Here is a 57,113-nt window from a genome sequence, read left to right as displayed (position 1 = left end):
TTTACAAGAATGGGGGTCTTAGCTTTACTGTTAAGAAATTAACATATAAGACCAAGATTCTTTTAACTCGATGTCAAAAGAAGTCCCACACCACGCCGTTGGGTTAATGATAGGCAGATATCATTAACAGACTATTGGCATTCATTGTCAAAAATGTAATCTTATTGAAACTATGCCCAATCCATTCCTAGGTGTCAGGATTCCTTCTGAGGTACACGAAGCACTCATGGCGCGGGTAAAAATCACTGGACAATCCAAGTCCGATCTGGTCATTGATGCCTTGAGATCCTATCTGGGAATATCACCTCAGCAGGAAAAACTTGATCAATTAGAAGTCAGACTATCGGCCTTAGAATTTAAATTGGAACAGTTGGGGGAAGAGTCCCATTCAGATGATTAGACCTACCATAAGCCATTTTAATCAGCTCAAATCTGTTGATTATGGGCGGTTTTCATCTGCTATATTTTAGGGTTTGAGGTTTCCTAATTTGAGGGATTATCAGCTAGGGTAAAGACCGTAAAATAGTATGACCAATGAAGGAACGGCAATGGTCATTAAGAGGGTGAGAAGAAAGCCAACTCGTGTAAAGTCGGAGAATTTATAACCTCCGGGACTATAAACCATGGTATTAGTTTGGTAGCCAATGGGGGTCATAAAACTACAGGAAGCGGCGAGAGTGACCGCAAACATAAAGGCATAGGGATTTAATTGCAGGGTTTCAGCTACTCGGACCGCAATGGGAATCATGAGTAATACGGAGGCATTATTGGAGAGAATTTCTGTTAATAAAACTGTGATGATAAAGAAAAATGTTAACACCCAATACCCGGAAAGATGACCGCCGACAGACACTAAATTATTAGCCAGCCATTCAGTTGCGCCGGAATTTTCCATAGCAATTCCTAGGGGAATTAATCCGGCTAATAGAAAAATTACATCCCAACGAACAGCACCATACATTTCACCGGGTTTTAGACATCCAGTGGCGACCATCAAAATCACTCCGGCTAAAGCACTAACTAAAATGGGAACTATTTTGAAGGCTGCTAGTGCAATTACGCCTAAAGTAATGCCAATGGCGATCGCCGCTTTCTCGGTGCGTAAGTTGTCGATGTCGCGCTGTTCTAGGACTAAAAGTTCCCTAGTAGTTTGTAAACCAATAAAACTTTCTTTTGGACCTTGGACTAATAATAAGTCACCAAATCTGAGTTTGATTTTTCCTAAGCGTCCTTGGACTAATTCGGAACCGCGACGTATGGCTAATACGGTGACATTATACCGCTGTCTAAAGCGTAAATCTTTGAGGGTAGTACCAATTAAACGGGAGTTGGATAAAATCAAGACTTCGGCGATTTTTTCTTCTCCAGAACTCAGGACTTTTTCTAGGGATTGTTCCCTAAATTTGACATCAGGTAAAAGATCTAAACCTCTTTCGTTTTTAATTTTGAGTAAATCTTCACGGGTGCTACGAATAATCAGAATATCTCCGGATTTTAAGACTTTATCGGCTACGGGTTGGGGGAGGTGAATTTTGTTGCGAACTAACTCTAATACGTCTAGGTCAAATTTGCGTTGAATTTCACTTTGGCGGAGGGTTTGTCCGACTAAACTGGATGTATTAGTGACGACTACTTCGCTCAGATATTCCTGCAAATCATAGCTATTATCCATGTCACTATTGATGCGTGATTCTCGTTTGGGTAGAAGTTTGGGGGCAACGAAGGAAATGTATAATAAACCAATGACAAAGGTTAACAATCCGACACTGGTAAACTCAAAAATATGAAAGTTGCCATAACCTAATTGTTCAGAGATGCCACCAGCGAGGATATTAGTTGATGTGCCAATTACGGTAATCATTCCCCCTAAAATTGAAGCGTAAGAAAGAGGAATCAGGAATTGAGAGGGGGAAGTTTTTTGCTGTTTACACCAATCTTCGATGATGGGTAGAAAAATAGCGATGACGGCGGTATTATTAATAAAGGCAGAAATAGGTCCGACTAAGCCAACCATCACAAAAAGCTGTTGATTGATGCCGTTTCCTCCCCATTTAATTAGTCGATCGCGTATAATTTGAATGACTCCGGTGCGGGTAATTCCGGCGCTGAGGATAAACATAGCCATAACGGTAATGGTGGCTGAATTGCCAAAGCCAGAAATTCCCTGTTCGGGAGTGACTAAACCCAGGAACATTAATAAAACTGTAACAGCGATCGCCGTTAAATCTACCGGTAGCCATTCAACTATAAAACTAATCAGGGCGAGAACAACTATAGACAGAGTCAGAAAAACTTCCATGGGTGAAGATATGGTAAAGTGGCTGTTCACAAAGGTAACGTTTGATCATACAGCCAATTAGAACAGGTGTCAGGTATAGGGGAGTGAATAACCCTAGACCAGCAAAAAAGGACGATCGGTAGATCGTCCCTTGGGTTAAAGGCTGGGGGCTACAATGAGTTAATTTTTGGATTTGCTATTTCCGCCGCCATTGCTATCATCAGCAACAGTGGCTAAAACTCTTTGGGCTAGTTGTTCGGGGACTTCCTGTAAATGGTCAAATTTCCAGTTAAAGTAACCGACCCCCATAGTTAGCGATCGCAATTCTACAATCAGATCTTGCATTTCCGCCTGTGGTAAATAAGCCGACACCTGATCCCAACCTTTCCAGTCAGCAAAAGGTTCATAGCCCAAAATTTGACCACGGCGAGTAGTAATCAACTGGAACAGTTGAGAGGTAAACTCATTAGGGGCGCATACTTCCACGGTAACAATAGGTTCAAGCAAAGTGGGGTTACATTTAGCCATACCCGTTTGCATAGCCAGCCTGGCGGCTTGTTTAAAAGCCTGTTCGGAACTATCCACAGAGTGATAGGAACCATTAGTCAGGGTGACAGAAACATCAACGACGGGGAACCCTAGGGGACCTTGTTGGAGGTATTCTCGCACGCCCATTTCCACGCCGGGAATGTATTGTTTTGGCACCGCGCCGCCGACAATGGTTTCACTAAAGTTAAAACCTTCACCGCGAGGTAAGGGGGTAATATCTAAATAAACATCACCAAATTGTCCATGTCCGCCGCTTTGGTGTTTGTAGCGCCCGTGGGAGTTGGTATTAGAACGGATCGTTTCTTTATAGGGAATTTGGGGCGGCGAGGTAACTATGGGTAAGTTGTACTTGCGGCGTAGGCGATCGAGGGTTACTTTTAGGTGAATTTCTCCCTGTCCCCAGAGGATAACCTGGTGAGTGTCGGTGTTTTGTTCCCAAGTTAGAGAGGGATCTTCCTCGATCATTTTGGTGAGGGCGGCGCTGAGTTTTACTTCATCTTTGCGATTTTCTGGGGCGATCGCAAATGCCAATACTGGTGGCAAAACCTGGGCTTTCGGTAACGGTGCTTTGAGGCGATCGGGTTGAGTGGTCAAAGTATCCCCGGTTTTGATGCCTTCCATACGCGCCAAGGCGACAATTTCCCCGGTTTTGGCAAGTTGCACGCCCTGGGTTTGTTGTCCCAGCAGACGGTACATTCCGGCTGCGCGTATACCATTAAGAACAATGCCCTCGGTAAGTTCTCCCTGCCAGACTCGCACTAGGGAGAGTTTACCACCTTGGGGGGTGTAAAAGGTTTTCAGGACTTGGGCGATCGGGATATCGCTGGTTCCTTTGAGTCCCCGACGTTCGGCGGTTAAGCTGGGTTCTGGGGCTTCTCGGACTAGGGCATCAAGAAGCGATCGCACTCCATATTCTAATTCAGCCGCTCCGAAAAATACGGGAACAATCAAATCCGCGCCCAATTCCATTTTTAGGTCTTTGACAATTTCCTCGGTGGGGGGTTCAATTTCTTCGAGAAGTTCTTCCAAGAGGTGATCATCAAAGTTAGATAATTGTTCTAACATCTCCTGGCGGGCTGCGTGTTCCAGGTCTTTTAGTTCTTCCGGCATGGGAACCGGATCTGAGGTGGCACCAGGATGGTAGTTATAGGCTTGTTCTGTGACTAAATCGATAAAACCAATTAATTCTGAACCTTTAGCTATCGGATATTCTTGGGGAACTATGGGGCGACTCGATACAGTTTTCAGGGCATTTAATAACTCTAAAAAGTTGAGGTTGCAGCCTTCTTCATCAGAGAAAGCCCGATCCATTTTATTAATGAACACAATATGGGGAATTTCCCAATCATCCAAAAATTTGAATAAGGGGGATAGGGTGAGGATGCGTAATGGTTCCGGTTCACAAACCACTATTGCTAATCCCGCACCCATGAGACCGTTATAGGTTTCTTGGGCAAATTCTACGGAACCTGGACAGTCGAGGAAGGTAAAGTTAATGCCGCCATATTGAGTATAAGCGGCATTGATTTCTACACTCATATTGCGATCGCGAGCCTCAGCTACGCCATCCCCGATCCGGTTGCCTTCTTTAGCTGTACCTTTACGGGTAATCGTTCCCGTCGCCAACAGCAGGCTTTCTAGCAGCGCTGTTTTGCCGCTCAAATAGGGGCCGACAATCGCGACATTACGGTTTTCTGATGCAACATTATTTGTCATCTGACGCTCTCCTGAAACCGGATAAATCAATAATTATAACACGGTGGCAATTGTGATTTTTTGACCGAGAAATCATCTCTTGGAAAATCCAGATTTTTTCAACAATTCACAACCGGGATACCGTGGGACTTTGCTGCTCTCAGTTTCCCTTAGTCTCCGGCTCATATTAGGATAGATACTTCCGGTTAGGGATTGAGAGTGAACTACCTTTTAATTTAGGATATTTTGTCACCAATTTTACACCTAGTTAATCAAACAAAACATTATTAATTTTTGCGAATTTTTGTAAATCAATATGGCGTTTTTTCAGGTTAATTTAAGATTTGCTCTCAGACAGAACACCCCCCCCATAAAGCACTAAGGGGGGGTGAGGGGTTAGAGCAACTAACTGGATAAACCCATCATGTCGCTGTTATCGTGACCGGGGGCTACCATCGGGTAACAGTCCTCATCACGGGTAACCCGAACATCTAGGATCATCGGCCCCTTGTGAGATAGAGCTTTAGCGATCGCCTTTGGTAAATCTTCCCGTTGGCGGACTGTCATAGCCTCAATGCCATAAACATCAGCTAACCGGGCAAATTCTGGGGTTCCATCTTCCAGGTTAGTAGCCTCATAGCGGTCATTATAAAACATATGTTGCCACTGGCGCACCATTCCCAACCAGCCATTATTGAGAATAATCACCTTAACCCCAATACCATACTGAGCAATAGTTCCCAATTCTTGCATATTCATTTGGAAACTACCATCACCGCTAATACAGATAACCGTATCATCAGGATGAGCCACCTTAACCCCCACAGCAGCAGGTAAACCGTAACCCATAGTCCCTAAACCGCCGCTAGTCATCCAACGTCGGGGGCCATTTTTCACGAATTGCGCCGCCCACATTTGATGCTGACCCACATCAGTAGTATAGAAAGCATCAGGACATTGATGGCTAAGTTCCACAATCACCTCTTGAGGAGAGATACCATCTTCCGGGTGAGGAACCGTCAGGGGGTATTGGTTACGCAATTGACTAAGGTGCGAGTGCCATTCCTGGGTTTGTTCCGGCTTAATTTCCGTTCCCAACTGATAGCTACGTTGTAGCATATCCCCCAAAACCTGTCGCACATCTCCCACAATAGGAACATCAGTAGTGCGATTTTTGCCCACTTCCGCCGGGTCAATATCAATATGAATCACCTTAGCGCTATGGGCGAATTGATCTCCAGTACCCGCCACCCGGTCATCAAAGCGAACCCCCACCGCGATCAGCAAATCACATTCACTCACCGCAAAATTAGCATAGGCGGTTCCGTGCATTCCCAGCATTCCCAGAGATAGGGGGTTATTTTCATCAAAAGCACCTTTTCCCATCAAAGTGCTAGTAACTGGTATTTGGAAGCGTTCCGACAATTCGGCGATTTCAGCATGAGCCCCCGCCATAATTGCACCTCCCCCCACATATAGGAGGGGTTTAGTAGCTTCAGAAATCAACTGTAAAGCCTGATTAATTTGTCGAGGATTTCCCCGCACCGTGGGACGATATCCCACCCGTCGCACTGACCCTGGTTCTACCGGAATATAATCAATTTGAGCATTACCCACATCTTTGGGAATGTCAATTAACACAGGTCCCGGTCTGCCACTACTGGCTAGGTGAAATGCCTCAGCCACAATTCTCGGTAATTCCGAAGGTTCGCGGACTAGATAGGAATGTTTAACAATGGGCAGGGTAATCCCAAAAATATCAATTTCCTGAAACGCATCTGTTCCCAAGGCGCTGCGGGGGACTTGTCCGGTAATGGCTAACACCGGGACAGAATCGAGATAAGCAGTGGCTAGACCTGTAACTAAATTGGTGGCTCCTGGTCCAGAGGTGGCTAGACATACCCCCACCTTTCCGGTACTCCGGGCATATCCATCGGCAGCGTGAGCCGCTCCTTGTTCGTGCCGCACCAGATAATGTTTGATTTCCCCGGCTTGTTCGGCTCTATATATTTCGTCGTAAATGGGTAAGTTTGAACCTCCTGGATAGCCAAAAATATGCTGCACACCGTGGCGGCGCAGGCTATCAATCAGGGCAAAGGCTCCTGTTACTCTTTTTACGGCTTGTTTTTGGTCCTGCATAACATTCTCCATCTCTGATGCCTAGGATAAATTATGGTTGGGATTACCTGAGCAATTGTCATCAATTTTTTATATTTGTGACAATTTCTGATTAATACTCTTGCCATTATTGCCATTTTATGCTATGCCAATAATGCCATCCCTAGCTGATTATCACTGCTATTTTACAGTGAGGATTCTGCTAATATAACTGAATTGGATGGGGTTTGCTGTTGCAACATTAAGCCATATTCTAAACCTTCTACGACGGCTTGATAGGATGCGTCTAGGATGTTAGTAGAGACTCCCACGGTAGTCCAACGCTGATGACCATTACTAGACTCTACCAATACACGAGTTTTGGCAGAAGTTCCGGCTTTACCATCTAAAATCCGCACTTTATAATCGCGCAGTTGAAATTCGGCTATTTCTGGGTAGAAATTTTGCAGGGCTTTCCGCAAGGCTGCGTCTAAGGCGGAGACGGGTCCGTTACCTTCGGCTACTTCTAAAAGTTCGCGATCGCTTACAATTACCTTAACCGTAGCTAGGGAGTTACAGGTCGCCAGACTAGACTTGTCACAATGCACTTGAAAACCGCGAATTTCAAACCACTGTTTCCGAGTCCCCAAAGCTGACCGCATCAATAACTCAAAACTCGCCTCCGCCGCCTCAAATTGATAACCTTGATTTTCCAATTCTTTCAACTGTTGCAAAAGTTGCCTACTGGTTGGATTATCCCGTTCTAGGTTAATACCATAGTTCCGCGCTTTCGCCAAAACATTGCTTAATCCCGACTGGTCAGAAATCACGATTCGCCGTTTATTTCCCACCTCTTCCGGGGCGATATGTTCGTAGGTTAACGGGTTGCGTTCCACTGCCGAAACATGAATCCCCCCCTTATGGGCAAAAGCTGATAATCCCACAAACGGGGCATGGTCATCTGGGGCTAGATTCACCACCTCACTAATAAATCTACTAGACTCGGACAGTTTACTTAATTGTTCATTGGCGATGCAAGAATAGCCTAATTTTAACTGTAAATTAGGTATCAAAGTACACAAATCGGCATTGCCGCACCGTTCCCCATAACCGTTAATGGTCCCTTGAATCATGGTAGCGCCTTCCATGACTGCTGCTAAAGCATTAGCAACGGCGGTTCCTGAGTCGTTGTGGGTGTGAATGCCTACCTGTACTGAGGTTTCACCCCAATTGGCTAGGGCTGTAACTACGGTTTTGGCGATCGCTGTTACCTCGTGGGGTAGTGTACCACCATTAGTATCACATAGCACTAACCATTCTGCCCCCCCGGCTACAGCCGCTTTTAGGGTTTCTAGGGCATATTCTGGGTTGTTTTTATAGCCATCAAACCAATGTTCAGCATCATAAATTACCCGCCTCCCTTGGCTGCGGAAAAACTCGATTGTATCCTGGATCATTGCCAGGTTTTCCTCTAGGCTGGTTTTTAGGCTTTCCGTAACGTGGAGATCCCAAGATTTGCCAAAGGTAGTAATCCAGATGGTTCCGGCTGATAAAATCGGTTTGAGGCTAGGATCTTCTGCTGCTTTGGTATGGGGGCGGCGGGTAGAACAAAAAGCCACTATTTCCGCTTGGCTGAGGGGTTCTTCCTTCAGTCGCCAAAACAATTGCACATCTTTCGGGTTAGCACCTGGCCAACCACCTTCAATAAACGGAATACCTAGTTGGTCTAGTTTCCGCGCTATCTGGAGTTTATCTTCTAGGGAGAGAGAGAGTCCTTCGCGCTGGGCTCCGTCTCGTAGGGTTGTATCATAAATCCAAAGTTGCTTACTCATAGTCTGTCTTTGGTAGTTGGTGCTGTTTTCAACCATGCGGTGGTATTTTATGCGATCGCTCTTTCCCCCCGCTCTCTAGTATGTCCCCAATTTACCCCATTGGTCTAATATCTAATCTTATTTTCACATTTGATCACCCCGTCGGTCCTTGGACTGTCCCCCTCCTCCTCGTAACCACTAACCCAGTTACAGCCTGTTCAGAAATCATCTGATCACATCTCAAAGTCCCTCTCCCAGAGAGGGAGAGGGATTTAGGGTGAGGGCAATGTATTAAGCGACTGGTGAACAAGCTGTAGTCGCCATTACCCCGAAAAATTACAGCTTTCCCGTAGCGTCAGAACCCGACTAGATCAATCTACTACCGGATAATTATACCCTGACGCACCACTTAATTAATACAATTTTAGTTAATATCAATTTATTTTTACCGTGTTGCCACCATCAGCAAAACCCACCACAGTTCAACTCTCAATTATCGCTCCCTGCTACAACGAAGAACCTAACCTCGATTACTTATTATCTAGGTTGCTGGCTGTGATTGAACCTTTGCAGATTACCTATGAAATTATCTGTGTTAATGATGGCAGTCAGGATGATACTCTCGCCAAACTCATTAAACATCACCATTCCAATCATAACATTAAAGTGATTAACCTGTCAAGGAATTTTGGCAAAGAAATCGCTTTAACGGCGGGTTTAGATCATGCTAAAGGTGAAGCGGTCATTCCTATTGATGCTGACCTACAGGACCCACCGGAATTAATTGTAGAAATGCTGGAAAAGTGGCGAGAAGGTTATGATGTAGTTTACGCCAAAAGGCGATCGCGACAGGGAGAAACCTGGCTTAAACAGATAACCGCCAATGGTTTTTATCGAATTATGCAAAAGATGACTCCGGTTCGCATTCCCCAAGATACTGGAGATTTTCGACTGATGGATCGTCAGGTAGTGGCAGCCTTAAAACAACTCCCCGAAACTCATCGATTTATGAAAGGTTTATTTGCGTGGGTAGGGTTTAAACAAACCGCCCTAGAATATGACCGCTTACCGAGATATAAAGGTCGGACAAAATGGAACTATTGGCAATTGTGGAATTTGGCGATCGAAGGGATTACCTCTTTTAGCGCCCTCCCCCTAAAAGTCTGGAGTTACATGGGATTATTTATCTCATTGGCGGCTTTTCTTTACGCCCTATTTTTAATCATCAGAACTTTGAGTTTTGGCATTGATGTTCCCGGTTACGCTTCCTTAATGGTAGCCATTCTATTTATGGGAGGAGTTCAACTTATTAGTTTAGGCGTAATTGGCGAATACTTAGGCAGAATTTATGCGGAAGTCAAAAGAAGACCTCTCTATTTAATTCGAGATACCTATGGCATTGTTGATCATGAATAAAGGTTGGTTAAATTCCATCTGGGAGAGGGTGGGGATAATGGAATCCCCAAAAAAAGCTGCCCAAACCAAGGCAGCTTGTGAATTACTTGAGGTTATAATGGATTCTTGCTAATTTAATCATCTAATATGGTCGGAAGTGCGGCATCCTGCGATCGCATGACCTGATCGGGTGATATTTAATAACTGACTGATCCTAACAGCCACTTATTTCTCGCCCAACGATCCAAACGCTTACGCAGTGACAAATCAGCAGTTTTAGTTATGGGTAATCCTAACTGCTGCTGAAACTTACCCACATATTCCTCAGTCCGATGATCATAAATCTCGCTGTAAGGAATCAGAGGACGAGGTTGGAAGATTAAGTTTAAGTTGTGCTGAAGATTCCGAACAATTTTCGCTAAAATTTCCTGGGTTTCTGGGTTAGCTGTCCCGGTTTGAGGTATATCATAATCTCGCTGAAATGACGAAATATTAGCATATCCTAAGCCTTTAATTGTCTCGGCAAAATCTTTAGGTAAATAAATAGGCTTAACTGGATCTGGTTGGGGTCGATTTTCCCACCAATAGGCTGTATCCTCTAACTTATCGCGGACATAGGTATCAGCCACCCCAGTTATGGGTAAATCATACCTTTTCTGAAAATCCTTAACGGCGGCGGTAGTTTTCGGACCATAAAACTGATTTCCGGGTAAGGGAGGATTCGGCCGCACTACAATATTAAGATGATTATGCAGACTGCTGACAATGGCAGCCATCTCGGCTTGGGTCTTGTCTCCGACAATTCCATCAACAACCAAATTGCGATCATGTTGGAAGGCGCGAATGCCTTGTTGAGCGATCGCATCTGTGGGAGAATCATTATTGACTGGGACACCATAGCCCAAGCCATAAAGAACAAAACGTAGTTCTCGGTTCGTATAGTTGCGCCAATCTACCATTGGTCTAGCCTCACGGTTTGTATAATATGATTCAGTTTAAACCCTCAGCAATACAGGCGATCGCGATCGGGTGACTGAAACCCTGGAAGTCTTCTGCAAACTTCCACGGACCGCCCCCGGAATATTTCTGCCTTTTTGTTGCTATACTGCTACCCAAATTACCATGAAAGCACTATTTCCCTTCACGACCAACCTCATTCTCGCAGTGGCGATCGCCGCCGTTGCTATATTATCGGTCCAAAATGCCACCCCGGTTTCCCTACAGTTTATGATATTCGAGTCAATTAACATACCTGTAGGGGTAGTTTTGGCCTTCAGCTTGGCGATCGGCTTAATTGCTGGTGCGATCGGTATATTTATCTATCATCAAAGGTAAACTCTCCAAATTTCCCAATTGTCATATTTAGGTCATCTTTCTTTAATAAGGTATATTTCAACCCCCAAGAAAGAAACAACTGAGATGGCTTTTAGCGAGTTATTCCCCCTTGATCACAACTTTATTCCTGGTGCGATGGTTTCTGGGACTGTCGGTAGCCTAATTGATAACGGCGATGACTTTCTATTCTATCCTATCAACGGTTCAGAAGTCATTGTTGATGTCTCCCCTCTCCCCGCATGGCAACTTGGTTTAATGCCTGGAGAAATCATCACTCTCCAAGTAGGAGAATGGAATGGTCGCGAAATCGACACTAACAATATTATCCGTCCTGATGGGTCTACGGTGTTAGGTTTATCTAACATTCCCCCCATGACTATACCACCTAATATAGACCCTTTAACAGGTGTCGGATTAACTACTCTCTCAGGTACAGTAATTAGCCAAACTGAACCGGATAGCTTTTTCTTCCAAAGTGATATCGGACCGATTTTAGTAGATGCTATTCCTCAAGGGGAAGGAATGGTAAGTGTAATTCCGGGAGAAATATTAACCATTGTTGGCAATTTTGATGACTATGATTTTGATGCTTACAGTTTGACCCGTATAGACGGTTCGGCGGTTCTACCATTACAGCCAATGATGGCTTTTCCACCGGCTTCTATTCCTCCCGTAAATCCAGAATTTCTGACTCTCTCAGGTACAGTAATTAGCCAAACTGAACCGGATAGCTTTTTCTTCCAAAGTGATATCGGACCGATTTTAGTAGATGCTATTCCTCAAGGGGAAGGAATGGTAAGTGTAATTCCGGGAGAAATATTAACCATTGTTGGCAATTTTGATGACTATGATTTTGATGCTTACAGTTTGACCCGTATGGACGGTTCGGCGGTTCTACCATTACAGCCAATGATGGCTTTTCCACCGGCTTCTATTCCTCCCGTAACTCCAGAATTTCTGACTCTCTCAGGTACAGTAATTAGCCAAGCTGAACCGGATAGCTTTTTCTTCCAAAGTGATATCGGACCGATTTTAGTAGATGCTATTCCTCAAGGGGAAGGAATGGTAAGTGTAATTCCGGGAGAAATATTAACCATTGTTGGCAATTTTGATGACTATGATTTTGATGCTTACAGTTTGACCCGTATGGACGGTTCGGCGGTTGTGCCATTACAGCCAATGATGGCTTTTCCACCGGCTTCTATTCCTCCCGTAACTCCGGTATTATCCAATCGTATTCAGATGGAAATTACTGATATTAATAATCCCGGATTTGCGCCAATTAATAATATTCCTAACCCTCCCTTAAATCCGGGTAATAGGACATCCCCAACAGTAGGCGATCGCGATTATAATTATGATCAGCCTGATTATGACTATGACCACGGTTGATCTCGTCGTTTTAACTAATAGTTTCAGCCACTATCATCTATAAACCAATCCCGGTTTTGCATTGAACACAAAAAACATTGATTTAATTAATTTAGGAGATACTTCGATGAAACCTTCCTGGAAAATTGCGACCCTGTTATCCTTTGCCACTATTATCGGTTTTGCTGAAGCTGGTCAAGCTGCGATAAATCCCCCATCATCAACCCTCGTAAATCGGATTCAGATAGACATTGAAGACCTACCGAATATCTTACCTGGAGAGGATGCTAATTTACTAGCAAATCGTTTTAATAATAGCGATCGCGATTTTAATTATGACAATGATCGAGGTCGGAATTCCCGCCGAGTTCGTCGTCCTAATGCTGGTCGTTTTAATGGTCAAACTCCCCGCCGTGTTAACCGTCCTAATGCTGGTCGTCGTCAAAGATAGTCACCACTTGATAAACATTGATAAATTTGTCAATTTAGGCTATACTTAGGGTAATCATAAATTACCATCTCAATACTCAAATTTAACTCTTTAGGAGATGCTTCGATGAAACCTTCCTGGAAAATTGCGACCCTGTTATCCTTTGCCGCTATTATCGGTTTTGCTGAAGCTGGTCAAGCTGCGATAAATCCCCCATCATCAACCCTCGTAAATCGGATTCAGATAGACATTGAAGACCTACCGAATATCTTACCTGGAGAGGATGCTAATTTACTAGCTGATTCAGATCGGGATAATGATGTCGATTATGACTATGATAATGATAGGGGTAGTGCTTCCCGTAACCGTCGTCACAGATGGTCTTAACTAAATTATCAGCCTTTAACTGTTGTCAATGGCGGCTATACTTAGGGGGATTAATCGTCCCCCATAAGGTTAGTAAAATCTCGTTTTCTATCTATCAATGCAGACCTTAACCGAATTATTACACCCTTTACCAATTAGCGAATTTTTCGATAAATATTGGACTGAAAAAGCTGTGCTAATTCCGGGTGATAATCATCAAAAATTTGCCGATTTGTTTTCCTGGCAAAAACTCAATAATTTACTCAACTATTATCCCTTAAAACACCCAGAAATCAGATTAGCTAAAACTGGGGAAACTTTGCCAGAAATTACCAACAATGAACAGATAATTAAACAATGTCAGGAAGGTGCTACTCTCATTATAGATCGACTTCATGAAAAAATAGAAGCGATCGCCAAAATGGTAGCCTTATTACGCATAGAAATCGGACATCGTAGCCAAGTCAATAGTTATTGTTCATTTCCCGGACATCAAGGCTTTGCTTGTCATTACGACTCCCACGAAGTTTTCATCCTGCAAATTTCCGGTAGAAAACACTGGCGAGTTTTTTCAGATACCTTTATTTATCCCCTGAGTGAAAATCGATCTTCCCAGTTTTCTCCCCCTGATACTCAACCCTATATAGACGCAATTATTAACCCTGGCGATCTGCTTTATATACCCCGTGGACATTGGCATTATGCGATCGCAATTGATGAACCTTCTTTGCATTTAACCCTAGGAATTGACTGTCAAACTGGTATTGATTTTAGTGATTGGTTAACCAGTCAATTGCAACAACATCCACAATGGCGCAAAAATTTACCTTTATTAAATAAATCCCATCGAGAAAACTGTCGCCAACATCTACAAAACCTAGTCCAAAACTGGCTAGAGATATTAGAGTCAGAGGATTTAATTAATCGCTATTTAGATGAACAACTTTTACAAGGACAACCCGACTTACAATTAGGCTTTCCCAGTCAAATTGGCTATGATATCTTCCCCCAAGGTCAGGAAACTAAATTCTATCGTCCTCAGCAACCCGTCTATATTACGCAATTAACTCCCACGGGTAAATTGGAAATTAAAACTGGGGGTAAGAAAATATCTCTGACCGGACTTGACCAACATATATTAGAGAAAATTTTTACATCCACAGAATTTAGTGGCTTAGACATACAACAATGGTTACAAGATTTTGACTGGGATACAGAAATTGTTCCCCTACTGTCGCGTTTGGTTAAAGCTGGAATTTTGCTGGTTATCTCCCATCCATAAACGGCGTTTATTAATCACTGCTTTTGGGTTGAAAAACCATTATATATGCCGGCACATTTTCCCATGATAATATAATAGAGCAAGTCGGCTAGTTTGTCAAGAGGAAATCATCGGAAATTTGGGGAGGATAAACGTGATCAATTTCGGCGACCAACCAAGAACCAAAAGTTGCCAAAAAATCGACAATTTCCTGGGGTGAATCAAGGGGATTAATTGACCAATTTAAGGCTTGATACATGAGTGTTTGTTGTGCGGGATAATATTCGGAAAAAATCTGATAACAAGGATATAAATCACGGGTATAACATTGATGACGTTCCATGACAATTTCTAAGCCAGACCGGAGGATCCTTTTCATAATCCACTGACCGAGTTTATGAACATAAGCAGTTTGTTCATTAGGTGGCTTTTGAGGGGTTGTATATAATAGGTCAAAACTGACTTCCTGGATATCTTCGGACAAATCAAAAGCATGACTAACCGCATCGATATCAGGCTTAAACTTTGGCAATTCTGGGGAGATATCTTGTCCGTAAACACAGGCGGCTTGAGTGACAATTAGCATTCGCAAACCCCCATAACCATAATCATCAAAATCCCGTAAGCGATCGCCTGAAATAGGTGACAATTCGACTCCCTTACAGAAGGTATATTTTGGTCTAACGTGCTGATTAAAACCATCAAACCAATGGCGATCGCAGTCTTGATAATTCCCGGAAACCACGGCGAAACTATCAACATCAGAAATGAAGGGAATAGCTTGTCCTACAGCGACAGACCCGCGAATATAAATGCTATGAACTTGGTCAGACCAATGATTAAGATAAGCTGTGACAATTTCATCAACTAGCGATCGCCAAGGTTCCACAATTTTGTCAATATTAGCTTTCCGAATAATAAAGCCTTGTTCATCAACTCCCAAAACCGAGCCAATTTTAGCAATTTTAGCCATAGTTCAATCATCCCGTAGGTATAGTTAATATTATCACCCAAGTTAATCATAACTGTAATGCTGATCACCAATTAGCCGCCGTCATTTTTTGGTCATATTTGCAGTTTACTATGTAGGGTAGTGCAGTGGCCATCAAATCTTATGAAAGCAACTATTACAGCCTTACTAACTTCCGCACTATTAACGATAGGGGTTCCAGCCGCGAATGCACAAGTTTCTATTCAAAATTTACAGCGTCATTCAGGAGTGACTATATCTGGTACAATTCGCAGTGTTGTAGGTAATGACTTTATCTTAGACGACGGAACTGGACAAATTATTGTTGATGCTGGACCCATGCGCCATCATCAACTGAATTTACAACCCGGAGAACAGGTCACAGTCACAGGTAAATATGATGACTATGACTTTGATGCTTTCACTATTACTCGCAGTAATGGCGAAGTGATTTTTATTCGCGATCCACAGGGTCCCCCACCTTGGTCAGGTGGTTACAGAAGACGGAATTCTGCTTCCCAAAGCTCTCGATAACAACAGTTCATAAGCATTAATTACCGTCAATTCCTGTCCTCTCCCTCACCGGGAGGGGACGGCTTGACATGGCTGCCAAAATTTAGCTATTAATATAATAACTATATATGGTCTATTTTGGTATAGGTAAAAATGCGGATTTTATTGGTAGAAGATGATCCAGAACAACGGGAGCCAATTCATGCAGCTTTAACTCGTTATGGACATATTGTTGATGGGGTAGAAGATGGCACAACCGCCTTGTGGTTAATGAATGAAACCGAGTATGATCTGTTGATTTTAGATTGGATGTTACCGGGAGAAGATGGTATTATTTTATGTGAAAATTATCGCCAAATGGGGAAAACATCACCAGTGTTAATGCTGACAGCTAAAGATACGACGGCTGATAAAGTTATGGGACTAGACGCTGGCGCAGATGATTATTTAGTTAAACCAGTAGACCTACAAGAATTGTTAGCTAGAATTAGAGCTTTAAGAAGGCGATCGCCTCTTTGGGTGGGGGATATATTAGCAGTCAAAGGATTATCATTAAATCTCGATACTATGATTTTAACATGGGGGAATGATAGCTTAAAGCTGAAAAGTCGCGACTTTCAACTCTTAGAATATATGATGCGTCACCCCCACCAAGTTCTCACTCATAATCAAATAGAACAAGCACTCTGGGAATGGGGAGAAGAACCGGAAAGCAATGCGGTAGTAGCGAGAGTTAAACGACTGCGTAAAACCCTGAAAGCCATAGAAATTGACAGTTGGATTGAAACGGTTTATGGTATGGGTTATCGTCTCGAACCTCGGACAGATTAAAGATTAAATAATATATATCTATGGTTAAGCTAATTACCAAACTCCAAAAACGTTGGCTATCTCTACCAATTAGATGGCGGGGCACAGCAATTATTGCGATTCCCGTGAGTTGTTTATTGATAGTATTGTTAGCCTTTGCTTGGTTAAAATTTAACATAATTGAAGACGAGGCTTGGGTACAACATACCCAGAATGTTAGATTAGAAACTAAACAACTTTTAAACGCTTTACTTGATGCGGAAACGGGGGTGAGGGGATATGGACTCACTCAACGAGATGAGTTTTTAGAGCGTTATCATCATGCTAAAAGTATAATTCCTGGAGTTTTAGACACTTTACAAGACTTGGTACAAGACAATGCTGAACAATCAGAATACTTGGAAGATGTCAGGTTTTATATTGATGAAAATATCGCTAATTTTGAAAAAAAAATAATCCTCCAACAAGAATTAATTAGGATTCGCGGACAAAATGATACTTTAGTACCCATCGAGTCTTTATATGATTGGCTGGCTAAAGGTCAAGAAACGATGAATCAAGCACGTCAAGCTATTGATATCTTTGGCGAAAATGAAGAAAAGCTACTAATTGAACGCATCCATCATCGAGATGAATATCGACAATTAACCTGGATTTTCTTATGTTTTTCTGGGGTAATTAGTGCGATCGCTACTATGTTGACTATTCATCTTTTCTATAACTTAGAACAAGAATTATCCCAGAGACAAATTAAATTGAAAATCACCAATCAACGTTTGGAAAATGTTTGTGACCAACTGCAAAGATTTACCGCTAATGCTTCCCATGAATTAAGAGCGCCTTTAGCGGCTGTATTAAGTAATGCTCAGGTGGCTTTACTAGAATTAGATGATGTGGATGAAATCCCCCCATCATTACATCGAAGACTGGAAAACATCGTCAAAACTACTAAACAGATGAGTTCCTTGGTCAGTGATTTATTATTTCTCGCCAGACATGAAGGCTTACTAGCACCTGAGTCTATACAAAAAGTCAATGTCAATCAACTGCTATTGGCGATCGCCTCGGAGTGGATAACTCCCCTGAAAAGTCAATCATTAGAATTAATAACTAACCTACCATTAACCCCCGTTTGGGTATTAGCCGATCGCAGTTTATTAAAACAAGTGATCACCAACCTTCTCAGCAACGCTAGTCGCTACACTCCCCCCGGAGGAATTATTAAAATTAACTTGCACAACTCGGAAAAATATGCTATATTCGAGGTGGAAGACTCTGGAATTGGCATTGCGGCTGAAGCATTGCCCCATGTGTTTGAGCGATTTTATCGAGCGGATTTAAAGCGTTCTAAAGCCTCCGGTGGTTGGGGATTAGGATTAGCGATCGCCCAACAAATTGTCAAGGCTCATGGGGGCGAAATTAGCGTAGTTAGTACCCTAAATGAAGGTACTAAATTTACGATAAAATTGCCCCGGATCCACTAATTGAGTAACTCCTAAGACTTCAAGCCGGGTAAACCCCAACTCTGAACCACCTTAGCGATCGCATCCCTGGTCGCTTCCGCCCCAAAACCCCAAGCCATGAGAGTAAAATAGTCCCGAGAAGGGTTAGCGCCAAAAGTCGAATTTGCCACATATAACTCAGTAAAACCGGCTCCGGCTAATAGCACCACCGCCAACGCATAACTCGTCCAAACAAAGGCTCTAATCCGCAAATTTGCGGACACTGCTTGTTCACTCCAAGAAGCGTTGTAATGAGTAGCCGGAGGGAGAGCCACTAAAGACAAACCGGACATAAATCCTAATCCTTTAGAAACCAAATCCGACTCATCGAGACTTTGTTCATCTACCTGAACCTTTAGCTGTTCTAACTGACGACCGACAGTTTCATCTTTTTGTAACTCCATGGGGGTTAAACGGTCAACCTGGCGATCGAGTTGGCGAATAATTGCAGCCAGAGGCTTTTGGTCATCATCAGTTTCAACGGGGAGGCGTTTTTGTAGTTCCTCAATATCCTTTTTTAAAGGAGCATAACTGTTAATTTGTTTGGCGATCGCCTCCAACTTCTCGCGCAATTGAGGCGGACCTTCCAACTCTGGCGCAGTGTTCAGAGCATCATCCAAATCCCAGCTTACCATCCGCACAAAGGTAGTGGTAGCATCATAATCCTCTAACTTCTGCTTGAGGCGATCGCTATATTCAAACTGCGCCAACCAATCAGACCTTCCCATCACCCAACGTCGCCAAGTTCCCTCAGCGCGATCAATAATCAGCGCCGCCTCTTCCCAGCGTTCCCCCTGAAGTTCCATCTTCACTTCAACTAAATAAGCATTGATGCGACCCTTAAACGCCTTAGCCTTCTCAAGATCTGGGTCTTCCTCCATCTGAGCATAAACCTGTCCTACCCGCATCAAAATCTGATCTCTCGGTCGTCCTTGGTCGCGATAAGCAGAGATGACAATTCCTAATCCTGTCCCAAATACCAGCATTACCAGCGGTAAAAACCAATGGTCCTTAACCCTTAACGTCACCGGAATCGCCAGTTGTCCCCCAGAGTAACTTAGCCGCACAGTTCCCACAAATTCACCACTATCAGGAGCCTGGCGTAAATTAAACACCACGGGTACAATCACCTCATTCGCCTTACCCAGAATTGGCTGCATTTCTCCGGCGGCGATGGCTGCCCCAGGAAACACCGATACCCCATTAGTTCCATTCAGGTCAAACGGAAGCACCTGTAAATCTCTGACGGCGCTATCGGTTCTAATATAAAGCTGGCGGACTTGTTTGGTGGTGCGATCGCCAGCAATGGTCAACTGATCCGGTTCCACAGTCTGAGCGATCGCCACATTTCCCGTCAGCAAAGCCATGGCTGGAATTAGACAACTAGCCAAAACAGATTTAAACGACTTCATCCTAGATTACCCTCAAGCGTCCATAAATCAATATCCAGCTTTTCGATGAAACCTTCTGTATTTTCCCGGAATATTTTAATATGCTCCGTCGCCATGTGTTGTTCCCACAACAAACGACTTTCCCAATTCTCATAGAACAAAAATAAAGTCGGATCATCAATCGACCGATGTAAATCATAATTGAGACATCCACTTTCAGCTAAAGTCAGCGGAATTAGTTTCAGTAACTGCTGATGAACTGTCTCTTCTGCTCCGGCTTTAGCTTTGATTCTCGCGACAACTGTTAATTGACTCATGGCCAGCGTTCCTTATAGTTAAGACTTACCCAAAGCTACCCACAAAGCCGCTTTGGTCTCTAAGATAGCTTGTACTAGGGGTGATAGTTAGCGCTCACCCGTCGCCAAGATCGGCGAACCTTAAATAGCACTCCCCCCCCAGCAGAAGGTCGGCTGTTTTCCCCAAAGGCTTCGGGATACGCACCTGCTCTATAAAACTTAAACAAAACCGGACATAGCCGGATATTGATGTTTATTTCTTGCTTCGTCCGGGACTGTCGGCAGCACCCCATCCACAAGTGTAATCGTCGGAACCAGGCGATTTTTCTAAATTTATACTGGCGTTCAAATCTCTATCAATCTTCAGGCCACAGTTTGGACATTCAAAAGTCCGACGGACTAGGGGCATTTTTTGACGATAACCGCAATTAGAACACAGTTGACTGGATGGATAAAATCTATCGGCAATAATCAACTTTGAACCATAACGTTCTGCCTTGTAACCTAGTTGCCGACGGAACTCATAAAATGAAGCATCAGCGATAGAACCCGCCAAACCATGATTTTTCAGCATACCTGACACATTCAAATCTTCAATGACGACTTGGCTGTGGTTCTTAGCCAAGAAAGTAGTTATTTTATGAATCGTGTCCCGCCGAATGTTTGCTACTCTTTGATGTAGCTTTTGAACTTTTAAGAGACATTTGGCTCGATTTTTCGAGCCTTTGACTTTGCGACTTAAATGACGTTGTAATCGAGCTAGTTTTTGGGTGGCTGCTTTATACGGCTTGGGATTAGAGAATTGGGTCCCATCGGAGCAAGTCGCCAAATTGTTAATTCCTAGGTCAACCCCGATTCTCTCTCGATATTTAGGTGTAATTTCTGGCGTGATTTCTACAAAAAAGCTCATATACCAGTCCCCTGCTTGGCGCGTTAGGGTGACTTTCTTAACCCAACTTTCGGGTAGAGCCTCAAATGTAGAAACCCAGCCCACAAAAGGCAGCTTATGGCGAGTTCCTGACAGATTGAATGGCTTTCCAGAATTGTCAAGCGTAAAACTATCATGGTGGCCTTTCTTCTTAAATTTAGGATAACTGCTTATTCCCTTGAAGAAGCGCTTAAAGGCATCCCCTAGATTAATGAAGGCATATTGATAAACTTTAGAAGACAATTCGGACATCCAAGGATATTGAGGTTTCACATAATTCGTAAAAACCTTTTTAATGGAGTTTATATTAGGCTTGAGTCCCTCTTCATAAGCTGACCTCCATAAGTGTAATCCCCAATTAAACACGAACCGAGCATAACCGGCGTGTTTGGCCATCAAGGTGCGATGACGGTCATTGAGTTTTAGTTTGGTTCGGAAAGCTTTGTAAGGGTTATGGTCGAAAGGGAAGTCGCCTTCCCCAACTCCAATTCAAAACCGTGCTTGATACTTTCACATCACACGGCTCCTGATGTGGATACCCCTTTTGACATCGGGAACAGGGTAACGACTCCCTGCTTTTGTGATTTCAACTTTTGGAGCTAAATACAACATCGTAGTGTTTAAACTCGCTTTCGTCGTAAACACTCCTAATTGTCGCAGTCTCTATATCCACACCGTGACTAGTGGGCATATCCTAACCATTACAGTTAGGCATTGGCTTTCAGTCACATCCTTTCCCCTTAAAGGTATACGCTTACACTTTCACTACTCCGCAGGTACATCCTGCCACTTGAGAGCCTAAAAGGGGTTTAAACGTTCCGTTTATACGGGCATTCCATCTTTAGATTTGTCCTCTCCACCGGGGTACTTTTAAAAGTCTGTGTAGGTGATGTCATGATTACCCTACTTTTCCCCTTGCTCTTTTGAACGCAGCGTATCAACCTGTTTCGCTGCTAAATCATTACGATGGTTCAAGCCGGACATTCGGTTTCCCTAATCATGGATGGTTGGCAGTGGTCGCATTTGGTAGTAGGTTCTACTTCACGCCTTCCGTTCCCCGCTTCAATCCTGGGGTTATGATTCCCAAAACTGGGGGTGGCTATCGCCGTTACTCTCAACGCAATTGTTAAGGAATCATTAATATTTCCAGTTGGGCGTTTTGACCTTGAGTTCCCTGCCTTGTTTTGTATATTTCTATACCAAACGTTGGGACATATAAACAGTTATGGGATGGTCAGGGTACGAGTCCCTTATATTTCACCAAGGGGTGAAAGTCCCACTAGGAGGTTATTTCAGGCATTGCAGCCTTATTTGACTCCTAAACGTCTCGCACCATGATTGGATTTTACCATGAATCCGACTTGATGAGTATGTCGTCAAGGAAATTTGGCATGGTCTGGGGTTTGACCGTATACTCATTATTGAGTTGCGAATCTTTGGGGGTATTGTACCTTATTGTCCTAAGATGTCAAGCAAATCTTGGATTAAATTCTGGCTCCCCTTCTATCATTCCCCAAAATGCGATCGTCATAGAGCCAGATCATAAATGTTAAAAATAGACTTGACGAAAGCACAGATATCACATACAATCAAGAATCGTGATCAAATTGCAGCATAACTGTTGGAGTAGGGATAGCTAACCTATAGGATCTGCCAAGCAGATACAACCTTATAGCGAGAACTTCTCATAAGACATCAATGGCTTTAAGCTACAGCAGCTTCGCCGAACTTGCCAAGCGCCAACAGTAAACTGGGTCAAACCTGATGCTAGTTTGACCCTGAGCAACAGAAACGGATACTGAGTAGATATCTGCTCAAGTCCTAGCGACATCGGGCCGCACTGGGGCTTATGCTTCAGTCTGGGAACAGCTTAAACAAGTTGATAGCCTGAAATACTTCCAGGCAACCAAGCACGTCTATCCTGGCTCCTGAGCCGGAGAGACGGTCGGTTTGCCTGCCCAAAATCGGGTTTAAATTATGATGCCACAAGCATCGTTAACTGGCGGGTTGACCATGATTTAGTCAGTGGAAAATTCCGCCCTATTGTAATGCGTAGAAAAGAGAGGCCAGTTTAAGTGTCTGTAGGTATCCTCGGCACCAAGCTAGGCATGACTCAGGTATTTGACGCAGAGACAGGAAAAGCGATTCCCGTCACCGTAGTTCAAGCCGGGCCATGCACAATCACCCAAGTGAAGACCGAAGCCACCGATGGCTATACGGCCATCCAGCTAGGTTATGGTGAAGTTCCTAACAAAACCCGGAAATTAAACACCCGAAAATCCCCAGACAAAGAGGTTAATAAATACCTCAGCCATGCTGAACAGGGACACCTAACCAAATCCAACAGTCCCTTGGTTCGTCACCTGAAAGAATATCGGCTAGAAAGTACCGATAACTTTGAACTAGGTCAGGAAATCAAAGTAGATACCTTTGAACCCGGACAAATGGTAGATGTGACCGGGATTGGGATGGGTCGAGGTTTTGCGGGAAACCAAAAACGTAATAACTTCCGACGTGGACCAATGGCTCACGGTTCCAAAAACCACCGCCTACCAGGTTCCATCGGACCCGGAACCACACCAGGGCGCGTTTATCCCGGCAAAAAAATGGCCGGACGTTATGGCGGGAAACAGATTACCACTAGGAAACTGACTATCGTGCGGATAGACCTAGAAAGGAACCTGTTGCTAATTAAAGGATCAATCCCCGGCAAACCCGGTGGCTTGCTTAATATCAAACCAGCCAACCTGGTGGGTGGCAAGTAGAGAGAAGACAGGGGGAAAAATGGTTGACTGTGTAATTCGCAACTGGGAAGGGGAAGAAGTCGGACAGACTACCCTGGAACTAAAAGTTGCTAAAGAAGAAAATGCCTCCCACATCGTCCATAGAGCCTTAGTACGTCAGCAGGCGGCAGCCAGACAGGGAACAGCCAGCACCAAAACTCGCTCAGAAGTGCGAGGCGGTGGCCGTAAACCCTGGAGACAAAAAGGAACAGGACGGGCAAGGGCAGGTTCAATTCGTTCTCCACTATGGCGCGGTGGTGGTGTGATCTTTGGGCCAAAACCGAGAGATTACAGCGTCAAAATGAACCGCAAAGAACGTCGGTTGGCTTTGAGAACGGCGTTTCAGAGTAGGGCAGAGGATATCGTGGTGGTGGAAGAATTTGTGACGCAACTGCCACGTCCTAAAACTAAAGACTTGACAGCGGCTTTGGCCCGTTGGGGAGTTTCACCAGAAGCTAAAGTGCTGCTGGTACTACCTGAAAAACAAGAAAACGTCTATTTGTCGGGTCGGAATGTGGCGAAAATTAGAATTTGTCTGGCAGATAGCTTGAATGTCTATGATGTTCTGGCAGCAGACAAAATAGTAACCACTGCTAATGCCCTGGCGAAAATTCAGGAGGTTTATGGTGACTGAGTTTAAAACCCGTGATTTAGCTGATGTGGTCCGACGACCAATTGTAACTGAAAAAGCCACAATTCAAATGGAGCTGAATCAGTTTACTTTTGATGTCGATCCTAGGGCTGATAAACCAACTATTAAGGCGGCAGTTGAACTGCTATTTCCAGTTAAGGTTTTGAGTGTTAATACCCAGAATCCTCCCCGACGACGACGTAGGGTCGGCCGTTTCGTCGGGTACAAACCTCGCTATAAAAGAGCGATCGTTACCCTGGAAGATGGGGAAGCCTTGAGAAAAGTCCTCTTCCCTGAAGTTTAATGGTGTCGGGTAAAACGCGGGTGTGCCACCTTCTGAATAACTATCAAAAAAAAGCGGCACCGAGAACCCACCTTTACCCTGGTAATTATTGAACACCGACATGAAGGGCGATCGAGTTTTCTTTCCCTATCCTGAAATCTAGATCTCTAACTTCCACAGAAACAGACATAGGATCGACTATATGGCAATTCGTTCTTACCGACCTTATACCCCAAGCACACGCCAACATACTGTCTCGGAATTTACAGAAATTACTAGATCCGAGCCGGAAAAATCCCTAACCGTCTCTAAACACCGCCTTAAAGGTCGTAATAATCGCGGTGTGATTACCTGTCGCCATAGAGGTGGTGGACATAAAAAACTATATCGGATTATTGACTTTCGCCGGGATAAACATAATGTACCCGCTAAAGTCGCTGAGATTGAATACGACCCCAACCGTAACGCCAGAATTGCCCTACTTAACTATGTGGATGGCGAAAAACGCTATATTCTCCACCCTGTAGGCTTGGCTGTCGGGACTGTGGTTATATCTGGGCCTGATGCCCCCATTGAAGTGGGTAACGCTCTCCCCCTATCCCACATTCCCTTGGGTACATCAATCCACAACGTGGAAATGATTCCCGGTAAAGGTGGACAAATGGTACGAGCAGCCGGAGCCTCGGCTCAGATTATGGCTAAAGAAGGAGATTATGTCACCCTGAAACTGCCATCCGGTGAACAACGGAAAATCCCCGCCCGTTGCTATGCGACGATTGGACAGGTGGGCAATGTGGATGCCAGAAATATCAGCATTGGTAAGGCTGGACGCAATCGCTGGTTGGGTAAACGTCCCACCGTGCGCGGTAGTGTTATGAACCCTGTTGATCACCCCCACGGTGGTGGTGAAGGACGCGCCCCCATTGGTCGCAGTGGCCCGGTTACGCCTTGGGGTAAACCAGCCCTGGGAGCGAAAACTAGAAACAAGAAAAAACGCAGCACTGCTTTAATTGTTCGCCGTCGTCGGAAATCCTCGAAACGAGGCAAAGGTGGCCGTCAGAGCTAATCGCCAAGCCTTGCAGACTGCTATCTGGCTGCATTCCTGGTAAAGGCATCAAAAGAAAATCGGACTAAGCCCCCCACCCCTACCCTGCCCAAAGGGTAATGGGTAGCCTCCGCCCACAGCCTAGATCACCATTGGAATCCTAAACATATACCATGTCTCGATCGCTCAAAAAAGGTCCATTTGTGGCCGATCATCTGCTCGTCAAAATCGAAAAACTCAACGCTGACAATCGTAAGGAAGTGATCAAAACTTGGTCGCGCTCCTCCACCATTGTTCCCCAAATGGTTGGTCATACTATCGCTGTTCATAACGGCCGTCAGCACGTCCCTGTATTTGTTAACGAACAAATGGTGGGACATAAATTGGGAGAATTTGCTCCCACTCGGACATTCCGAGGTCACGCTAAAAGTGATAAAAAAGCTCGCCGATAAGCGGCGCTTCGTTCGCCTGTAGGACTGTGGAGTAGCGGCGGATTATGCGGTATTTTCGGAAAAAACTCGGCTGGGGCTGGTTCTGCCCGTAACCTTAATTCCCCAAAGCGTGTTTTGAGAAACCCGCCCAAGTCCAAAGCGCCCTGACAATTTCTGGGTTGAGCGACCCTAAACCACACCTACATCACGCCCGAATCAAGGAGAAAGATATGGCTAGTTCCAACTCAGAAGTAAAAGCGATCGCTCGTTACATCAGAATGTCCCCATCAAAAGTCCGGCGGGTACTTGATCAAATTCGCGGACGTAGCTATCGCGAAGCCCTGATTATCCTGGAGTTTATGCCCTACCGCGCCTGTACTCCTGTCTTGAAAGTTCTGCGATCGGCTGTTGCTAACGCTGAACATAACCAGGGTTTAGACCCCGCCACTCTCATCGTTTCCCAAGCCTTCGCCGACGCTGGACCAAGCCTTAAACGCTACCGCCCTCGCGCCCAAGGCCGAGCCTACCCCATTCGCAAACCTACCTGTCACATTACCGTGACCGTCGCTCCTGCGGAGTAGGGAATAGGGAAGAAGTTAGCATTACCTATTACCTATTACCTATTACCGATTACAGATTACCCATTACCTGTCGTACAGACTAAATTATTAAGCTGCTATGGGACAAAAAATACATCCAATTGGTTTCCGCCTTGGAGTTACCCAAGAACACAAATCTCGCTGGTTTGCTGATGCTAGTCAGTATCCGCAACTTTTGCAGGAAGACTACACCATCCGTAAGTACATTCAGAAAAATCTCAGCAATGCTGGCATCTCAGATGTTCGCATTGAACGCAAAGCTGATCAAATTGACCTGGAAGTGCTAACCGCTAGACCGGGTGTGGTAGTTGGTCGTGGTGGTGCCGGAATTGACTCCCTCCGCCAAGGACTTCAGAAAGAACTGGGCAGCAATCGCCAGATCCGCATTAACGTTGTGGAAGTGTCCCGCGTTGATGCTGATGCTACCCTCATCGCTGAAAATATCGCCGCTCAACTTGAAAAACGGGTTTCCTTCCGTAGAGTTGTCCGCCAAGCTATTACCCGCGCCCAAAAAGCTGGCATTGAAGGCATTAAAATCCAGGTCAGTGGCCGCTTGAACGGAGCAGAAATTGCTCGGACTGAGTGGACCCGTGAAGGTCGTGTTCCCCTACACACCTTACGAGCTGATATTGACTATGCCTACTGCACCGCTCTCACTATTTACGGCATCCTCGGTGTCAAAGTTTGGGTGTTTAAGGGAGAAATTATTCCCGGTCAGGAAGAAACCCCCGCACCTAATACAAGAGCGCCGAAAAGTCGCCGTACACCCAGACGGCAAAAGTATGATGACCGGTCTAGTGATACATAAAAAGTTCTAGTAGGCGCGATCTCGATAGGTTCATAACCCAAAACCTAACACTTATCTCCCTCATGGGTACGCCTCTGTCTCATTAACTTCACTCACTACTATTTGCGATCATGTTAAGCCCAAGAAGAACTAAATTCCGCAAACAACAGCGGGGTCGAATGCGGGGTCAGGCAACTCGCGGCAACAATATCAACTTTGGTGATTTTGCCCTACAAGCCCTTGAACCCTCTTGGATTACCTCCCGCCAAATTGAAGCAGCCCGTCGGGCAATGACTCGTTATATTCGCCGGGGTGGGAAAATCTGGATTCGTGTATTCCCTGATAAACCTGTCACTATGCGTCCCGCAGAAACCCGTATGGGTTCCGGTAAAGGGGCCCCTGAATACTGGGTCGCTGTTGTTAAACCTGGACGCATCATGTTTGAAATTGCAGGTGTTTCTGAAGAGGTCGCCCGCGAAGCTATGCGCCTAGCCTCCTTTAAACTCCCGATTAAGACTAAGTTTCTCACACGGGAAGATTCACAGTCCTAATACTGATTGCATTGACCTGAAAACTGCCCGCTAATTGTACCGAGGAGATAATTATGGCTCTTTCTAAAATTGAAGAAGCCCGACAGTTAAATGATGATGACCTCTCTGAGCAAATCCTGGAAATTAAAAAACAACTCGCTAATCTGCGCCTCCTGAAAGCTACAGGACGCTTGGAAAAACCTCATGAAATTAGACACACACGACATCGATTGTCACAGTTACTCACCGTGGAGAGGGAACGACAACTTCAAAATCAAAGTCCGGCTTAGTATTCCCTAATTCATTAGTCTAAGGCCCTAGGGAATAGGAAATGGGAAATACTGGTCAGTCATACCCATTACCCATTACCCATTACCCATTACCTAAACAATCATTCATCTCTTATTTCTCACAATCATGGCAGTTAAAGAAAGAGTTGGCGTAGTCGTCAGCAATAAAATGCAAAAAACTGTGGTGGTAGCTATTGAAAACCGCTCCCCTCACCCTAAATATGGGAAAATTGTCGTTAATACTAAACGATATAAAGCCCACGATGAAGACAATACTTGTCAAGAAGGCGATCGGGTTCGCATTCGAGAAACCCGCCCCCTCAGTCGCACTAAACGCTGGAATGTAGTTGAAATTCTCAACAAAAATAACCAGTAATTCTCACCGGTTTCTGTTTATCTTGAACCCCAAATTACGCTTACAGAGACAATACCATGATTCAACAGCAGTCCATACTTAATGTGGCAGATAACAGCGGCGCGCGCAAACTTATGTGTATCCGCGTCCTGGGTGGGGGGAATCGTCGCTACGGCACTATTGGTGATGTCATCATCGCTGTCGTTAAAGATGCAATTCCCAACATGGCCGTCAAAAAATCCGATGTCGTTCGAGCTGTCATTGTTCGCAGTCGCCAAGGACTACGCCGAGATAGCGGTATGAGTATTCGCTTTGACGATAATGCAGCCGTTATCATTAACCAGGATGGCAACCCCAGGGGAACCCGTGTATTTGGACCTGTGGCACGGGAACTACGGGACAAAAATTTCACTAAAATTGTTTCCCTTGCACCGGAGGTACTCTAAATTATGCCCAAGCGTCAGCGCAAATTAGCTCCGCCCCGGGGCTACAAAATGCACGTCAAAAAAGGGGATACTGTCCAGGTAATTGCCGGACGAGATAAAGGAAAAGTTGGGGAGGTGATATCCACTCTACCTAAATTGAGTAAAGTAGTTGTCAAAGATGTTAACGTCCGTACCAAGCACGTTAAACCTCAACAAGAGGGTGAAGGGGGCCGTATTGTCAACTTTGAAGCTCCGATTCACAGTTCTAATGTGATGCTGTATTCGACCAAAGAAAAAGTCGCTAGTCGTATTTCCTACACCTTTACGGAAGACGGGCGCAAGGTCAGAATGCTCAAAAAAACCGGGGAAGTTATTGATTAATCAATGGCACACTTTCTCCCCCGGGGCGGGTTTCCCACCAGCCCTGACTGGACAGGTGGACTCTGTTAAACACTCGTTTTGATTATCCCTGACCAAGCCCAGGGAATGTATTTAGGACAGACAGCAACTATGACATCTCCACTCAAAACCATCTATCAGGAAACCATCGTTCCTAAATTGATGGAACAGTTCAAATATGAGAACATCCATCAGGTTCCCAAGGTTGTTAAAGTTACCATTAACCGAGGACTGGGCGAAGCATCCCAAAATGCCAAGGCTCTGGAATCTTCAGTTAATGAATTGGCGATTATTACCGGACAAAAACCAGTAGTGACCCGCGCTAAAAAAGCGATCGCCGGCTTTAAAATCCGTCAAGGAATGCCCGTTGGGGTAATGGTGACACTCCGTTCTGATCGGATGTATGCCTTTATGGAACGTCTGATTCACCTAGCCCTACCTCGCATTCGAGACTTTCGTGGCATTAGTCCCAAAAGTTTTGACGGTCGGGGTAACTACAGTCTGGGGGTCAAAGAACAACTGATCTTCCCAGAAATCGACTACGATCGCATCGATCAAATTCGAGGTCTGGATATTTCAATTGTCACCACAGCCCAGACAGATGAAGAAGGGCGTGCTTTACTTAAAGAAATGGGAATGCCCTTCCGGGAGAACTGAGGCAGTAAAATAACGAGACAACTATGGCGACGAACGACACTATTGCAGATATGTTAACGCGCATCCGCAACTCTTGCATGGCGCGGCATCAAACCACAGAAATTCCATCCACCAAAATGACCCGCAGTATTGCCAAAGTCCTCCAGGATGAAGGCTTTATTGCCAACTTTGAAGAAGCAGGTGTTGGTGTCAAAAAACATTTAGTGGTTTCACTAAAATACAACACCAAAACCCGCACCCCCACCATCCGCACCCTTAAACGAGTGAGCCGTCCAGGTTTGCGCGTTTACAAAAACCGCAAAGAACTCCCCCGGGTTTTAGGTGGAATTGGAATTGCGATCATTTCTACCTCCCGTGGGGTAATGACCGACCGAGAAGCCCGCCTTCAGGGCTTAGGCGGAGAAGTGCTTTGCTATGTGTGGTAAATCCATTACCCACAGCCTCGCACTCCGCAGACCCCTAAACACTGCTCATCGACCATTAAACAAGGATTATGTCTAGAATTGGTAAGCGTCCAATTCCGATTCCCGCCAAAGTTACCCTAACCTTAGACGGCCAAAAAGTCACAGTCAAAGGACCAAAAGGGGAGCTTTCCCGCGTATTACCCAACGAAGTTATCCTCTCCCTCGAAGAAGACACACTAATCGTTAAGCGTCGGGATGAATCCCGAGTCGCCCGTCAGCGTCATGGTCTCTGTCGCACCCTGGTAGCCAACATGGTGGATGGAGTTTCCCAAGGATTTGAACGGCGACTGGAAATCCAAGGAGTGGGATATCGGGCTCAGGTTCAAGGTAAAAACCTGATCTTAAATGTCGGCTACAGCAAACCGGTGGAAATGGTTCCCCCTGAAGGTTGCAGCGTAGCCGTTGAAAATAACACCAATGTGATTGTTAGCGGAATTAATAAAGAACTCGTCGGCAACATGGCTGCGAAAATTCGCGCCGTGCGACCCCCTGAACCCTATAAAGGCAAGGGCATTCGCTACGCCGGAGAACAAGTCAGACGTAAAGCTGGTAAGGCAGGGAAAAAATAGATCATGAAACTTACTCGTAACGATTCCCGTCAGCGCCGTCACCGTCGAGTTCGGCGCAAAGTCCTAGGAACTTCAGAGCGTCCTAGATTGGCTGTGTTTCGCTCTCACAAGCACATCTATGTGCAGGTGATTGACGATAGCCAGCAACACACCTTAGTTGCCGCGTCTACCTTAGACCCCGAAATAACTGCCGACTTGAAAACTGGGGCTACCTGTGATGCTTCTGTTAAAGTTGGTCAATTAATCGCTAAACGCTCTCTATCTAAAGGAATTGAGCGCGTCGTATTTGACCGGGGAGGTTACATCTATCATGGCCGCGTTAAAGCCTTGGCAGACGCAGCCAGAGAGGCCGGGTTAGAATTTTAATAAGCTGACGGGCAATTTATAATTGCCCTTAACAATCAGGAACTAAAAGTATGGCAGAACAGCAACGTCGTAAAAAAAATACTCGCACCAAAGAAAAAGAATCCGAATGGCAAGAACGGGTTGTTCAAATTCGCCGTGTAACTAAAGTAGTTAAAGGCGGTAAAAAACTCAGCTTCCGTGCCATTGTTATCGTCGGCAACGAAAAAGGCCAGGTGGGTGTCGGTGTCGGAAAAGCAGCAGATGTCATCGGAGCCGTCAAAAAAGGTGTCGCCGATGGCCGCAAAAATGTCGTCGAGATTCCCCTAACCAAATCTAACTCTCTACCTCACCCCGCCAATGGTGTGGGAGGCGGAGCCCAAGTCATTGTTAGACCCGCTGCCCCTGGTACAGGGGTAATCGCTGGGGGTGCTGTCCGCACCGTGCTAGAACTAGCCGGGGTTAAAAACGTTCTAGCTAAACAGCTAGGCTCCAGTAATCCCCTTAATAACGCCCGCGCCACCATTAACGCTCTCTCAGGATTGCGGACTCTATCGGATGTGGCCAAAGAACGGGGCATCCCCATCGAACAGCTTTATGCTTAATCATAAGTGGACCATCGGGGCAATTCCTCAATTGCCTCTCACTGATAACCCATCAATTGCACTGTATTGAGACAACCATGAGATTACAAGACGCAAAGCCCAAAGCTGGCTCTCAAAAACGTCGCCGTCGCCTTGGTCGTGGGGTTTCGGCCGGACAAGGAGCTAGTTGTGGCAAAGGAATGCGCGGTCAAAAATCGCGTTCCGGTGGCAGCACCAGACCCGGATTTGAAGGAGGTCAAAACCCCCTCTATCGACGACTACCTAAATTAAAAAGCTTTCCTCTGGTAAACCGAAAACAGTACACTACCATTAATGTGGGTCGTCTGGATTCTCTGGGTGCCAACAGCGAAGTAACTCTATCCTCTCTCATTGCGGCCGGAATTATTACCACTGACCGGGGACCGCTCAAGATTTTGGGAGATGGAGAACTAAATGTAGCACTTCAGGTTAAAGCAGCAGCCTTCACCCAAAGCGCTCGATCTAAAATTGAAGCAGCCGGGGGAAGTTGTGAAGTCTTAGGAGCCAGAAACACCAGCTCGGAAGGTTAAGCGTAGGCGATTTTTCGCCCCTACTGCTCTGTACATTCCCAATAGTGTTTTCAAGAGGTAGTCCTTCATGGTCGTCAGTCGTGAAAAAACGCCAACTGCACAGGAAACATTCATGCAGATGGCTCAGGCTGCTGGTTTACGGGGTCGTATTCTCGTAACCATTGGTCTGCTCATTCTAGTCCGTTTGGGCGTTTTCCTGCCTATCCCAGGCATTGATCGGCAAGCATTTAGCCAAAATATTCAAAACACCCCCTTTATCGGTTTTCTCGACCTATTTTCCGGGGGTGGATTTTCAGCCCTGGGTATTTTTGCTCTGGGAATTCTCCCCTATATTAACGCCTCCATTATCATGCAGTTGATGACGGCGGCTCTCCCCACTTTAGAAGATTTGCAAAAAAACGAAGGGGAAGCCGGACGGCGGAAAATATCTCAAATTACCCGCTATGTGGCCTTGGGGTGGGCTATCTTGCAAAGTATTGGTATTGCCATTTGGGTCAGCCCCTTTGCTCAAAATCCCAATCAACCACAGTTCATAGTCATGGCTGAAGTAGTCCTGGCTCTGGCTGCTGGGTCTATGTTTGTCATGTGGGTATCGGAACTGATTACAGAACGCGGTATCGGTAATGGCGCTTCCCTGCTCATTTTTATCAACATCGTAGCGGTTCTACCCCAATCATTGGGCAGTACCATTGAATTAGCTCAAAGTGGTGATAGCGCTATTGTAGGACGAGTTGTGATCTTGTTATTGATTTTCCTAGCAATGATTGTTGGGATTGTTTTTGTACAAGAGGGAACCCGTCGTATTCCTATTGTTTCCGCCCGCCGACAAGTGGGTCGCAAACTTTATCGCGAAAAAAGTAGCTATCTACCTTTGCGTCTAAATCAAGGCGGGGTGATGCCGATTATCTTTGCTTCGGCAGTTTTGATTCTTCCGGCTTCTATCTCCCAGTTTGCTAATAATCCGGTTCTGGTACAAATTTCTACTTATCTGAGTCCCGGAGGACCTGCTCCTTGGCTCTATATTGCCTTTTACTTGCTGATGATTCTGTTCTTTAGCTATTTCTACGCTTCTTTAATTATGAATCCCGTAGATATGGCTCAGAACTTGAAGAAAATGGGAGCTAGTATTCCCGGAATTCGTCCAGGTCGCGCCACCAGTGAGTATATTGAGCGGGTTCTGAATCGCTTAACCTTTTTGGGAGCGGTTTTCTTGGGTTTAGTAGCAATTATTCCTACTGTAGTGGAAAGCGCTACCAGAGTTCCTACTTTCCGAGGCTTTGGTGCTACTTCTCTACTGATTCTGGTCGGGGTTGCTATTGATACCGCCAAGCAGGTTCAGACTTATGTAATTTCTCAAAGATATGAAGGGATGGTGAAAAAATAATGCGGGAATTGATTTTTTTGGGGCCGCCTGGTTCGGGAAAGGGAACACAAGCGGCTCGTATGGCTGAGATTATGAAAATTCCTCACATTTCCACTGGAGAGATTTTGAGGGATCATGTCTCTAAGCAAACTACCCTGGGTCAACAGGCTAAAACCTATATGGATCTGGGTGATTTGGTTCCAGATCAACTGATTTTGGATATGGTGACTCATCGCTTATCTGAGCCTGATGCTGAAACGGGTTGGATTCTCGATGGGTTCCCTCGTAATGTCAGCCAGGCTCAGTTTGTCCAAGAGCATTTGTTGTCGGTTGATGAGAAAACGGGCAAAATTCCAGATAAAGATCACGTCTGGGTCATTAATTTAGAGGTTCCAGATGATGTCATCCTGAAACGATTGCTGGTGCGAGGTCGTGAAGATGACCATGAAGAAACGATTTTACATCGCCTTCAGGTTTATCGGGAACAGACGGCTCCCTTGATTGAATTTTACAGCAGTCGTAACCAACTGCATCATATCAATGGCGATCGCACCATGGAAGAAGTAACCGATAGTTTAAAAGAGGTAATTACCAGCTCATAATTGGCATGGGGAATCAAGGTTCACCAATCTGGGAACAAAATCTCCCCCCGGCGGTTCTCATCCTGGCTTAATCATTTGTGTCGATTTCATAGATGATTACCAGATTTTGATAAGATATGTTAACACGCTCAGGCCCATGCCCGGACGCGATTTTACCTGGTTGGATGATTTTAGTCGCCTACTGGGGGGTTTATTTACCGAATTGAGGAACTAACAGTTTGTCTAAACAAGACTTAATAGAAATGGAAGGAACTGTTACCGAGTCCCTTCCCAACGCTATGTTTCGAGTCGATCTCGATAATGGTTTTAATGTACTAGCACACATTTCGGGTAAAATCCGGCGCAACTACATTAAAATTCTACCGGGCGATCGCGTCAAGGTAGAATTAACCCCCTACGATCTCAGCAAAGGTCGGATCACCTATCGACTGAAAAAGAAATAGGTTCCCCTCATAGCTGAATCGCTCCAGGTTGATTTACCTCAATCCTGGCTGAAAATTTTTAGCCTGTGGTATAATTAAGAATTTGTTGTAAACTACTATTAGTAGTTAGTGTCGTTCTATATAGCGTTAGCATCCCCCTGTAAAAACCAGGCTGGTCAACAGCCATGTTTCCGGGGAACTAAGTTATGGACAATAGTTGAATTTCCTAGGGGATAGGGGGGTCGCTAATCTCAAGCACTAAAACCTAAGAGTTAAAAATCAACAAGGGGACTACCTGCGCGTAGGGCTGAGTTGTCAAATAATACTCTGGGGAAAGTACCGCCGACCAGTAACACCATAGTAGCGAAGTAACTTTGTGCTGAAAACAGCCTAAATCAGGCTAACCATAGAAAGATACAGCACCTCTGTCTTTCTTCCCCAGTAGGGTAAGGCAAATTCATGAGCCATAAAATTGTAATCGGCCAGCTAAATCTAGTGGTTTCCCAACTCCCATGAGGTTGACATGAAAGTTAGAGCATCAGTGAAGAAAATTTGTGAAAAATGTCGCGTCATTCGCCGTCGAGGGCGAGTGATGGTGATTTGCTCGAATCCCAAACATAAGCAAAGACAAGGATAGTGATGATGAAGGTAGTGAAGTGCGTCAGAGAGGCAGAATGCACGCAGATTCAATTATTATTAATTGGTCTGGCGCACCCTACCCATCTTAACTGTTGATGTCTATTGTACACAGAGGGAAGAAAAGCAAAGTAGCGGGAAAGCTAAATTAAGTATCCCACTAACCCAAGCCAGTGATACCCTCGTCAAACGCACTTAATGGCTGTTATGATGGCCGCGCGAGGCGGCTCAGTCACTAAGCTAGGAAGTGTTAAGTTAGCCTTCACGGTCTGATCACTGGCAGGATTAAATAGAACAACTCGGCACTGTAATTAATTTTGGCACAGCACGATTATTAGGGAGAAAAAAACGTGGCACGGATAGCCGGAGTAGACCTTCCACGCGATAAGCGTGTTGAGATTGGTCTGACCTATATCTACGGAATTGGATTATCTCGCTCCAAAGAAATCTTAGCGGAGACGGGTGTCAACCCCGACACTCGGGTTAAGGATTTAACTGATGCGGACGTAGCAGCTTTACGTTCTGTAATCCAAACTAACTACCAAGTAGAAGGAGACCTGCGGCGCTTAGAAGCGATGAGCATCAAGCGTTTAATGGATATTGGTACTTATCGTGGTCGTCGTCACCGAATGGGATTACCGGTTCGGGGTCAGCGGACGAGGACGAATGCCAGAACCCGGCGTGGAGTTCGCCGAACTGTAGCAGGTAAGAAAAAAGCCGCCTCCAAGAAATAGTCTATGGAGAGGCTTTCCATGGGCCAACTGTATTAATCAATTATTCAGTAGGCAAGTTAATCAACTCAATAGGTCGTTAAAGAGACAACTATGGCGCGACAAACTAAAAAAACTGGACCAAAAAAGCAAAAACGGAATGTCCCCAACGGGGTAGCTTACATTCAGTCTACGTTCAACAACACAATTGTTAGTATTACGGATCAAAATGGGGAAGTAATATCTTGGGCTTCCGCCGGGTCTACAGGATTTAAGGGAGCGAAAAAAGGAACTCCCTTTGCAGCCCAAACAGCGGCTGAAAGTGCTGGCCGTCGAGCGTCCGACCAAGGTATGCGCCAAATTGAAGTAATGGTCAGCGGTCCTGGATCAGGTCGAGAAACAGCAATTAGGGCATTGCAGGGAGCGGGACTAGAAATTACTCTCATTCGTGATGTCACCCCAATTCCTCACAATGGTTGTCGTCCCCCCAAACGTCGTAGGGTGTAAAAAAGCCTGGTGGCGTGCGCCCAAACTAAAGCCGTAACAGGTTTTGAAAAATGAGAAGTTACATCCCCGATACTTTTCATTTTTCATTGGTAATGGGTTAGGTCTAATTTTTGGGGTAAGAGTCGAACGGAGGTCAATCGGTGGCGCAGTTTAAGATTGAGTGTATTGAATCCAATATAAGCACTGACCGTAGTCAGTATGGCAAATTTGTCCTGGGACCGTTAGATCGTGGCCAGGGAATAACCGTTGGAAATGCACTAAGGCGGGTGCTGCTGTCAAATTTAGAAGGGACTGCCATTACAGCGGTCCGAATTGCTGGCGTTAACCACGAATTTGCAACGATTGAAGGGGTTCGGGAAGATGTCCTAGAGATCATGCTGAATTTGAAAGAAGCAGTTCTCAAAAGCCATACCTATCAGAAGCAAATTGGCCGTCTCTTGGTGCAAGGTCCAGCAACCGTAACAGTCGGCCATTTTGATTTACCCTCGGAAGTGGAGGTGGTCAATAAAAATCAATATATTGCTACCTTATCCCCGGGGGCAACTCTGGAGATGGAATGTCAGATTGAAAAGGGGACAGGGTATCGAGCGGTTGATAGACATCGGGATGATTCTGCGGCTTTGGATTTTCTCCAAATTGATGCAATTTTCATGCCGGTACGGAAGGTAAACTACACTGTAGAAGATGCCCGCGATGGTGGATCTTTGGAGAAAGATCGGCTGACGTTGGAAATCTGGACGAGTGGCAGTTTGACTCCCCAAGAAGCGATCAGTCAAGCGGCTGCGATTTTGGTGGATCTATTCGGTGCCCTGAAAGATATCAACCTAGAATCAATTACGAGCGATCAAAGGGATGATATCGATCCTACCAGCCAGATCCCGATTGAGGAGCTACAACTTTCGGTTAGGGCTTATAACTGCCTAAAACGAGCGCAAATCAACTCGGTGGCGGACTTACGAGATTATACAGAGGAAGATCTCCTAGAGATCAAAAATTTCGGTCAAAAGTCTGCTGAAGAGGTGATCGAAGCTCTCCAAAACCGCCTAGGAATTACTTTACCTAAGGAGCGAGCAGCTAAATCTTGAGTAGGTGAGTGCCATAGAAGGTCACGGCTCGAAATGAGTTGTGAGTGCCTGTTTATGGCTGGTTTCGGAACTAAATCTAAGTAACTTATCTAAATAATTTGTCATGCGTCATCGTTGTCGTATTCATCAACTTGGTAAACCTGCGGACCAGCGAAAAGCCCTTTTGCGATCGCTGACTACCGAACTCATCCGTCATGGTCGTGTAACTACGACGAAAGCACGAGCTAAAGCTGTGCGCTCTGAAGTAGAACGGATGATTACTCTAGCTAAAGATGGAACACTCGCCTCTCGTCGCCAAGCGATGGGCTATATCTATGACAAACAACTGGTTCATGCGTTGTTTGAAGGAGCAGCCCAGCGCTATGGCTCCCGTAAAGGGGGATATACTCGCATTGTGCGAACGGTTCCTCGCCGGGGAGATAACTCGGAAATGGCAATCATTGAGCTGGTTTAAGGCGATTGTCAGGGAGCCGGTGACTCAAGCTGAACTCAAGGGAAGGCGGATTGTCAATGACTGATAAACAGCGCATTGCTCTGATTATCCAATACGATGGAACCCACTTCCACGGATGGCAACGGCAACCCAATCAGCGCACGGTTCAGGAGGACATAGAAACAGCTATTGGCAAGGTTTTAAAGCAGGAGCGAGTCCCCCTCCATGCAGCAGGTCGCACGGACTCTGGAGTTCATGCAGCAGCCCAGGTGGCTCATTTTGATGCCCCAGCCCATATTCCTGCCTATCGGTGGGCAACCATTCTCAATGGCCGATTGCCAGCGGATGTCCTGATTAGGGCATCGGCTCCGGTAGCGAAGGATTGGCACGCCAGGTTTGACGCTCAATGGCGACGCTATCGCTATAGCCTTTACACGGATGCTCGACCTAACTTGTTTATCCGTCGGTTTACCTGGCACTACTATCATCAGCGGTTGGATGAAAGCCTAATGTTGGCAGCTCTCAAACCATTACTGGGCTATCACCATTTATCAGCATTCCAACGAGCTGGTTCTAGTCGCCCCCATGCTTGGGTGGATGTCCAGGATGTGCAATGTTGGCGGAGCGAAGCATTTATTCATATTGAAGTTCAAGCGAGCGGATTTCTGTATGGAATGATGCGATTACTGGTGGGGCTGCTGTTACAGGTGGGGGCGGGGGAGCGATCGCTAGAAAACTTCCAAGATATCTGGGTCAACGAACGTCGGGAAATTGTCAAATCGGCAGCCCCTCCCCAGGGGTTGTGCCTACTACGGGTAGGCTATCCGAATTTCCCCTTTACTCCTGATATCTGGTTCGATACTTTTCCTAAATTTATCCTAGGAAAAACTGAACCACAATCACCATTAACTTAGGAGAACTGCAAGATCATGATGACTAAAACCTATCTGCCGCCGGTTGACTCCATTGAACGAAAATGGTACGTCATTGACGCGGCGGATCAAAGACTGGGCCGCCTGGCTACAGAAATTGCTCAAATCATTCGTGGCAAAAATAAACCCACTTACACCCCCCACATGGATACAGGGGATTTTGTAATCGTGGTTAACGCTGACAAAGTGGCAGTAACTGGCAAAAAAGGGGAGCAAAAAATCTATCGTCGCCACTCGGGTAGACCGGGAGGGATGAAGACAGAGACTTTTGATCAACTGCAAAACCGAGTCCCGGAACGAATTATTGAGAAAGCAGTTAAGGGAATGCTCCCCAAAAATGCTTTGGGCCGCCAACTATTTACGAAGCTAAAAGTTTATTCTGGTCCGACTCATCCCCATCAGGCTCAAGATCCTGAAGTGCTGAAAATTGACACAATTCCCACAGGAGGTAAATAATGCAGGCTATAGATACAGGTAAGGCAGTTTACTGGGGTACAGGTCGCCGGAAATCAGCGATCGCTCGTGTGCGTTTAGTTCCGGGCAGTGGCCAGGTAATTATTAATGGTCGCGAGGGCGAATCCTATTTGCAATTTAACACGAGCTATCTTTCAGCTACTAAAGCACCCTTAGAAACTTTAGGGCTAGAAAATGATTACGATGTTCTGGTAAATGTCCAAGGTGGAGGTCTCACAGGTCAAGCTGAGTCCATCCGCTTAGGTGTGGCTCGTGCTTTATGCGAGTTAAGTCCTGATAATCGCCAACCACTGAAAGCAGAAGGCTATCTAACCCGTGACCCTCGCGCTAAAGAGCGGAAAAAATACGGCTTGCGGAAAGCTCGCAAGGCTCCCCAATACTCGAAACGCTAGAGAGTTTTGGCTATCAATCCAGACTCAAGCGCGATCGTGTAAACTATCCTAGACAGGGGGTGGTAATATGGCCCATCCCCAGGTGGGTGCAGAATCTCAATTTATTAGGTTTTGTGACTCAGCCTGTCGCGAGCCAATTATGGCTATAATAGAAAGAAAGTAAAATTTGTTGATTTTGACTTGGTAGCTTAAACCATGCCTAAACCTGATATTCATCCCGAATGGTATCCAGAAGCTGAAGTAATCTGTAACGGCGAAGTCGTTATGAAAGTTGGTTGCACACAGCCATCACTGCACGTTGATATCTGGTCTGGAATCCACCCATTCTATACTGGAACTCAAAAGATTATTGACACAGAAGGACGAGTTGAACGCTTCCTGCGTAAGTATGGCATGATTGATGAGAGTCAAGCCACAGGAACGGAAGCGGATCAATCGAAAAAATAGCCGGGTTGTCGATTGTTTGTCGTCTGTTGTCCGTAGCGTCTGACTACTGGCAACCGACTGATTTTTGGTTTCCGGTTTATCCCTAATATTTAGCAGTGTAAAATAAGTTGTAAACCACCATTAAGTAAGGGTTAATGATGGTGATGGAGATAATACCAACGCCTAATTATCGAATATTTAATGATGTAAATAATCAACATTTACAGATAATTTTGATGGTAAAAAGCTGCAAAATTCTGATATTTAATATATCTTTATACGCTGGTTTAAAGACGGAGACAAAGACAATTTAAGCTAAATTATGCTTCGACAACCGACTACTAACAAGAGGCAACCGAACCGCCATGGCAGAAACTTATTTACTAGATAAACTCAAATCCGTTGAGCAAACCTTTCAGGAGTTAACTTTACGATTAGCAGATCCTGAAATTGCGACAGATCCTGATGAATTTCAACGGGTAGCCAAAACTCGGTCTTCCCTGGAAGATGTGGTTAATGCCTATCAGGATTGGAAAACAACTCAGACGGAGTTAGCCGGGGCCAAACAAATCCTCCGAGAGACAGGGAATGATCCTGAACTAAAGGAAATGAAAGAAATGGCAGCTTTGGAGGTAGAAGAACTAACCACGAAACTGCAAGAGTTGGAAACACGCCTGAAAATTCTCCTGCTACCCCAAGATCCCAATGATGATAAAAATATCATGTTAGAGATTAGGGCAGGTACTGGGGGCGATGAAGCGAGTATTTGGGCGGGGGATTTGGTGCGGATGTATTCCCGCTATGCTGAAACTAAAGGTTGGCGGGTAAGGCTACTGAGTGAGTCCCTGGCTGATATGGGGGGATTTAAAGAGGCGATTCTGGAAATTCAAGGCGATCGCGTTTATAGTCAGCTTAAATTTGAAGCGGGAGTTCATCGAGTCCAACGAGTTCCTGTAACGGAAGCAGGTGGGAGGGTTCATACTTCCACAGCAACGGTGGCAATTATGCCAGAAGTTGATGATGTGGAAGTGCAAATAGACCCGAAAGATATTGAGATGACTACGGCTAGATCCGGAGGTGCAGGGGGTCAGAACGTAAACAAGGTGGAAACGGCAGTTGATTTGTTCCACAAACCGACGGGTATTCGGGTATTCTGTACGGAAGAACGCAGTCAGCTAAAAAACCGGGAACGGGCTATGCAGATTTTGCGGGCTAAGTTATACGAAGCTAAACTGCGGGAACAACAGGATGCTGTGACTTCCATGCGGCGATCGCAGGTGGGGACAGGTTCGAGGTCGGAAAAAATCCGCACCTATAACTATAAGGATAATCGGGTGACAGACCATCGTCTGGGTCATAATTTCTCGTTAGCCCCAGTATTAGAAGGGGGAATAGGAGATTTGATCCAAGCGTGTATCATTCAAGATCAACAGGAACGATTGGCACAATTAGCAGAATCAACTACTCCTGCATCTGTATAATAATGGCGATCGCTATTTTATGATTGGGGAAAGAAACCGGGTTGATGTGAGAGTTTTTCGTTTCTGATCAAAGATTTAACCAAGAAACCCGGTTTCTATCGGGGGGTTCTGCGATCGTGTAACGGGAAGCAGAGTTGAGTGGAAAAACAGCACCATTACTTCCGAGATAGCAAACAGTGCAGTCTGATGTTGAGAAATGGCTAAAAATAAACTCAAACTGATGGTAGTTGATGACGAACCCGATAACCTCGATTTGCTGTATCGGATATTTCGCCGCGAATTTCAGGTGTTTCGAGTAGATAGCCCAACGGCGGCTTTACAATTACTGGAAACTGAAGGGGAAATGGCGATCATAATTTCGGATCAGAGTATGCCAGAAATGACCGGACTTGAGTTTCTCAGTAAAACTGTGGCCCGTTTTCCCGACACAATTCGGATTTTGCTGAGTGGATACTCCCCAGAAACCCTAGAAGCCTCCGGCGAAAATTTAGAGGCGGCGCAATTGTTTCAGTGTATTACTAAACCGTGGGACCCCACAGTGTTTGAGGCTACCATTAAAGATGCTAAAGCAGTTTACCAGCAGCGACAAGGTGCAGAAAATCCATAAACAACCAAGGCCTAATTTGATCACGTTTAGCCATGACTCCAGAAATGGTTGATTTTTGTTAAGATCCAATGCGGGTATGTAATTTTTGGCTTTGATGGCACTGTAGGGGGGTGATGCCATATCTTCGCCGGAAACGGATCTACGGTCGAACCCGTCCTTACACGATTTCCTGGCCCCACCCTTGAACATATTTTCGTCCTAGGAGACTGTTGATGCTGCGACTAGAACATATTAGCAAAATCTATCCGACAGGTACTATTCTTAAAGATATTAACTGGGAAGTTAAACCTGGCGATCGCATTGGTTTAGTGGGGGTAAATGGCGCGGGAAAGTCTACCCAACTTAAAATTATAGCCGGAGAAGTTGAACCCACATCCGGGGAAGTTATTAAGCCATCAAGTCTACATATCGCCTATTTAACCCAGGAATTTGAAGTTGATCCGGCGCGCACCGTCCGAGAGGAGTTTTGGAGGGTTTTTAATGAGGCTAACGCCACCCATGCAGCTTATGGTGAAGTTCAGCGAGAAATGGAAACGGCTGATCCGGATCGCCTGGATGAATTAATTCATAAATTGGATAAACTCCAACGGAAATTTGAATCCCTTGATGGCTACGGCTTAGAAGCTAAAATTGAGAAGATTTTACCAGAAATGGGGTTTGACTCGGAAGATGGCGATCGCTTAGTTAGCGCCTTTAGTGGTGGCTGGCAAATGCGTATGAGTTTAGGTAAAATTCTTCTGCAAGAACCAGATTTATTACTACTGGACGAACCGACAAACCACCTCGACCTAGAAACGATAGAATGGCTAGAAATTTACCTGAAGGGTTTAACTACCCCCATGGTAATTGTTTCCCATGACCGCGAGTTTTTAGACCGTCTCTGTACTCAAATTGTCGAAACCGAACGGGGAGTTTCTCGGACTTATTTGGGTAATTATTCCGCCTATTTGCTACAAAAGGCGGAGGCAGAGGCGGCTCAATTAAGCGCCTATGAACGCCAGCAAAAGGAACTAGAAAAACAACAGGAATTTGTCGAAAGATTTAGGGCGAGTGCCACCCGTAGCACCCAAGCAAAAAGCCGTGAAAAACAGTTAGATAAAATTGAGAAAATCGAGGCTCCTACAGCTTCTTTAAAAACGCTGAAATTCCACTTTCCAGAGGCTCCCCGTAGTGGTCGGGATGTGGTTAAAATTCAAGATTTGGTGCATACCTATGATGAGAAAATCCTGTTTTTGGGGGCAGAACTGCTAATTGAAAGAGGCGATCGCGTAGCTTTTTTGGGTCCTAATGGTTGCGGTAAATCTACCTTACTTCGGATGATTATGGGGCTGGAAACCCCCAGCGAAGGAAGTGTATCCCTAGGAAAACATAATGTGATTCCGGGTTACTTTGAACAAAATCAAGCCGAAGCCTTAGACTTGACCAAAACAGTTATGGAAACTATCCATGATGAAGTTCCCGACTGGAAAAATGAGGAAGTTCGCACCCTCCTCGGTCGGTTTTTATTTAGTGGTGAAACTGTATTTAAAAAAGTTGTTTCTTTGAGTGGTGGGGAAAAGGCGCGGCTGGCTTTGGCTAAAATGTTGCTCCAACCTGTGAATTTGTTGATTTTGGATGAACCAACTAATCACTTGGATATTCCGGCTAAGGAAATGATGGAATCAGCTTTACAGGAGTATGAGGGAACGGTTCTGCTGGTATCCCATGACCGTTACTTTATTTCTCAGGTGGCTAACAAAATTGTGGAAATTCGTGATGGTGAGTTTCGGGTTTATCTGGGAGATTATCACTATTATTTGGATAAGTTGGCTGAGGAAAAAGAACAGGAACGACAAGCTAAGTTAGCAGCCGAAAAAGCCGCTAAAAAAGCAGCTAAGGCGGCTAAGGCGGCTCAGAAAAAGGCGGCGGCTAAGGGTAGATAGTTTTATAAATCTGTAATTCCCCCTAGACCAATTTAGGGGGATATCAAACTCGGCTTTCGGGTGTTTATTAATTGGGTGGGGTTGAAATTATGCGATCGCTCTCTTAGGGTTCCTCGCTTGAGTACAACTCAGGTTAAGTTATCTTAAAGTTGGTCTGTTGTAGTGATTTTTAACCTATGGTGGCGATCGCATTTGCATCCTACACTTCCTTTAGACTCCAAGGGGGTGCGACCAGAGTGCTAATTTTATCAGCAACCATCAGCGTGTCGTAACTATCGCCATCAATTGTAAACAAAATTCCATCCACCAGTGGCTTAGGCGAATAGTCCCGCAATAATTGAAACAAACAGGGTGAAACTTTCTGAATTTCCAGTTTCAGTGTTTTCATGTCTTTGCCTCACTTGATAGTTTAATGAGCCATTAACATCTATTATAATTGATCCCTATGGTTTTGGGGGATTCCTGGGAAAGTATTAGTAATACTCAATTGGGGTATCTAAATCAGCCAATAAATTAATCATATAATTAGCTAAAACCACATGGTTCATGGTATAATAGCGTTTTCGCTTCATTAGCAATTGACTATCTCAGAAAACTGTGAAAAAAGTGTGAAAAGTGACAGAATTTAATATTACCCTGGGGTGGTGGACTTGGTATTGATCGGATACAACTGGGCCAGATTTTGTCAAAGAGCGATCGTAAAGGGAACTAAACTGGGTAAACTATAAGTATTCGGAGAAGTTGGGTGCGTTACACCACCACTCATGGATAAACTCTTAAATAGGGAATTCAGGGTAGAGGTAGGTAGCGCACCATTTTTCTTAAACTGGACCCCTCGTGTCATGAATACTGTCTTACTGGTTGAAGACTCCCTCACCCAAAGAGAATGTCTCTCCTACCAACTAACCTGGAGTGGTTTGGAAGTCATAGCCGCTTCTGATGGCTTGGAGGCTTTAGATAAGTTACAGCAGGTGTGTCCAGATGTGATTTTGTTGGACGTGGTGATGCCTAAATTGGACGGCTACAAAACCTGTCGTCTGATTAAATCTAACCCTGACACTCAAAATATCCCCATTATATTTTTAACCGGAAAAGAACAAAATCTAGCCGTGTATGAAGGCATTAAACACGCCGAAGCCTATGTGAGTAAACCCTGGCGACCTAAAGAACTTTTGCAGACGATTAAATGGGTGACAGTTTGTGCTAAATCTCAACCCACAGTTAATTCTGATAAAGCCTGGTTCAACTATTTTTTCTTAATTGTCAAGATTATTGATGTCTGTTTTATCTCTAAAGGTAAACCAGATAAGTATGCACTCCAAATAGTTAAACTTTATCAGTCGGCAATTCAAGCCCTTGAACATACCCTAACATTCAATCCTAATTATCCTCAAGCGCGTCAATATTATCGGATAATTAATCATAGATATCAACTTTTTACCAAAGAATTACAGGCAACTCATTCCTGCCAAATATGTCACTATTTTTATGGTCAGGATGGCATCAATTGTGCAGTGCATCCTCAAGGACCCAAATCTGATATGTGTCCTGATTGGGAATTGTAGGGGCGTAAAATTTACCAGGATTAAATTGAAAAATCCCGAAACTTAGCCCCCAACAACTTTACATATTTTCTGGCAGTTGTATTAGTTCACTCATCGCTTTTTCGAGTTCGCTCATGAGAGACTTTTTATCCCTATCTATTTTAGCATAATAATCCGGCGGTGGCAACTCCGGCTGGAAATAAATTAACTTAATCCGATCTGGACTAATGCAAATCATCAAAACTTCTATCTCTGGTTTATATCCGTCGATAATTCCCAGGATTTCCTGTAATTTATTATCCGCATTTTGGTTGAGGAGTTCAATAGCTGATTTCGGACAAAAAACAAAGTGAGGAGTTGGCTTTAGGTCAATACCTAAAGTTCCCTGTTCGCTTTCCCCTTCCAGGTGAACTCCCCAAGCTAAGGCTGCTAGTTGCGGATGGTGATTTTCCACAAAGTGATCGAGTTGTTTTTGCCAGCCATTTTGATCTACAGGGGTGGGGGTAATATTCATTGGACTAGAATTCCATTAATTTCTCAATCCATTGTATATTTATTCGTCCTAGGAGGGTATCCTAAGTTTTAGGGAATTGATGGTCACGATTACACTTCCAGTTAGGCGGTTGCCCCAAATATTGATACTCCGCTTAGATGCTTGAGTATTTAATATAAAAAACCATCACGTATTCCCATTTCTATAACTCAACCGGAAAATTACGCACACTAATTATCCGGATCTATAGGGTGCAAGTTGAAAACAGAATTAAGCGCGATCGCTATTCTGTTTAGCTATTTAAACTTACCCATTTTGCACCCATGAGTTTTACTGCCTTTGAATTTGAAGACGTTAATTTTAATCCGGAACCTCAGTCAGATACTACCGGAATTTATCCTGATCCGATTTCCACCGCAACTGGTATTCAGGCGCAAAATTCCATAACTGTCTTAACTAATGGTCAAATTTCATCAGAACCAACTGATCACTCGGATTTTATCCTAGGTACAGAATTCGATGATATCATCTTTGCTTTAGGGGGAGATGATACGGTTTATGGTTTAGATGGCGATGATATTATTGGCGGAAATGAAGGTAATGATTTCTTACATGGAAATCAGGGTAATGATACCCTCTATGGTGGTCACGGGGATGATACCCTTAGAGGTGGAAAAGGCAATGATGTGCTATTTGGTGATCGGGGTGATGACCTCTTATTTGGCGATCGCGACAATGATACATTATTTGGAAATCAAGCCAATGATACCCTCTATGGCGGTCAGGGGGATGATCTCCTCTATGGTGGTAAAGGGGACGACTTATTATTTGGCGATCGCGGAAATGATACATTAATTGGCGATCAGGGTTCTGACACTCTCACAGGTGGAGAAGGAAATAACTGGTTTTATCTTGGTTTAAATACAGGAGCATTTACCCTAGATCGCAGCAATTTTATTATGGATTTTGATATTAATAAAGACTCTATTGGATTATTCGATAATCTCACTTTTGAATCTTTAAATATTTATCAAGGTTCCGGTATATATGCGACAGATACAATTATTCAAGACCGCGCCACTAATGAATTTTTGGCAATTATTAAAAATGTAAATAGCGATATTTTCAAGGCTACCATTTTCCCTTCAGATCAACCCACACCGACACCGGAACCCACACCAGAATCTACAGTTTTACCAACTCCTCAACCGGAACCGACACCAGAACCTATACCGGAACCGGAACCGGAACCGACACCGGAACCCGCACCCGCACCCGCACCCATACCCGCACCCGCACCCGCACCCATACCGACACCGACTCCAGAGATAGATAGTGACCTGGGAATTGTAGGGTTTACTATGGATGAAATCGAAGTTATTGAAAGCGCAGGAAATGTTATAATTACGGTAGAAAGAACTGGAAATATTGATAGTGCCGTAACTGTGGATTATACCACATTAGATGATACAGCGATCGCCGGAGAAGATTACATCGCTACTAGCGGCACGCTGATTTTTGCTTCCGGTCAAGATAGCAGACATATTACCATTGAAGTGATTGATGACAACGAAGTAGAAGATACGGAGCAATTTAAAATAGTTCTCAGTAATCCTACTGGTGATTTAACGTTAGGCGATCGTGATACACTAACATTTAATATTATTGATAACGATATTCCTAATCCTGGCGTGTTCAATTTAGAGTTCACAGATATCGAAGTTGACGATATTGGAACCGCCAGCATTAGGGTAGAACGTACAGAAGGAAGTAATGGTGAAATTACCATAGACTTTGCTACCGCTGATGGTACTGCTATTGCTAACATTGATTACATACCCGTATCAGGAACCCTAACTTTTGCGCCGGGAGAAACCAGCCAAACCATTAGCGTTGAGATTATTAATAATAACGAAAGAGAAGGGGATAAAACCTTCACTTTAAGTTTAACTAATCCTATTGATGGCGCTACTTTAGGAAGTCAATCTACAGTCACATTTACCATCTTAGATACTGATATTCCTATACCCGAACCTGAACCATTACCAACTCCTGAACCAACTCCTGAACCGGAGCCGGAACCGGAGCCGGAACCATTACCGGAACCATTACCGGAACCGGAACCTGAACCATTACCGGAACCGGAACCGGAACCAGAGCCGGAACCAGAGCCGGAACCAGAGCCGGAACCAGAGCCGACTCCTGAACCAGAGCCGGAACCTGAACCATTACCCGAACCAGAGCCGGAACCTGAACCATTACCGGAACCGGAACCTGAACCATTACCGGAACCGGAACCTGAACCATTACCGGAACCGGAACCCGAACCGGAACCAGAGCCGGAACCCGAACCGGAGCCGGAACCCGAACCATTACCGGAACCAGAGCCGGAACCAGAGCCGGAACCCGAACCCGAACCCGAACCGACTCCTGAACCAGAGCCGGAACCATTACCAGAGCCGGAACCGGAACCGGAACCCGAACCGGAACCCGAACCCGAACCGACTCCTGAACCAGAGCCGGAACCATTACCAGAGCCGGAACCGGAACCGGAACCTGAACCATTACCGGAACCAGAGCCGGAACCCGAACCAGAGCCGGAACCATTACCGGAGCCGGAACCAGAGCCGGAACCCGAACCATTACCAGAACCGACTCCTGAACCAGAGCCGGAACCCGAACCCGAACCCGAACCATTACCGGAACCAGAGCCGGAACCCGAACCATTACCGGAACCGGAACCAGAGCCGGAACCCGAACCATTACCAGAACCGACTCCTGAACCAGAGCCGGAACCCGAACCGACTCCTGAACCGGAGCCGGAACCCGAACCAGAGCCGGAACCGGAACCGACTCCTGAACCAGAGCCGGAACCCGAACCATTACCGGAACCATTACCGGAACCAGAGCCGGAACCCGAACCATTACCGGAACCAGAGCCGGAACCCGAACCATTACCAGAACCGACTCCTGAACCAGAGCCGGAACCCGAACCATTACCGGAACCATTACCGGAACCAGAGCCGGAACCCGAACCATTACCGGAACCATTACCGGAACCATTACCGGAACCAGAGCCGGAACCCGAACCATTACCGGAACCATTACCGGAACCATTACCGGAACCAGAGCCGGAACCCGAACCAGAGCCGGAACCCGAACCATTACCGGAACCAGAGCCGGAACCATTACCGGAACCAGAGCCGGAACCCGAACCATTACCGGAACCCGAACCGACTCCTGAACCATTACCGGAACCCGAACCGACTCCTGAACCAGAGCCGGAACCCGAACCGACTCCTGAACCAGAGCCGGAACCATTACCGGAACCAGAGCCGGAACCATTACCGGAACCAGAGCCGGAACCCGAACCCGAACCAGAGCCGGAACCCGAACCATTACCGGAACCATTACCGGAACCCGAACCCGAACCGACTCCTGAACCATTACCGGAACCCGAACCATTACCGGAACCCGAACCGACTCCTGAACCATTACCGGAACCCGAACCATTACCGGAACCAGAGCCGGAACCCGAACCATTACCGGAACCATTACCGGAACCAGAGCCGGAACCATTACCGGAACCGACTCCTGAACCAGAGCCGGAACCATTACCGGAACCAGAGCCGGAACCCGAACCATTACCGGAACCATTACCGGAACCCGAACCCGAACCGACTCCTGAACCATTACCGGAACCCGAACCATTACCGGAACCCGAACCGACTCCTGAACCATTACCGGAACCCGAACCATTACCGGAACCAGAGCCGGAACCCGAACCATTACCGGAACCAGAGCCGGAACCAGAGCCGGAACCATTACCGGAACCGACTCCTGAACCAGAGCCGGAACCCGAACCATTACCGGAACCAGAGCCGGAACCAGAGCCGGAACCGGAACCAGAGCCGGAACCCGAACCAGAGCCGGAACCCGAACCGACTCCTGAACCAGAGCCGGAACCAGAGCCAGAGCCGGAACCTGAACCTGAACCTGAACCTGAACCTGTAGTTGTAGGGTTTACTATGGAGGAAATAGAAGTTGTTGAAAGTGACGGTAATATTATAATTACAGTCGAAAGAACAGGAGACACAAGTAGTACAGTAACTGTAGATTATGCGACGGTAGATGATACAGCGATCGCCGGAGAAGATTACATCGCTAGTAGCGGAACCCTAATTTTTTCTTCAGGCGAAACAATCCAAAATATTGACATCCAGATTATCGATGATAATCAAGTAGAAGATACGGAGCAATTTAGGATTGTGCTGAGTAATCCTACTGGTGGTTTAACTTTAGGCGATCGCGATTCAATAATCTTGAGTATTATTGATAACGATGTGGAGCCGTCAGTTATCGAATTTAGTGATGCCGTTTTCAGTGTTAATGAAGATGGTACACCTATCTCCGAAATTACGGTAATACGAACTGGTGAAAGTATTGGCGAAATTAGTGTTGATGTCATCCAAACTGATGGAACAGCTACCGCTGGGGAAGACTATATTAATAGTCCCATGACCATCACTTTTGCCGATGGAGATACCACACCGAAAACGGTCACAATTCCTATTATTGATGATGACATCTTTGAACCAACAGAAACCGTGATTCTGAGTCTGAGTAACCTGACAGGAAGTGCGACCTTGGGAACCCAAGAAACCGCTACTCTGTTCATTGTTGATAATGACTCTACCAATAACCTACAACTTGAAAGCGCAACCTACCTAGGAACACCGGGAAATGATAGTGCTAATGCGGCGGTGATTTCTCCTGTAGATTCGGCTATTATTATTGCTGGAAACTTTGACGGTGTGGGTCAGATTAAACGCTTGGAGGATGGAAATACAGAACCTTTATCAATTACCAACTTAGGAGGAAATGTCCGACATCTTGATGTAGACCGAGACAGTGGAGAAATCGTGGCTGTGGGTGATTTTGGCCTTCGGGTTTATGATAGTACGGCGGCAAATATCTTGTGGTCAGACACGGGAATTTTTGACCGAGTTTCTATTGCTAACAATGGTACTATTGCTACCCTAACTAATAGTAGCGATACGGTGACTCTGTGGAGTTCTACAGGAACCCAACTGGCTACTACTACCTTGACCGGAACTGATATCCGTCCCGCAGATATTGCTATTGACCCTAATGGCGATCGCATTTTTGTCACCGGATTTAATCAAGTAACTAGCAACTTACAAACCCCATTTTTACGCGCCTTTGATACCGGATTAAATCAACTCTGGAATACCTGGGATTATAGCGCCTCTCAAATCACCGGACAGAATTTAGGTGCTGATACCCGTGGGGAACGAATTACCTTTGGACAAGATGGCGGACTCTATTTCCTCGGAAAAACCGATGGCGGAAATAACGTCTTTCAAAGGGATGGTCAAGACATCACCCAAAACCTATCAACTATGGTGAATGTTGATCAATTTAATAACTTTTCTGGCGCGGGTTCTGGTTCCTTTACTTTCCACGCTAAAATAGATCCCAATAACGGAGATATCGAACGCGGTCAATTTATTGTTACCCGCACTTCCACAGGTGCTAATAGTTTTAACCCTAGCTCTATTACCGCTGATGAATTTGGACAGGTTTATATTGGTGGTTCTTCCGCATTCCAACTCCAAAATCGCGGTGATAAAACTATTAACGGTCAACCAGTAGGAAACTACACCTTGGGAGAAATGGCGGTTTTGGGACTTTCTCCAGATTATACAATCAGGAGATTCTGGAATCCACTAACCCAACCTGGTGACAATGGCTCAAGAGGAACTGTTAATGCTTTTACGGTTCGCAATGGTCAAGCCGTGATTTTTGGCACAGTTACTCAACCTGAGGTTTTCACGACTCCCACAGCTATTAACCCTAATGCTTTGGGTGGAAATGATACCTACTTAGCTACCTGGAGGGTTTAGTATAGAGTAGGTAAAATTGGGGGGAAATGAGGTGATGTCAGCACTATTAATTAATGTCTGACACCCTCATGATTTAACCCTAATCTGATTGAAGTAACAAACAGATAAAGCCTTAAATGAGAGGTAAATTTAGCTGGTATGAACCAGGTTTTTATCTGGCTAAACTAGCCCATCAGTTTTGCCGATGAGATGTTGACAAATTACCTAAAATGTGATATATAGGGTTTGTGCTTGTGTGAGCATAAGTTGATTGAAAAAGCGATCGCATCTCATAGCCAACAATTCCCCCATAGCTTAGGCTTGATATGGGGGGGTTTGATCATCTCCCAGAGGGATATGGTTAGTACAATTATTAATTAATTTCCCGGTTGTCCCTTGCCTTTGGAGAATCGAGTTATAATCGAGTTGAGGCTGTAGAGTTTTGACTATCTAAAGAGTGATGGAAGATAAACTACTACGGGGATTAAAAGTACGATTAGCGGCAATTTTCTGATAATATTCACGCTCGCGCGCAGTAAGTTCATCAGGTGGAACCACCAATAACTTGACAAACTGATCACCACGTCCGCCGCCCTTTGGTTTCGGCCAACCTTTCCCCCTCAGTCGGAGAGACTGTCCAGACCGAAGCCCAGGGGGAATATTCATTTTGACCATACCATCAGGAGTAGGAACCTGAATAGAGGCTCCCAAAACCAACTCATCGGGAGTTATGGGAATTTCGCAGATCAGATTATCGCCATCCAACTTAAAAAAATTGTGGGGTTGAATATCGACAATCAAATATAAATCTCCCCGTTGCTGGGTATAGGGATCAACCTGTCCTTGTCCCCGTATTCTAATCTTACTTCCCGGCTTCACCCCTGGCGGAATGGAAACCTCACCACCAGCCATACGGCGCTGAGTACCGTGGAAGGCTTCACTAAGAGTCAATGTCACCTTAGTATCGACATTGAGACCAGCAGAGGAAGAGGAAGAAGTAAAATCCTCAAATCCACCATAACCGGGTGATTTGGACTGATTGGTGCGATAGGAATAGCTACGACCAGCCCCCCCAGGACTTCCCGCCGCGCGTCCTAATAGACTATTGATAAACTCATCAAAACTAGCAAACTGGCTAAAATCAAACCCACCGACATCAGGATTATTAGCACTATTAGTAGTTCCCGACCAACCGGAGTTTCCGGCTTGATGCCAATATTGACCAAAGCGATCGTACTTTTGGCGTTTTTCGGGGTCAGAGAGTACCTCATAAGCCTCATTAACCTCCTTAAAGCGGGTCTCCGCAGCCTTATTACCGGGATTCATATCTGGGTGATATTTACGAGCCAATCGGCGATAGGCTTTTTTAATCTCATCGGCGCTAGAATTTTTAGTTAAGCCGAGAACCGAATAGTAATCTTTATAATCTGTCGTCGGCATTATCTACTCTCCTACTGTTCTCATTTCGTGCTTTTGGGTGCGGATACACAATAACTTGAGTCTGAAAATCCAGTCTAATTCGATCCAGCCTAGCAGAGGATGCTAGGAAAAGCAGCATATTTATATATTTTGAATCTCAAGGAGGCGATCGAACCCATCACTAAGGGTAGGAGGCGCGTCAGTAAGTTGGCGATACATTTGGAGAATCACCTCTTCAGGAACTTGACGCGATCGCCTTTCATTGCGTGCTAGACAGACCTCCAGGGGAGTATTAACCCATAATCCCACCACGGACTGAAAACCAAAACCACGGACCTGAGCAATTAAATCTCGGCGGCGACGGCGTTGAACATTAGTTGCATCATAAATAACATCAACCATATCAGCAACGGCCTGTTGAAGTTCCCCGCGAACCTGAGCCCAGATTGACAACCAAGGTCCTTGAATACTCTCATCACCAAATAAGCGTTGGCGAATTCTATCAGTGGAGACCCAGCGCTGAAAGTGCGACCCTTGAGATAACCTTTCAGCAATAAAGGACTTCCCACTACCAGGAAGCCCTATAATCAAGACAATTTTAGACATGGACTAGGGCAGATTGTTTATATGATAGGAAGGTTAAAACAGCCTCCTTTCCCTTAGTCAACCATAGAACTACCCAAAAGGTAAACCTAAATAATTGTCCCATCTGGAATCACGGCATTTTTCAAAATTACGGTTATTCCACCGCGAATGTAGAAGCCATCCTCTTCCCGTTCTGCTTCCTGAACATGGTCCTTGTTGATAATCTGGACATGGCGACCAATGCGAGCATTTTTATCGACAATAGCGCGGCGGATAGTAGTGTTGTTACCGATACCGATAGGAACGCTACCTTTTTCTAAACCATATTGACGTTCAGCAAAAGGTTGATAGAAATCTGACCCCATTAACATGGTGTCTTCAACGACACTACCGGACTCGACACGAGAGCGCAACCCCAGCACAGAATGATCAATGCGACATTGCTTGAGAATGCAACCCTCAGCAATAATCGATTCAGTGATCTGACAGTCCAGCATCTTGGATGGTGGTAAGTAGCGGGAACGGGTATAAATAGGAGCGTTCTCGTCGTAGAAACTAAAAGCAGGTTGTGGCTGTTGAGTCAAAGCCAAGTTAGCTTCAAAAAAGGCCTCAATAGTTCCGATATCTTCCCAGTAATCGTTAAACAGATAGGCTTGAACATTATGATCCTTAGCGGCACCAGGAATCACTTCCTTACCAAAATCGGTTTGCTCTGGGGCATCCTTGAGTAGTTTAAATAAAACATCCTTTTTAAAAACGTAGATGCCCATAGAAGCGATGTAAGGAGACTCGGCAGCCTCTTCGGGGGATAACCCCAAACTGCTGGTATCCACTGCCATTTGTTTTAGGGCTTCTCCCTTGGGTTTTTCGCTGAAATCGATAATCCGACCAGTGCTTTCGTCAATCTTCATCAAACCGAAAGCAGAAGCCCGTTTTTCGTCTACGGGTAAAACTGATAGGGTGATGTCTGCCCCTGTGTCGATATGACGTTGGACAAAATCCCGATAGTCCATGCGGTACAGGTGGTCACCGGACAGAATTAGGAAATGTTCAACATCCCATTCTTCCATGAGCCATAGATATTGGCGCACTGCATCAGCAGTTCCCTGAAACCATTGGGGGTTAGTCACACTGGTTTGTTGTGCGGCGAGGACTTCCGCAAAGCCATCTGTAAAGCCAGAAAAGTTGTAGGTTCGGGCAATATGACGGTTAAGGGATGCTGAGTTAAACTGGGTCAGGATATAGATTTTCAGAATTTCTGAGTTTATACAGTTACTGATCGGAATATCGATCAAACGGTACTTACCGGCTAAAGGAACAGCCGGTTTGGCTCGCATTTTGGTTAGGGGGTACAAACGGGTGCCCGCACCGCCACCTAGAATTACTGCTAATACTTGTTTCACTTCAATTACCTGATACATTTACGCGACATTTTTCCGGTTGTTCCCGGACAATGCGACGATAGCACTATTACCCGTTAAGGTAACAGAGGCGGTATCCCGCAAAGCTTTTAGAAAGATTCCAAAAGCACCGTTCCAGTCCCGTGGTAGAGTGAACCCGCACTCAGGACATCGGAACACTTTTGAGCCACCTAGCTGGGAATGGACATGACCACAGTGAGTACAGGTTTTGCTGGTGTATTCTTCGGTCACATCTACAACTGTTCAGTTATTTCCGCGCTTATGTCTCAGGGTTAGTTTGAATCGATAATGCGCCCATGTCAGCATGGCTCGGGCAGTCTTAGACCTGATTAGACGCTTCACCTTGGCAACCATATTGGAAGTCTCGAAGGTGGGCAAAAAAATCAGGCTGTGTTATGGGATGGCCAGGGATGCGACCCAATCAAGCAAGGGGTTGAAGTCCTCACCGGGTAGTCCCCACGCCCATTTCAGCTCTATTTCATACCCGAAGGTCTCGCACCATACTTGGTATTATACCGTATTGCCGTAAAATGTTAACCTAATTTGAGATTAAATCATGCTCTCGACTGCATCAGTTCTCCCAAGTCTAAGTGTCCGACTGGATGGCAATCTTGGCAAGTAGCAAAGTTAAAACTGGCAAATAGACGCTCTGGTGGGCTGGGTCAGACGGGCTAAATAGGGACATCAGGGCATCATCAACTACTGAGGCGAGTCCTGGTAGAGGAGTTACGTCCTGTGTTGTAAGGCTGGTCACGTTTTGCCAAGGTGTTTTTGTAGTAGGCGATGAATGAATTGGTAGCGTGAGCCTATTTTTCTGAGCAACAGTAACCCGGTGGCATCATTTAAAAATTGGGCATAGTTCCAGGGTGCATCTCCTTCTCCCCATAGGACAAATCGCAAGATCAGGCGTTCGATCGCCAATTTTAGGCTCAACGGTTGGTAGGTGAGGGCTAATATGATTCCTAGGGTCATGGCGGCGATTAACAATGGCAGCGATCGCCAAATGATTGCT

At 45.3% G+C, this 57,113-nt stretch carries 63 protein-coding genes and 2 pseudogenes (1 of these 65 cut by a window edge); 46 read left to right on the top strand and 19 right to left on the bottom strand.

Translation table 11 applies throughout. From position 1 onward, the window contains the following. Positions 1-172: 172 nt before the first annotated feature. Entirely contained in the window at positions 173-400 is a 228-nt protein-coding gene (locus NLZ44_RS10670) for a YlcI/YnfO family protein (protein WP_006670089.1), read from the top strand. Positions 401-499: 99 nt separating this feature from the next. Here the strand turns inward: NLZ44_RS10670 and NLZ44_RS10665 are convergent, their stop codons facing one another. The 4 genes from NLZ44_RS10665 to cimA all read right to left on the bottom strand — a co-directional run bounded on the left by NLZ44_RS10665 (position 500) and on the right by cimA (position 8,451). Then, positions 500-2,299 carry an SLC13 family permease gene (locus NLZ44_RS10665; protein WP_493752734.1) on the bottom strand — a complete coding sequence of 600 codons (1,800 nt, stop codon included), beginning with the start codon at positions 2,297-2,299 and terminating at the stop codon, positions 500-502. A gap of 159 nt (positions 2,300-2,458) precedes the next feature. Beyond that, a complete protein-coding gene (locus NLZ44_RS10660) occupies positions 2,459-4,543 on the bottom strand; it encodes an elongation factor G (RefSeq protein WP_493752733.1) in 2,085 nt (694 codons plus the stop codon). 384 nt (positions 4,544-4,927) lie between these two features. Beyond that, the gene (gene ilvB, locus NLZ44_RS10655; protein ID WP_315736720.1) at positions 4,928-6,661 is read right to left on the bottom strand and encodes a biosynthetic-type acetolactate synthase large subunit; all 1,734 of its coding nucleotides are present in this window, start codon (positions 6,659-6,661) and stop codon (positions 4,928-4,930) included. A gap of 164 nt (positions 6,662-6,825) precedes the next feature. Beyond that, positions 6,826-8,451, bottom strand: coding sequence for a citramalate synthase (cimA, locus tag NLZ44_RS10650; RefSeq protein ID WP_245394379.1), 1,626 nt, complete (start codon positions 8,449-8,451; stop codon positions 6,826-6,828). 429 nt (positions 8,452-8,880) lie between these two features. Between cimA and NLZ44_RS10645 the strand changes: the two genes are divergently transcribed. Beyond that, on the top strand, positions 8,881-9,846 hold the full coding sequence (locus NLZ44_RS10645) for a glycosyltransferase family 2 protein (protein ID WP_493752732.1): 966 nt from the start codon (positions 8,881-8,883) through the stop codon (positions 9,844-9,846). A gap of 176 nt (positions 9,847-10,022) precedes the next feature. Here the strand turns inward: NLZ44_RS10645 and NLZ44_RS10640 are convergent, their stop codons facing one another. Beyond that, on the bottom strand, positions 10,023-10,784 hold the full coding sequence (locus NLZ44_RS10640) for a peptidoglycan-binding domain-containing protein (protein ID WP_006621357.1): 762 nt from the start codon (positions 10,782-10,784) through the stop codon (positions 10,023-10,025). A gap of 70 nt (positions 10,785-10,854) precedes the next feature. Here NLZ44_RS10640 and NLZ44_RS10635 point away from each other — a divergent pair, with 70 nt between their 5' ends. The 5 genes from NLZ44_RS10635 (at position 10,855) to NLZ44_RS10615 (ending at position 14,609) form a co-directional block, all read left to right on the top strand. Further along, positions 10,855-11,160, top strand: coding sequence for a LapA family protein (locus tag NLZ44_RS10635; protein WP_228116483.1), 306 nt, complete (start codon positions 10,855-10,857; stop codon positions 11,158-11,160). Between the two features lie 84 nt (positions 11,161-11,244). After that, positions 11,245-12,552: a hypothetical protein gene (locus NLZ44_RS10630; RefSeq protein ID WP_493752731.1), complete on the top strand. Its 1,308-nt coding sequence runs from the start codon at positions 11,245-11,247 to the stop codon at positions 12,550-12,552. A gap of 106 nt (positions 12,553-12,658) precedes the next feature. Beyond that, positions 12,659-12,982: a hypothetical protein gene (locus tag NLZ44_RS10625; protein ID WP_315657393.1), complete on the top strand. Its 324-nt coding sequence runs from the start codon at positions 12,659-12,661 to the stop codon at positions 12,980-12,982. Between the two features lie 105 nt (positions 12,983-13,087). Continuing rightward, positions 13,088-13,348, top strand: coding sequence for a hypothetical protein (locus NLZ44_RS10620; protein WP_008057363.1), 261 nt, complete (start codon positions 13,088-13,090; stop codon positions 13,346-13,348). Between the two features lie 97 nt (positions 13,349-13,445). Further along, positions 13,446-14,609, top strand: a complete 1,164-nt coding sequence (locus NLZ44_RS10615) for a cupin domain-containing protein (protein WP_493752730.1) — start codon at positions 13,446-13,448, stop codon at positions 14,607-14,609. Positions 14,610-14,697: 88 nt separating this feature from the next. Here the strand turns inward: NLZ44_RS10615 and NLZ44_RS10610 are convergent, their stop codons facing one another. Continuing rightward, positions 14,698-15,561, bottom strand: a complete 864-nt coding sequence (locus tag NLZ44_RS10610; RefSeq protein ID WP_315639119.1) for a nucleotidyltransferase — start codon at positions 15,559-15,561, stop codon at positions 14,698-14,700. A gap of 141 nt (positions 15,562-15,702) precedes the next feature. Between NLZ44_RS10610 and NLZ44_RS10605 the strand changes: the two genes are divergently transcribed. The 3 genes from NLZ44_RS10605 (at position 15,703) to NLZ44_RS10595 (ending at position 18,365) form a co-directional block, all read left to right on the top strand. Then, positions 15,703-16,092, top strand: a complete 390-nt coding sequence (locus NLZ44_RS10605) for a NirD/YgiW/YdeI family stress tolerance protein (RefSeq protein WP_006617600.1) — start codon at positions 15,703-15,705, stop codon at positions 16,090-16,092. A gap of 132 nt (positions 16,093-16,224) precedes the next feature. After that, positions 16,225-16,902, top strand: coding sequence for a two-component system response regulator RppA (rppA, locus tag NLZ44_RS10600; RefSeq protein WP_008057360.1), 678 nt, complete (start codon positions 16,225-16,227; stop codon positions 16,900-16,902). A 20-nt stretch (positions 16,903-16,922) separates the two neighbouring features. Then, positions 16,923-18,365, top strand: a complete 1,443-nt coding sequence (locus NLZ44_RS10595) for a sensor histidine kinase (protein WP_493752729.1) — start codon at positions 16,923-16,925, stop codon at positions 18,363-18,365. A gap of 11 nt (positions 18,366-18,376) precedes the next feature. Here NLZ44_RS10595 and NLZ44_RS10590 read toward each other — a convergent pair whose 3' ends face one another. The 3 genes from NLZ44_RS10590 to NLZ44_RS10580 all read right to left on the bottom strand — a co-directional run bounded on the left by NLZ44_RS10590 (position 18,377) and on the right by NLZ44_RS10580 (position 21,394). Further along, the gene (locus NLZ44_RS10590; RefSeq protein WP_493752728.1) at positions 18,377-19,795 is read right to left on the bottom strand and encodes a hypothetical protein; all 1,419 of its coding nucleotides are present in this window, start codon (positions 19,793-19,795) and stop codon (positions 18,377-18,379) included. Beyond that, a complete protein-coding gene (locus NLZ44_RS10585; RefSeq protein ID WP_493752727.1) occupies positions 19,792-20,091 on the bottom strand; it encodes a putative quinol monooxygenase in 300 nt (99 codons plus the stop codon). Before NLZ44_RS10585 ends, NLZ44_RS10590 begins: the two co-directional genes overlap by 4 nt. A gap of 232 nt (positions 20,092-20,323) precedes the next feature. After that, entirely contained in the window at positions 20,324-21,394 is a 1,071-nt protein-coding gene (locus tag NLZ44_RS10580) for an RNA-guided endonuclease InsQ/TnpB family protein (RefSeq protein ID WP_493752726.1), read from the bottom strand. A gap of 1,679 nt (positions 21,395-23,073) precedes the next feature. Between NLZ44_RS10580 and rplC the strand changes: the two genes are divergently transcribed. The 33 genes from rplC (at position 23,074) to NLZ44_RS10415 (ending at position 44,733) form a co-directional block, all read left to right on the top strand. Beyond that, complete coding sequence (gene rplC / locus NLZ44_RS10575) at positions 23,074-23,763, top strand: 50S ribosomal protein L3 (protein WP_493752725.1); 690 nt, start codon at positions 23,074-23,076, stop codon at positions 23,761-23,763. Between the two features lie 19 nt (positions 23,764-23,782). Beyond that, positions 23,783-24,415, top strand: a complete 633-nt coding sequence (rplD, locus tag NLZ44_RS10570) for a 50S ribosomal protein L4 (RefSeq protein ID WP_315639108.1) — start codon at positions 23,783-23,785, stop codon at positions 24,413-24,415. Continuing rightward, the gene (locus tag NLZ44_RS10565) at positions 24,405-24,716 is read left to right on the top strand and encodes a 50S ribosomal protein L23 (protein ID WP_493752724.1); all 312 of its coding nucleotides are present in this window, start codon (positions 24,405-24,407) and stop codon (positions 24,714-24,716) included. The genes rplD and NLZ44_RS10565 overlap by 11 nt, the downstream gene beginning before the upstream one ends. 181 nt (positions 24,717-24,897) lie before the next feature. After that, on the top strand, positions 24,898-25,761 hold the full coding sequence (gene rplB / locus NLZ44_RS10560) for a 50S ribosomal protein L2 (RefSeq protein WP_006621340.1): 864 nt from the start codon (positions 24,898-24,900) through the stop codon (positions 25,759-25,761). Positions 25,762-25,913: 152 nt separating this feature from the next. Further along, complete coding sequence (gene rpsS / locus NLZ44_RS10555; RefSeq protein WP_006617591.1) at positions 25,914-26,192, top strand: 30S ribosomal protein S19; 279 nt, start codon at positions 25,914-25,916, stop codon at positions 26,190-26,192. Between the two features lie 209 nt (positions 26,193-26,401). Continuing rightward, complete coding sequence (gene rplV, locus NLZ44_RS10550; RefSeq protein WP_493752723.1) at positions 26,402-26,752, top strand: 50S ribosomal protein L22; 351 nt, start codon at positions 26,402-26,404, stop codon at positions 26,750-26,752. Positions 26,753-26,849: 97 nt separating this feature from the next. Then, positions 26,850-27,578: a 30S ribosomal protein S3 gene (gene rpsC / locus NLZ44_RS10545; protein ID WP_493752722.1), complete on the top strand. Its 729-nt coding sequence runs from the start codon at positions 26,850-26,852 to the stop codon at positions 27,576-27,578. Positions 27,579-27,688: 110 nt separating this feature from the next. Continuing rightward, positions 27,689-28,108: a 50S ribosomal protein L16 gene (gene rplP, locus NLZ44_RS10540; RefSeq protein ID WP_006618093.1), complete on the top strand. Its 420-nt coding sequence runs from the start codon at positions 27,689-27,691 to the stop codon at positions 28,106-28,108. Between the two features lie 53 nt (positions 28,109-28,161). Further along, complete coding sequence (gene rpmC / locus NLZ44_RS10535; protein WP_493752721.1) at positions 28,162-28,377, top strand: 50S ribosomal protein L29; 216 nt, start codon at positions 28,162-28,164, stop codon at positions 28,375-28,377. A 127-nt stretch (positions 28,378-28,504) separates the two neighbouring features. Then, positions 28,505-28,753 carry a 30S ribosomal protein S17 gene (gene rpsQ, locus NLZ44_RS10530; protein WP_493752720.1) on the top strand — a complete coding sequence of 83 codons (249 nt, stop codon included), beginning with the start codon at positions 28,505-28,507 and terminating at the stop codon, positions 28,751-28,753. A 56-nt stretch (positions 28,754-28,809) separates the two neighbouring features. Continuing rightward, positions 28,810-29,178, top strand: a complete 369-nt coding sequence (gene rplN / locus NLZ44_RS10525; RefSeq protein WP_006621334.1) for a 50S ribosomal protein L14 — start codon at positions 28,810-28,812, stop codon at positions 29,176-29,178. Positions 29,179-29,181: 3 nt separating this feature from the next. Continuing rightward, a complete protein-coding gene (gene rplX / locus NLZ44_RS10520; RefSeq protein WP_006670296.1) occupies positions 29,182-29,538 on the top strand; it encodes a 50S ribosomal protein L24 in 357 nt (118 codons plus the stop codon). Between the two features lie 129 nt (positions 29,539-29,667). Beyond that, positions 29,668-30,213 carry a 50S ribosomal protein L5 gene (rplE, locus tag NLZ44_RS10515; RefSeq protein ID WP_008057353.1) on the top strand — a complete coding sequence of 182 codons (546 nt, stop codon included), beginning with the start codon at positions 29,668-29,670 and terminating at the stop codon, positions 30,211-30,213. Positions 30,214-30,236: 23 nt separating this feature from the next. Beyond that, complete coding sequence (gene rpsH / locus NLZ44_RS10510; protein ID WP_006621331.1) at positions 30,237-30,638, top strand: 30S ribosomal protein S8; 402 nt, start codon at positions 30,237-30,239, stop codon at positions 30,636-30,638. A gap of 68 nt (positions 30,639-30,706) precedes the next feature. After that, complete coding sequence (gene rplF / locus NLZ44_RS10505; RefSeq protein ID WP_006621330.1) at positions 30,707-31,246, top strand: 50S ribosomal protein L6; 540 nt, start codon at positions 30,707-30,709, stop codon at positions 31,244-31,246. Positions 31,247-31,249: 3 nt separating this feature from the next. Further along, positions 31,250-31,612: a 50S ribosomal protein L18 gene (gene rplR, locus NLZ44_RS10500; protein ID WP_006621329.1), complete on the top strand. Its 363-nt coding sequence runs from the start codon at positions 31,250-31,252 to the stop codon at positions 31,610-31,612. 50 nt (positions 31,613-31,662) lie between these two features. Continuing rightward, on the top strand, positions 31,663-32,193 hold the full coding sequence (gene rpsE / locus NLZ44_RS10495) for a 30S ribosomal protein S5 (protein ID WP_006618084.1): 531 nt from the start codon (positions 31,663-31,665) through the stop codon (positions 32,191-32,193). A 77-nt stretch (positions 32,194-32,270) separates the two neighbouring features. Further along, on the top strand, positions 32,271-32,741 hold the full coding sequence (gene rplO / locus NLZ44_RS10490; protein WP_493752719.1) for a 50S ribosomal protein L15: 471 nt from the start codon (positions 32,271-32,273) through the stop codon (positions 32,739-32,741). Between the two features lie 67 nt (positions 32,742-32,808). Beyond that, positions 32,809-34,125, top strand: coding sequence for a preprotein translocase subunit SecY (secY, locus tag NLZ44_RS10485; protein WP_006621327.1), 1,317 nt, complete (start codon positions 32,809-32,811; stop codon positions 34,123-34,125). Further along, entirely contained in the window at positions 34,125-34,706 is a 582-nt protein-coding gene (locus NLZ44_RS10480) for an adenylate kinase (protein ID WP_493752718.1), read from the top strand. Before secY ends, NLZ44_RS10480 begins: the two co-directional genes overlap by 1 nt. 218 nt (positions 34,707-34,924) lie before the next feature. Continuing rightward, positions 34,925-35,149, top strand: a complete 225-nt coding sequence (gene infA, locus NLZ44_RS10475; RefSeq protein WP_006618080.1) for a translation initiation factor IF-1 — start codon at positions 34,925-34,927, stop codon at positions 35,147-35,149. A 502-nt stretch (positions 35,150-35,651) separates the two neighbouring features. After that, on the top strand, positions 35,652-35,765 hold the full coding sequence (gene rpmJ / locus NLZ44_RS10470) for a 50S ribosomal protein L36 (RefSeq protein ID WP_006618079.1): 114 nt from the start codon (positions 35,652-35,654) through the stop codon (positions 35,763-35,765). A 349-nt stretch (positions 35,766-36,114) separates the two neighbouring features. Further along, a complete protein-coding gene (rpsM, locus tag NLZ44_RS10465; protein ID WP_006621324.1) occupies positions 36,115-36,498 on the top strand; it encodes a 30S ribosomal protein S13 in 384 nt (127 codons plus the stop codon). A 90-nt stretch (positions 36,499-36,588) separates the two neighbouring features. Next, complete coding sequence (gene rpsK / locus NLZ44_RS10460) at positions 36,589-36,981, top strand: 30S ribosomal protein S11 (RefSeq protein WP_006618077.1); 393 nt, start codon at positions 36,589-36,591, stop codon at positions 36,979-36,981. 140 nt (positions 36,982-37,121) lie between these two features. Beyond that, positions 37,122-38,066, top strand: a complete 945-nt coding sequence (locus tag NLZ44_RS10455; protein WP_006621323.1) for a DNA-directed RNA polymerase subunit alpha — start codon at positions 37,122-37,124, stop codon at positions 38,064-38,066. Between the two features lie 103 nt (positions 38,067-38,169). Then, positions 38,170-38,520, top strand: a complete 351-nt coding sequence (rplQ, locus tag NLZ44_RS10450; RefSeq protein ID WP_006621322.1) for a 50S ribosomal protein L17 — start codon at positions 38,170-38,172, stop codon at positions 38,518-38,520. Positions 38,521-38,576: 56 nt separating this feature from the next. Continuing rightward, on the top strand, positions 38,577-39,413 hold the full coding sequence (truA, locus tag NLZ44_RS10445; protein WP_493752717.1) for a tRNA pseudouridine(38-40) synthase TruA: 837 nt from the start codon (positions 38,577-38,579) through the stop codon (positions 39,411-39,413). A 15-nt stretch (positions 39,414-39,428) separates the two neighbouring features. Beyond that, complete coding sequence (gene rplM / locus NLZ44_RS10440) at positions 39,429-39,887, top strand: 50S ribosomal protein L13 (RefSeq protein ID WP_006621320.1); 459 nt, start codon at positions 39,429-39,431, stop codon at positions 39,885-39,887. Beyond that, positions 39,887-40,297 carry a 30S ribosomal protein S9 gene (gene rpsI, locus NLZ44_RS10435; RefSeq protein ID WP_006621319.1) on the top strand — a complete coding sequence of 137 codons (411 nt, stop codon included), beginning with the start codon at positions 39,887-39,889 and terminating at the stop codon, positions 40,295-40,297. The genes rplM and rpsI overlap by 1 nt, the downstream gene beginning before the upstream one ends. 195 nt (positions 40,298-40,492) lie before the next feature. After that, entirely contained in the window at positions 40,493-40,744 is a 252-nt protein-coding gene (rpmE, locus tag NLZ44_RS10430; RefSeq protein ID WP_006621318.1) for a 50S ribosomal protein L31, read from the top strand. 344 nt (positions 40,745-41,088) lie between these two features. Beyond that, positions 41,089-42,204 (top strand): peptide chain release factor 1, encoded by a 1,116-nt coding sequence (gene prfA, locus NLZ44_RS10425; RefSeq protein ID WP_111893756.1) that lies wholly within the window; start codon positions 41,089-41,091, stop codon positions 42,202-42,204. Positions 42,205-42,400: 196 nt separating this feature from the next. Beyond that, entirely contained in the window at positions 42,401-42,811 is a 411-nt protein-coding gene (locus NLZ44_RS10420) for a response regulator (protein ID WP_006621316.1), read from the top strand. A 212-nt stretch (positions 42,812-43,023) separates the two neighbouring features. Then, entirely contained in the window at positions 43,024-44,733 is a 1,710-nt protein-coding gene (locus tag NLZ44_RS10415) for an ABC-F family ATP-binding cassette domain-containing protein (RefSeq protein WP_493752716.1), read from the top strand. Between the two features lie 199 nt (positions 44,734-44,932). On the opposite strand, the gene NLZ44_RS10410 is transcribed toward NLZ44_RS10415, so the two are convergent. Continuing rightward, positions 44,933-45,121 (bottom strand): hypothetical protein, encoded by a 189-nt coding sequence (locus NLZ44_RS10410; RefSeq protein WP_493752715.1) that lies wholly within the window; start codon positions 45,119-45,121, stop codon positions 44,933-44,935. Positions 45,122-45,418: 297 nt separating this feature from the next. After that, entirely contained in the window at positions 45,419-45,577 is a 159-nt protein-coding gene (locus tag NLZ44_RS10405; RefSeq protein WP_493752714.1) for a hypothetical protein, read from the bottom strand. Here NLZ44_RS10405 and NLZ44_RS10400 point away from each other — a divergent pair. Continuing rightward, positions 45,576-46,298, top strand: a complete 723-nt coding sequence (locus NLZ44_RS10400; RefSeq protein WP_493752713.1) for a response regulator — start codon at positions 45,576-45,578, stop codon at positions 46,296-46,298. The genes NLZ44_RS10405 and NLZ44_RS10400 overlap by 2 nt on opposite strands. 58 nt (positions 46,299-46,356) lie before the next feature. On the opposite strand, the gene ccmS is transcribed toward NLZ44_RS10400, so the two are convergent. Next, on the bottom strand, positions 46,357-46,791 hold the full coding sequence (gene ccmS / locus NLZ44_RS10395) for a beta-carboxysome assembly chaperone CcmS (RefSeq protein ID WP_493752712.1): 435 nt from the start codon (positions 46,789-46,791) through the stop codon (positions 46,357-46,359). A 302-nt stretch (positions 46,792-47,093) separates the two neighbouring features. Between ccmS and NLZ44_RS10390 the strand changes: the two are divergent. Further along, positions 47,094-48,728, top strand: a pseudogene (locus NLZ44_RS10390) (calcium-binding protein); the annotation flags it as partial. A 23-nt stretch (positions 48,729-48,751) separates the two neighbouring features. Here the strand turns inward: NLZ44_RS10390 and NLZ44_RS10385 are convergent. Further along, positions 48,752-50,866, bottom strand: coding sequence for a hypothetical protein (locus NLZ44_RS10385; RefSeq protein ID WP_493752984.1), 2,115 nt, complete (start codon positions 50,864-50,866; stop codon positions 48,752-48,754). On the opposite strand from NLZ44_RS10385, the gene NLZ44_RS10380 reads away from it, so the two are divergent. Further along, complete coding sequence (locus NLZ44_RS10380; RefSeq protein ID WP_493752983.1) at positions 50,799-52,697, top strand: Calx-beta domain-containing protein; 1,899 nt, start codon at positions 50,799-50,801, stop codon at positions 52,695-52,697. The two genes, NLZ44_RS10385 and NLZ44_RS10380, sit on opposite strands and share 68 nt — an antisense overlap. 429 nt (positions 52,698-53,126) lie before the next feature. On the opposite strand, the gene NLZ44_RS10375 is transcribed toward NLZ44_RS10380, so the two are convergent. The 6 genes and pseudogenes from NLZ44_RS10375 to NLZ44_RS10350 all read right to left on the bottom strand — a co-directional run. Continuing rightward, entirely contained in the window at positions 53,127-54,116 is a 990-nt protein-coding gene (locus NLZ44_RS10375) for a DnaJ C-terminal domain-containing protein (protein ID WP_493752711.1), read from the bottom strand. Between the two features lie 120 nt (positions 54,117-54,236). Further along, complete coding sequence (locus NLZ44_RS10370) at positions 54,237-54,701, bottom strand: AAA family ATPase (protein ID WP_493752710.1); 465 nt, start codon at positions 54,699-54,701, stop codon at positions 54,237-54,239. 86 nt (positions 54,702-54,787) lie between these two features. Beyond that, positions 54,788-56,083, bottom strand: coding sequence for a glucose-1-phosphate adenylyltransferase (locus NLZ44_RS10365; protein ID WP_493752982.1), 1,296 nt, complete (start codon positions 56,081-56,083; stop codon positions 54,788-54,790). A gap of 18 nt (positions 56,084-56,101) precedes the next feature. Beyond that, positions 56,102-56,494, bottom strand: a pseudogene (locus tag NLZ44_RS10360) (zinc ribbon domain-containing protein); the annotation flags it as partial. A gap of 193 nt (positions 56,495-56,687) precedes the next feature. Next, positions 56,688-56,855, bottom strand: coding sequence for a hypothetical protein (locus NLZ44_RS10355; protein ID WP_315646840.1), 168 nt, complete (start codon positions 56,853-56,855; stop codon positions 56,688-56,690). Continuing rightward, positions 56,852-57,113, bottom strand: the 3' end of a protein-coding gene (locus NLZ44_RS10350; protein ID WP_493752709.1) for an NACHT domain-containing protein. 1,133 nt of this gene lie beyond the right edge of the window; 262 of the gene's 1,395 nt are visible here — the last part of the coding sequence; the start codon falls outside the window, past its right edge; its stop codon occupies positions 56,852-56,854. The genes NLZ44_RS10355 and NLZ44_RS10350 overlap by 4 nt, the downstream gene beginning before the upstream one ends.

This window comes from Arthrospira sp. PCC 9901, from assembly GCF_059013425.1.
Note: the sequence above shows the minus strand (reverse complement) of the source record. Positions and strands in the feature narration are given on the sequence as shown.

What these genes read in the sequence shown, in the direction of transcription:
- rplM (WP_006621320.1), top strand. Translation starts at nt 39,429, where the DNA reads ATGATGACTAAAACCTATCTGCCGCCGGTTGACTCCATTGAACGAAAA.
- rpsC (WP_493752722.1), top strand. Translation starts at nt 26,850, where the DNA reads ATGGGACAAAAAATACATCCAATTGGTTTCCGCCTTGGAGTTACCCAA.
- rplE (WP_008057353.1), top strand. Translation starts at nt 29,668, where the DNA reads ATGACATCTCCACTCAAAACCATCTATCAGGAAACCATCGTTCCTAAA.
- rpmJ (WP_006618079.1), top strand. Translation starts at nt 35,652, where the DNA reads ATGAAAGTTAGAGCATCAGTGAAGAAAATTTGTGAAAAATGTCGCGTC.
- NLZ44_RS10580 (WP_493752726.1), bottom strand. Translation starts at nt 21,394, where the DNA reads ATGGCCAAACACGCCGGTTATGCTCGGTTCGTGTTTAATTGGGGATTA.
- cimA (WP_245394379.1), bottom strand. Translation starts at nt 8,451, where the DNA reads ATGAGTAAGCAACTTTGGATTTATGATACAACCCTACGAGACGGAGCC.
- NLZ44_RS10605 (WP_006617600.1), top strand. Translation starts at nt 15,703, where the DNA reads ATGAAAGCAACTATTACAGCCTTACTAACTTCCGCACTATTAACGATA.
- NLZ44_RS10370 (WP_493752710.1), bottom strand. Translation starts at nt 54,701, where the DNA reads ATGTCTAAAATTGTCTTGATTATAGGGCTTCCTGGTAGTGGGAAGTCC.
- NLZ44_RS10610 (WP_315639119.1), bottom strand. Translation starts at nt 15,561, where the DNA reads ATGGCTAAAATTGCTAAAATTGGCTCGGTTTTGGGAGTTGATGAACAA.
- NLZ44_RS10410 (WP_493752715.1), bottom strand. Translation starts at nt 45,121, where the DNA reads ATGAAAACACTGAAACTGGAAATTCAGAAAGTTTCACCCTGTTTGTTT.
- rplR (WP_006621329.1), top strand. Translation starts at nt 31,250, where the DNA reads ATGAAACTTACTCGTAACGATTCCCGTCAGCGCCGTCACCGTCGAGTT.
- NLZ44_RS10585 (WP_493752727.1), bottom strand. Translation starts at nt 20,091, where the DNA reads ATGAGTCAATTAACAGTTGTCGCGAGAATCAAAGCTAAAGCCGGAGCA.
- rpsS (WP_006617591.1), top strand. Translation starts at nt 25,914, where the DNA reads ATGTCTCGATCGCTCAAAAAAGGTCCATTTGTGGCCGATCATCTGCTC.
- rppA (WP_008057360.1), top strand. Translation starts at nt 16,225, where the DNA reads ATGCGGATTTTATTGGTAGAAGATGATCCAGAACAACGGGAGCCAATT.
- rpsK (WP_006618077.1), top strand. Translation starts at nt 36,589, where the DNA reads ATGGCGCGACAAACTAAAAAAACTGGACCAAAAAAGCAAAAACGGAAT.
- ilvB (WP_315736720.1), bottom strand. Translation starts at nt 6,661, where the DNA reads ATGCAGGACCAAAAACAAGCCGTAAAAAGAGTAACAGGAGCCTTTGCC.
- NLZ44_RS10640 (WP_006621357.1), bottom strand. Translation starts at nt 10,784, where the DNA reads ATGGTAGATTGGCGCAACTATACGAACCGAGAACTACGTTTTGTTCTT.
- NLZ44_RS10420 (WP_006621316.1), top strand. Translation starts at nt 42,401, where the DNA reads ATGGCTAAAAATAAACTCAAACTGATGGTAGTTGATGACGAACCCGAT.
- rpsE (WP_006618084.1), top strand. Translation starts at nt 31,663, where the DNA reads ATGGCAGAACAGCAACGTCGTAAAAAAAATACTCGCACCAAAGAAAAA.
- prfA (WP_111893756.1), top strand. Translation starts at nt 41,089, where the DNA reads ATGGCAGAAACTTATTTACTAGATAAACTCAAATCCGTTGAGCAAACC.
- NLZ44_RS10380 (WP_493752983.1), top strand. Translation starts at nt 50,799, where the DNA reads ATGGAGGAAATAGAAGTTGTTGAAAGTGACGGTAATATTATAATTACA.
- NLZ44_RS10670 (WP_006670089.1), top strand. Translation starts at nt 173, where the DNA reads ATGCCCAATCCATTCCTAGGTGTCAGGATTCCTTCTGAGGTACACGAA.
- rplB (WP_006621340.1), top strand. Translation starts at nt 24,898, where the DNA reads ATGGCAATTCGTTCTTACCGACCTTATACCCCAAGCACACGCCAACAT.
- rplN (WP_006621334.1), top strand. Translation starts at nt 28,810, where the DNA reads ATGATTCAACAGCAGTCCATACTTAATGTGGCAGATAACAGCGGCGCG.
- NLZ44_RS10630 (WP_493752731.1), top strand. Translation starts at nt 11,245, where the DNA reads ATGGCTTTTAGCGAGTTATTCCCCCTTGATCACAACTTTATTCCTGGT.
- secY (WP_006621327.1), top strand. Translation starts at nt 32,809, where the DNA reads ATGGTCGTCAGTCGTGAAAAAACGCCAACTGCACAGGAAACATTCATG.
- rpsQ (WP_493752720.1), top strand. Translation starts at nt 28,505, where the DNA reads ATGGCAGTTAAAGAAAGAGTTGGCGTAGTCGTCAGCAATAAAATGCAA.
- rplQ (WP_006621322.1), top strand. Translation starts at nt 38,170, where the DNA reads ATGCGTCATCGTTGTCGTATTCATCAACTTGGTAAACCTGCGGACCAG.
- NLZ44_RS10375 (WP_493752711.1), bottom strand. Translation starts at nt 54,116, where the DNA reads ATGCCGACGACAGATTATAAAGATTACTATTCGGTTCTCGGCTTAACT.
- rplO (WP_493752719.1), top strand. Translation starts at nt 32,271, where the DNA reads ATGAGATTACAAGACGCAAAGCCCAAAGCTGGCTCTCAAAAACGTCGC.
- rpmE (WP_006621318.1), top strand. Translation starts at nt 40,493, where the DNA reads ATGCCTAAACCTGATATTCATCCCGAATGGTATCCAGAAGCTGAAGTA.
- rplF (WP_006621330.1), top strand. Translation starts at nt 30,707, where the DNA reads ATGTCTAGAATTGGTAAGCGTCCAATTCCGATTCCCGCCAAAGTTACC.
- rplD (WP_315639108.1), top strand. Translation starts at nt 23,783, where the DNA reads ATGGTTGACTGTGTAATTCGCAACTGGGAAGGGGAAGAAGTCGGACAG.
- NLZ44_RS10415 (WP_493752716.1), top strand. Translation starts at nt 43,024, where the DNA reads ATGCTGCGACTAGAACATATTAGCAAAATCTATCCGACAGGTACTATT.
- ccmS (WP_493752712.1), bottom strand. Translation starts at nt 46,791, where the DNA reads ATGAATATTACCCCCACCCCTGTAGATCAAAATGGCTGGCAAAAACAA.
- NLZ44_RS10565 (WP_493752724.1), top strand. Translation starts at nt 24,405, where the DNA reads ATGGTGACTGAGTTTAAAACCCGTGATTTAGCTGATGTGGTCCGACGA.
- NLZ44_RS10405 (WP_493752714.1), bottom strand. Translation starts at nt 45,577, where the DNA reads ATGACACGAGGGGTCCAGTTTAAGAAAAATGGTGCGCTACCTACCTCT.
- rplX (WP_006670296.1), top strand. Translation starts at nt 29,182, where the DNA reads ATGCCCAAGCGTCAGCGCAAATTAGCTCCGCCCCGGGGCTACAAAATG.
- rpsI (WP_006621319.1), top strand. Translation starts at nt 39,887, where the DNA reads ATGCAGGCTATAGATACAGGTAAGGCAGTTTACTGGGGTACAGGTCGC.
- NLZ44_RS10625 (WP_315657393.1), top strand. Translation starts at nt 12,659, where the DNA reads ATGAAACCTTCCTGGAAAATTGCGACCCTGTTATCCTTTGCCACTATT.
- NLZ44_RS10400 (WP_493752713.1), top strand. Translation starts at nt 45,576, where the DNA reads ATGAATACTGTCTTACTGGTTGAAGACTCCCTCACCCAAAGAGAATGT.
- NLZ44_RS10660 (WP_493752733.1), bottom strand. Translation starts at nt 4,543, where the DNA reads ATGACAAATAATGTTGCATCAGAAAACCGTAATGTCGCGATTGTCGGC.
- NLZ44_RS10665 (WP_493752734.1), bottom strand. Translation starts at nt 2,299, where the DNA reads ATGGAAGTTTTTCTGACTCTGTCTATAGTTGTTCTCGCCCTGATTAGT.
- rplV (WP_493752723.1), top strand. Translation starts at nt 26,402, where the DNA reads ATGGCTAGTTCCAACTCAGAAGTAAAAGCGATCGCTCGTTACATCAGA.
- NLZ44_RS10595 (WP_493752729.1), top strand. Translation starts at nt 16,923, where the DNA reads ATGGTTAAGCTAATTACCAAACTCCAAAAACGTTGGCTATCTCTACCA.
- rplP (WP_006618093.1), top strand. Translation starts at nt 27,689, where the DNA reads ATGTTAAGCCCAAGAAGAACTAAATTCCGCAAACAACAGCGGGGTCGA.
- rpsH (WP_006621331.1), top strand. Translation starts at nt 30,237, where the DNA reads ATGGCGACGAACGACACTATTGCAGATATGTTAACGCGCATCCGCAAC.
- rpmC (WP_493752721.1), top strand. Translation starts at nt 28,162, where the DNA reads ATGGCTCTTTCTAAAATTGAAGAAGCCCGACAGTTAAATGATGATGAC.
- truA (WP_493752717.1), top strand. Translation starts at nt 38,577, where the DNA reads ATGACTGATAAACAGCGCATTGCTCTGATTATCCAATACGATGGAACC.
- NLZ44_RS10480 (WP_493752718.1), top strand. Translation starts at nt 34,125, where the DNA reads ATGCGGGAATTGATTTTTTTGGGGCCGCCTGGTTCGGGAAAGGGAACA.
- NLZ44_RS10620 (WP_008057363.1), top strand. Translation starts at nt 13,088, where the DNA reads ATGAAACCTTCCTGGAAAATTGCGACCCTGTTATCCTTTGCCGCTATT.
- NLZ44_RS10590 (WP_493752728.1), bottom strand. Translation starts at nt 19,795, where the DNA reads ATGAAGTCGTTTAAATCTGTTTTGGCTAGTTGTCTAATTCCAGCCATG.
- NLZ44_RS10615 (WP_493752730.1), top strand. Translation starts at nt 13,446, where the DNA reads ATGCAGACCTTAACCGAATTATTACACCCTTTACCAATTAGCGAATTT.